Source organism: Streptomyces sp. NPDC101219 (genome assembly GCF_044767675.1).
GTDB lineage: Bacteria > Actinomycetota > Actinomycetes > Streptomycetales > Streptomycetaceae > Streptomyces.
Map to the genome: position 1 here is coordinate 1 of NZ_JBIWOK010000019.1, position 56,409 is coordinate 56,409.

The following is a 56,409-nucleotide window of genomic DNA, read 5'->3' on the forward strand; positions in this document are numbered from 1 at the left end:
CGCGTCGTCGTCATCGACTGCACCGACACCGGCGCGTCACCACCGACCGCCACCGACCCGACCTGGATCCTGCGGCTCCTGCGGCGCTCGGCCAGCTTGATCGGAACGGACGGCATGCCGAGAGAAATCGCAGTCATCTGCTGTGCAACCCCAAGTCGTGGATCAAGGTCCGGCTCCCGGTGAGCAGCGGGCTCCGGGTCCCGAGATTACGGTACGGGCCCGCGGCCGGGCACATCCCGCCGGTAAACCCGTCCAAAGGACGACGGCCCGGAACCGAGCGGTTCCGGGCCGTCGTGAAGGGAACGTGCGGCCGGGCGGCGCTAGGAGATGCGGACCGGGTTGACGACGTCGGCGACGAGGACGAGCAGTGTGAAGCAGACGAAGATCCCGGCCACCACGTAGGCCACCGGCATCAGTTTCGCCACGTCGAACGGTCCCGGGTCGGGGCGGCGCAGCACCCGGGCCAGGTTGCGGCGCAGCGACTCCCACAGCGCGCCCGCGATGTGTCCGCCGTCGAGCGGCAGCAGCGGGAGCATGTTGAACAGGAACAGGGAGAGGTTGAAGCCGCCGAGCAGCATCACGAACATGGCCATCTGCTGGGAGGCGGGAATCTCCAGGGTGGCGATCTCGCCGCCGACCCGGGCCGCGCCGACGACGCCCATCGGGGAGTCGGGTTCGCGCGGGCCGTCGCCGAAGGCGGCGTTCCACAGGGCGGGCACCTTCGACGGCAGGGCGGCAAGGGAGTCGACGGCGTCGCCGACCCGGTCGGTCATCCAGACCACGGAGTCACCGAAGTCCTGTTTCACGACGCCGGTGGCCGCGCTGAAGCCGAGGAAGCCCGCCTTGACGTACTCGCCCTCGACGTAGGTGCCGTTGCCGTCCTTCTTGGCGACCAGGTTGGTGGCGATCTTCGCCTCGAGGGTGACCTCCTCGCCCTTGCGGTCGACGACGATCGGCACCTCCTTGCCGGCGCTGTCCCGGATGAGGTCGGAGAGGGTGGCCCAGTCCTCGGTGCGCACGCCGTCGAACGCGACGATGCGGTCGCCCGCCTTCATGCCGGCCGCCTCGGCCGGGGACTCGGGGTCGGCCGGGGCGCACTTGTCGCGGTTCTCGCTCTGGGAGATGACGCACGGCGAGACCGAGCTGACGGTGGTGGTCTGCTGCTGGATCCCGAAACCCATGAGGACGGTCAGGAACAGCGCCACGGCGAGGATCAGGTTCATGAAGGGGCCGGCGAACATGACGACGACCCGTTTCCACGGCCTGCGCGTGTAGAACAGGCGCTTGTCGTCGCCGGGCTGCAGTTCCTCGAAGGCCGCCGAGCGGGCGTCCTCGATCATGCCGCGCCACGGGGAGGTGGAGCGGGCCTCCAGCCGTCCGTCGGGGCCGGGCGGGAACATGCCGATCATGCGGATGTAGCCGCCGAACGGGATCGCCTTGACGCCGTACTCGGTCTCGCCGCGCTGCCGCGACCACAGGGTCGGGCCGAAGCCGACCATGTACTGCGGCACGCGGATGCCGAACATCTTGGCCGTCGACAGGTGGCCCAGCTCGTGCCAGGCGATGGAGAACAGCAGGCCGACCGCGAAGACGACTATGCCGAGGATGAACATCAGGGTCGTCATGCACGCGCCTCCGCGCTCGCCGTCCGGACTGTCAGTTCCCGCACCCGTGCCCGGGCCCAGGTCTCCGCTTCGAGGACGTCCGACACCGTCAGCGAGGTTCCCGGCCGCGGGGTGCCGTGCTCCTCGACCACCCGCGTGACGGTCTCGATGATGCCGTTGAACGGCAGCGTGCCGGCCCGGAAGGCCTCCACGCACTCCTCGTTGGCGGCATTGAACACCGCCGGGGCGGTGCCCGCGAGCTCGCCCACGTGCCGGGCGAGGTTCACCGAGGGGAACGCCTCGTTGTCCAGGGGGAAGAACTCCCAGGTGGACGCCTTGCTCCAGTCGAAGACCGGGGCCGCGTCGGGGACCCTTTCGGGCCAGCCGAGGCCGATGGCGATGGGGCCCCGCATGTCGGGGGGCGTCGCCTGGGCCAGTGTCGATCCGTCCGTGAACTCAACCATCGAGTGGACATACGACTGCGGGTGCACGACGACCTCAATGCGGTCGAAGGGAATGTCGTACAGCAGGTGCGCCTCGATCACCTCCAGGCCCTTGTTGACGAGGGTCGCGGAGTTGATGGTGATCACCGGGCCCATGGCCCAGGTGGGGTGGGCGAGGGCGTCGTCGACGGTGACGTCGGCCAGCTCGGCGCGGGTCCGGCCGCGGAAGGGGCCGCCGGAGGCGGTGACCACCAGCTTGCGGACGTCGGCGCGGGTGCCGGCGGCGAGCGCCTGGAACAGCGCGGCGTGCTCGGAGTCCACCGGGATGATCTGCCCGGGTTCGGCCAGCGCCTTCACCAGCGGGCCGCCCACGATGAGGGACTCCTTGTTGGCGAGCGCGAGGGTGCGGCCCGCCTCCAGGGCGGCGAGGGTCGGGGCGAGGCCGATGGAGCCGGTGATGCCGTTGAGCACGGTGTGGCAGGGGGAGGCCGCGAGCTGCGTGGCCGCGTCCGGGCCGGCGAGGATCTCGGGCAGCGGCTCCCCCGCTCCGTACCGCGCGGACAGCGCCTCGCGCAGTGCCGGTACGGCGTCCTGGCGGGCGACGGCGACCGTGCGCACCCGCAGCCGGTGGGCCTGCTCGGCGAGGAGGGCGGTCCGGCTGCCCTGGGCGGACAGGCCGGTGACCCGGAAGCGGTCGGGGTTGCGCAGCACGAGGTCGATGGCCTGGGTGCCGATCGACCCGGTGGAGCCGAGGATCGCCACGTCCTTCGGGCCGTCTCCCGTCACGGGGTCGTACACCAGATGAGGATCGGCCAGGGGAGCTGGAGCGTCGGTCATGGGCTCTATTGTGTCGGGTCGCGCAGGCTGCCGGGCCCCGCCCCGGCAGCCTGTCGTCCGTGTCCGTCGTCGTCCGGCCGCCGCGCGGACCGGTGGGTTCGTCAGCGGATCGGCCGGTGCACGTTCTCCTTCGTGCTGGGGCCGGGGGTCGCGTCCGCGATCCAGGGGCCGTCGCCGGAGGGGTCGACGACGCCCTGCTCCAGCCAGGTGTAGGTGCCGGACAGGACGCCCTTGACGACCTTGCGGTCGAGGTCGTCGGTGTTGGTCCACAGCCGGCCGAAGAGTTCCTCGACACGGATGCGGGACTGGCGGCAGAAGGCGTCCGCGAGCTGGTACGCCTCGCGGCCGTGCTCGCCCCGGCGGCGCAGCAGTTCGGCGCGGACGCAGGCGGCGCTCATGGCGAACAGTTCGGCGCCGATGTCGACGATCCGGCCGAGGAAGCCCTGCTTGGTCTCCATCTTCCCCTGCCAGCGGGACATGGCGTAGAAGGTGGAGCGGGCCAGCTTGCGGGAGGTGCGCTCGACGTAGCGCAGGTGCGGCGACAGGTCGATGCCGTGCTTGAAGTCGCCGTACGCGCCGGGGAGCTGTCCTGGTCCGGCGACCAGCCGGGGCAGCCACTTGGCGTAGAAGACGCCCGCGCCCGCGCCCGCCCGGGCCTTGTCGCCGAGGGACTTCTCGGGGTCGATCAGGTCGCCCGCGACGGACAGGTGGGCGTCGACGGCCTCGCGCGCGATCAGCAGGTGCATGATCTCGGTGGAGCCCTCGAAGATCCGGTTGATGCGCAGGTCGCGCAGCATCTGCTCGGCGGGGACGGCCCGTTCGCCGCGCGCCCGGAGGGAGTCGGCGGTCTCGAAGCCGCGTCCGCCGCGGATCTGGACGAGTTCGTCGGCCATCAGGCAGGCCATCTCCGAGCCGTACAGCTTGGCGAGGGCGGCCTCGATGCGGATGTCGTTGCGGTCCTCGTCGGCCATCTGGGAGGACAGGTCGACGACGGCCTCCAGGGCGAAGGTGGTGGCGGCGATGAAGGAGATCTTGGAGCCGACCGCCTCGTGCAGCGCCACCGGCTTGCCCCACTGCTCACGGGCGGCCGACCACTCACGGGCGATCTTCAGGCACCATTTGCCGGCGCCGACGCACATGGCGGGCAGGGACAGCCGGCCGGTGTTGAGGGTGGTGAGGGCGATCTTCAGGCCCTGGCCCTCCGCACCGATCCGGTGGGCGGCGGGCACCCGGACCCGGTGGAAGCGGGTGACGCCGTTCTCCAGACCGCGCAGGCCCATGAAGGCGTTGCGGTTCTCGACGGTGATGCCCTCCGAGCCGGCCTCGACGACGAAGGCGGTGATGCCGCCCCGGTGCCCCTCGGACTTCGGTACGCGCGCCATGACGACGAGGAGGTCGGCGACCACGCCGTTGGTGGTCCACAGCTTCACGCCGTCGAGCACGTACTCGTCGCCGTCGGGTACGGCGGTGGTGGCGAGGCGGGCCGGGTCGGAGCCGACGTCCGGCTCGGTGAGCAGGAACGCCGAGATGTCGGTGCGCGCGCAGCGCGGCAGGAACGTCTCCTGCTGCTCCCGGGTGCCGAAGATCTTCAGCGGCTGCGGGACGCCGATCGACTGGTGGGCGGAGAGCAGCGCGCCGATCGCCGGGCTGGCGGAGCCGACCAGGGCCAGGGCCTTGTTGTAGTACACCTGGGTCAGGCCGAGGCCGCCGTACTTGGTGTCGATCTTCATGCCGAGGGCGCCGAGCTCCTTGAGCCCGGTGATCACCTCGTCGGGGATGCGCGCCTCGCGCTCGATGAGGGCGCCGTCGATCTTCGTCTCGCAGAAGTCGCGCAGTTTGGCGAGGAACTCCTCACCGCGCTGTGCGGCCTCGTCGGCGGGCAGAGGGTGGGGGTGGATCAGGTCGAGCCGGAAGCGGCCGAGGAACAGCTCCTTGGCGAAGCTGGGCTTGCGCCAGTCCTGTTCCCGGGCGGCCTCCGCGACCTGCCGGGCCTCACGTTCGGTGACGGTGGGTCGGGTCGGAACCGGGGATGTCCCGGGTGCTGCGGACATGAGGCTCACCTCGCCGCGAATCGGGTGGAGTGGGTGCGTTACCGACTGGTGCTACCCGATCGTATGTACCCGATTCGTAGCGGCCCCACCACCCTTCGTGCGGCCGTTCGGCCGATACCGGCCCGGTCGGGCGGGCCCGGTCGGGCGGGCCCGGTCCTTGGGGCGACGGAGAAGGGGCCCGGCGCCGGACGGTTCCGGTGCCGGGCCCCTTCGGACGGGACGGCGGGAGGCTCAGAGCGCGAGGCCGGTCAGCACCATCACGCGCTCGTAGGTGTAGTCCTCCATCGCGAACCTGACGCCCTCACGGCCCACGCCGGACTGCTTGGCGCCGCCGTAGGGCATCTGGTCGGCGCGGTAGGACGGCACGTCGCCGATGACCACGCCGCCGACCTCCAGGGCCCGGTGGGCCCGGAAGGCGGCCTGCAGGTCATGGGTGAACACGCCTGCCTGGAGGCCGTACTTGGAGTCGTTGACGGCGTCGAAGGCCGCGGCCTCACCGTCCACCCTCTGCATCGTCAGGACGGGCCCGAAGACCTCCTCGCAGGAGAGCGTCACGTCGGCCGGTACGTCGGTCAGCACGGTCGGCGCGTACGAGGCGCCGTCGCGCTCGCCGCCGGTGCGCAGGGTGGCGCCCGCGGCGACCGCCTCGTCGACCCACGCCTCGACCCGCTTCGCGGCGTCCTCGCTGATCAGCGGGCCGACGTCGGTCTTGTCGTCATTGGGGTCCCCGGTGACCTGGGCCTCGACGGCGGCGACGACGCGGGGCAGCAGCCGGTCGTACACGGACGCGTCGGCGATGACCCGCTGCACGGAGATGCAGGACTGGCCGCCCTGGTAGTTGGAGAAGGTGGCGATGCGGCTCGCGGCCCGGTCGAGGTCCTCGTCGCTCGTGAAGTCGGCGAGGACGACGGCCGCGCCGTTGCCGCCGAGCTCCAGGGTGCAGTGCTTGCGCGGCACCGAGTCCATGATCGCGTAGCCGACCTGCTCCGAGCCGGTGAACGAGATGACCGGCAGCCGCTCGTCCTGCACGAGGGCGGGCATGCGGTCGTTCGGCACCGGCAGGATGCTCCAGGAGCCGGCCGGCAGGTCGGTCTCGGCGAGCAGTTCACCGAGGATCAGGCCGGACAGCGGGGTCGCCGGGGCCGGTTTGAGGACGATCGGCGCACCGGCCGCGATCGCCGGGGCGATCTTGTGGGCGCACAGGTTCAGCGGGAAGTTGAAGGGCGCGATGCCGAGGACGACACCCTTGGGGAAGCGCCGGGTGAAGGCGAGGCGCCCCTGGCCGCCGGCGTCGGTGTCGAGCCGCTGGGCCTCGCCGCCGTTGAAGCGGCGGGCCTCCTCGGCCGCGAAGCGGAACACGGACACGGCCCGGCCGACCTCGCCGCGTGCCCACTTGACCGGCTTGCCGTTCTCGGCGGAGATCAGCAGGGCGATCTCCTCGGTGCGCTCGGCGAGGCGCCGGCTGACGTGGTCCAGGGCGGCGGCGCGGACGTGGGCGGGGGTGGCGGCGAACGCCTCCCGCACGGCGTACGCGGCGGCCACGGCCTCTTCGACCTGGGCGTCGGTGGGCACGCTGACCGTGCCGACGACCCGGCCGTCCCAGGGCGAGGTGACGTCGAAGTCGGCCTCGCCGGTGGCCTGGCGGCCGGCGAGCCAGAAGGCGTGGGTGGAAGTCATGGAGTCCCGGCCCTTCCGCGTTGGTGGGTACATGGATCGGTGAAAACCACGGTAGGGGCGGGCCGGTGGACGGTCGTTTGTCCGAGCCGTAGCAGTCGGGTGAGCGGCCACGCCGCTTTGGCGAACGCACGGCTGTTCGGCGGGGCGGGAGGGAGTGCCGGGACGCGGACGCCCGGGCGCCGGCCGGTGGCCCGCCGGTCGGCCCGTCGGTCGGCCTGTCGGTGGCTTGCCGCTCGGCCCGTCAGTCGGCCTGTCGGTGGCTTGCCGCTCGGCCCGTCAGTCGGCCTGTCGGTGGCTTGCCGCTCGGCCCGTCAGTCGGCCGACGTGGCCTTGAGGGCCAGCCACAGTTCCATGCGGACGTCCGGGTCGTCCAGGGAGCGGCCGAGGATCTCCTCGACGCGGCGCATGCGGTAGCGCAGGGTGTGACGGTGCACGCCCAGGTCGGCCGCGGCGGCGTCCCACTGGCCGTGGCGGGACAGCCAGGCGCGCAGCGAGGCGACGAGGTCGCCGCGTCCGGTCGCGTCGTGCTCGTGCAGGGCCCGCAGCAGTCCGTCGGCGAAGGCCCGGACCGCGTCGTCGGCGAGGAGCGGGAGGACGGACCCGGCGGCCATCTGTTCGTGCTCGACGAGGACCCGGCCGCGCCGCCGGGCCACCGACAGGGCCTGCCCGGCCTGCTTGTAGGCGGCCGACGCGGCGATCGGCCCGGCCGGTGCCGACAGGCCCACGACCAGGTCGCCCTCGTCGGCACCGCCGAGGGGCCGGGCCGCGCCGCCGGTGCGGGCGGACTCGTGGGCGGCGGCGTGGTCGCAGCAGGCGGTCACGGCGGCGCCGCCGTCGGCGGCCAGCACCACCAGCCGGTCCCCCTCGGGTACGACGAGGACCGCCTCGCCGGACCGGGCGGCGGCGGACTCGACGGCCTCGGTGAGGGCCCCGAGGGCGTCGGGGTCCGCCTCGCCGCGGTCGCGGGCGCCGGACGCCGGCCCCGTCTCGGCGACGATGATCCGGAACGGCGCGTCCAGCAGTCCCCCGTACAGGTCGCCGGCCACCGCGCGGGCGTGATCGGGCTGTCCGGCGAGCAGCATGCGCAGGACGGCGGCACCGATGCGCTGTTCGGCCGCCTGCAGGGAGCGGGAGCGTTCCGTGGTCAGGGTGAGCAGGGCGATCGCCGAGTGCAGGGCGTACCGCTCGGCGGTGCCCAGGGCGGCGGCCGTGCCGACGGCGAGGGCGGCGCGGGGGCGCCGGCCGGTGCCCAGGGAGTGCAGTTCGACCCGGTCCTCGTCCTCGGGTCCGGCGACGACCGAGGAGGCGGGCGCGGGACGTTCGCGCAGCCGCTGCACCTCGGCGGTCAGCCGTGCGGCGCGCCGGCCCGCCCATTCGGGTGCCGTGCCGACGACGGTGCCGCTGGCGTCGTAGAGGGCCGCCCACCCGTCGACCTGGGCGGCGAGGGCGGTGAGCAGTCCCTCGGGTCCGTCGCTGAGCGCGTGCCGGGTCAGTTCCCGCTGGGCGGCGAAGCCGGCGGTCACCGCGCGGTACTGGTCGGCGGCGATGGCGGCGGAGACGGCCTTGCTGATCGCGAGGAAGGGGGTGCGGCGCGGCACCTCCAGCAGGGGCAGACCCTCCTCGCGGGCCGCTTCGACGAGCGCGGCGGGGATGTCCTCGTAGTGGACGCCGACGGCGAAGCCCAGCCCGACGACCCCGGCCCCGGCCAGCCGCTTCACATAGCGGCGCATCGCGTCCGGGTTCTCCGCGTCCAGCTTGAGGGCGGTGATCAGCAGCAGCTCCCCGCCCTCCATGTACGGCACCGGGTCGGCGAGCTCGCTGGCGTGGGCCCAGCGGACGGGCACGTCGAGGCGGTCCTCGCCCGCGCGCACGGTCAGCTTCAGCGCGGTGTGGTGCACGAGCGAGGCGAGCGTCAGGGGCATGGGGCCTTGTGCCTTCGGGTCTGCGTCAGTGAGGAGAACGGTGATCTTTTGGCCGCCTTGTATGAACGTCCTGTGGTGATTCTGCCTCACTGTACGGTGACCGGTCGCCCGGACGGGTGACTCACCCCCGCAGATCGACCAGCAGCGGTGGCGCGTGTTCCCCCCGGACGTCGGTCAGGGACAGCACCGCGTGCCCCGGCGGCACCGCGTGGGCCAGCTCGGACGCCGACCACCGTTCCCGCTCGACCTGCCGGACGGTGACCGCCCGCGCGGTCGGCGCCCGGCCGGTGATCGCCCGGCGCAGACCGTGCCAGGCCTTGCCGGCCGCGCTCTCGGCGATGATCTGCCGGTCGGTGACGTCCCGGGCCTCGGTCCACTCCTTGCCCCACACCTCGGCGAAGTCCTGCCCGTCCCACGGGGTCAGTCCGGCCAGCGCCATCCTGCACCCGATGGCCCCGAGCAGCGGGCCGCGCAGCGGCCGGGGCACGTCGTCCAGGGTGCGCAGGGTCAGCACGGCCCCGGCGTTGGCCGAGCGCAGCCGCTGGATGCCGCGCACGGACTCCGGGGTCACCAGCCCGGTGGCGTCGTCCAGCACCAGGCAGGCGAACAGGGAGCGGTCCTCGCGCACCGTCACGCTCGCGGTGAACTGTGCGAGGACGAGCCGGGCCAGCATCCGGGAGGCGTCCGCGTGTCCGCGCTCGGGCAGGTCGATCCGCACCCGCACCGGGTGGTCCAGCGCCTGCAGCGAGAACGGCCGGGACTGCCCCGAGGTGTCGAAGAACCCGGCGAAGGCGGGCCGGTCCAGCAGCGCCACCCGGTCGGCGAGCACCCCGCCCACGTCGCCGGGGTGCGCCATCTGCCGTTCCCGGGCGTCGAGTTCGCGCAGCAACGAGTCCTGCCCAGCCTCCGTCAGGCCCTGGCGCAGCGCGGCCAGCGGCCCGGGAGCGCCGTCGAGCAGCTGCCGCAGCTCGGGGACGGAGGGGAACCGGCCGTGGACGGCGCGGAACGGTCCGAGCAGCTGGGCCAGGACGGTGGTGGAGCGGCGGCTGTCGCTGCCGGGGTGCGGGTCGGCCAGGTCCCCGGCGAGTCCTTCGGCGAGCACGGCGGCGGCCTCGTCGGGGTCGGTGGTGCCGCCGTACAGGTCGAGGTCGTACACCGAGTCCGGGTTGCCGATGCGCACGACGACGTCGTAGGCGTGGGCCGGGCCGAGCCCCGCTCCCGCCGCGCCGACGACCACCACGGCGGCCCGCCCGGCCAGCGCGTGCAGGCACAGCGACTCGGCGACCGGGCGCACCACGGCGCCGGTCTTGCCGGAGCCGGCCGGGCCGACGGCGAGGAGGGACGTGCCGAGCAGGTCGGGGCCGAGGGCGAGGCCGCTGCCGCGGTAGACGTACGGGTTGCGGGCGTCGTCGGCGGTGGTGCCCAGGCGCACCTGCCCGGTGACCAGGTCGTGCCGGGCCTGCCGGGCGGGCAGGTCACGGGCGCCCGAGGGGTGCGGGCAGGCGGCGGCGCCGTGCTTGAGCACGGCACCGGTGAAGGTGGCCAGGTCGTGGCGGCCGGTGCGCACGCCCTGCCAGGCGCGGGTGATCCGGGCGTGGTCGACGTCGCGCATCAGCCCGGCGCGGGCGTCGGCGGCGAGGCGTTCGGCGGCGTCGGCGGCTCCGGCGGCGCGGAGCTGCGGCCACTCGGCCGGGTCCTCCTGCGGCACGGGCACGCTCTGCGGCTGCTCGGGCCTCCGCAGCCGGGCAACCACATAGCGCCGCCAGATCTCGTCCCAGCGCCCCAGACGGGCGACGCCGATCATGATGCCGACCGCGACCGCGGTGTACCAGACGTAGCTGAGCACCACGCGGCTGTACGAGTTCGGCTCCGTCCAGGAGGCCGTCATGGCGTCCAGCGGCAGCACCCACCAGCTGCCCAGGTAGCCGTTCCACAGCAGCGACCAGACCAGCCAGCCGACGAGGAAGGCGATCAGGGCCCCGCTCAGCAGCTGCCGCCCCGGCACCCGCTCCGGCTCCTCCTCGGGCCGCGGCCGGTGCCCGAACCGCCACACCCCCGGCAGGGCCTCCGGCCGGGGCGTGCGCAGCCAGGCCAGGAACGCCGACCCGTCCGGCAGCGGGGGCACCCCCGGCGCGCGGGCGGGCCGCGGGGGCGTTGTGGGCACGTCCGGGGGGCCCGCCGGGCGGGGTACGGGGTTCGCGTGCGTGCCCCGCGCGTCCCGGGTCCCGTCGCTGTCCATCGCCCTGCCCCCTGACCAGCCGCTCCGTCACCGTCAGCGAGCCAATCTAACGCCCCGGCAGGGCGAGTTCACGGCTACGCGGCCGGGTCCGGCCGCTTACGGGGATTCCGCGCCCGCGCGGGAGCCCCCGGCGCGCTATGTCCACCGCGGACAACCCGGCCCCCCGGACAACGCCCACATGGAGCATGCCCAGCCCCCGGTGGCCGCCCTAGCCTGCGAGAAAAGAGGAAAGCGTCCGTCTTCACCCCCAGGAGCCCCGCATGACCGCACTTCCGCAGGAGCGCCGCGTCGTCACAGCCATCCCCGGCCCGAAGTCGCAGGAGCTGCAGGCCCGCCGTACCGCCGCGGTCGCGCAGGGCGTGGGCTCGGTGCTGCCCGTGTTCACCGCGCGGGCGAGCGGCGGGATCATCGAGGACGTCGACGGCAACCGGCTGATCGATTTCGGTTCCGGCATCGCCGTGACCTCCGTCGGCGCCTCCGCCGAGGCCGTCGTCCGCCGCGCCTCGGCCCAGCTCGCCGACTTCACGCACACCTGTTTCATGGTCACTCCGTACGAGGGGTACGTGGCCGTCGCCGAGGCGCTGGCCGAGCTGACCCCGGGTGATCACGCGAAGAAGTCGGCGCTGTTCAACAGCGGCGCCGAGGCCGTGGAGAACGCGGTCAAGATCGCGCGTGCGTACACCAAGCGCCAGGCGGTCGTGGTCTTCGACCACGGCTACCACGGGCGCACCAACCTCACGATGGCGCTGACCGCGAAGAACATGCCGTACAAGCACGGCTTCGGCCCGTTCGCGCCCGAGGTGTACCGGGTGCCGGTGGCGTACGGCTACCGCTGGCCGACGGGTGCGGAGAACGCGGGTCCGGAGGCCGCCGCGCAGGCGATCGACCAGATCTCCAAGCAGGTCGGCGCGGAGAACGTGGCCGCGATCATCATCGAGCCGGTGCTCGGCGAGGGCGGCTTCATCGAGCCGGCCAAGGGCTTCCTGCCGGCGATCAGCAAGTTCGCCACCGACAACGGCATCGTCTTCGTCGCCGACGAGATCCAGTCCGGCTTCTGCCGCACCGGCCAGTGGTTCGCCTGCGAGGACGAGGGCATCGTCCCGGACCTGATCACCACGGCCAAGGGCATCGCCGGCGGCCTCCCGCTCGCCGCCGTCACCGGCCGCGCCGAGATCATGGACGCCGCGCACTCCGGCGGCCTGGGCGGCACCTACGGCGGCAACCCGGTGGCGTGCGCGGGTGCGCTGGGCGCCATCGAGACGATGAAGGAGCTGGACCTCAACGCCAGGGCGAAGGCGATCGAGGGCGTCATGAAGGCCCGCCTGGGCGCCATGGCGGAGAAGTTCGACATCATCGGTGACGTCCGCGGACGCGGCGCGATGATCGCCATCGAGCTGGTCAAGGACCGGGCCACCAAGGAGCCGAACCCGGAGGCGACGGCCGCGCTGGCCAAGGCGTGCCACCAGGAGGGCCTGCTGGTCCTGACCTGTGGCACCTACGGCAACGTGCTGCGTTTCCTGCCCCCGCTGGTGATCGGCGAGGACCTGCTGAACGAGGGCCTGGACATCATCGAGCAGGCGTTCGCCCGGGTCTGAGCCACCCCGGAGAACCCCCCGATCGCCTGCTCGCCGAACACCCGTCGGAGCAGGCCGGCCGCGCGCGACCGCACCGTCGGCCGCGCGCGGCAGAGGGTGTGAAGAAGGTGTGCGGGGTGGATGACAGGGGAGCCGTTCCCCTGTCGCGGGCCCGCCGCCTGCCGTAGGTTCTCACCGGATGAGAGATACACCCGCCCACGGGACACCACGGGCGGCACAGGACGGGGCCTCCCCAGCTTCGACCTGGTCGTGCCCTCGCGCACACAGCCGGAGCCCTGAGCTCCGGGTCTCCTCACGATCGGACGGTCGCCCGCCCCACACCCCCCGGGGCGCGCGGCGTTCCGGTCCGGACGGTCGTCCCGGACTTCCGGGTCGGCGGTTCACCGAAGGGCCGACGCACTCCCCCCCTTGCGCCGGCCCTTCGGTGTTCCTGCCAGGCTGTGCCGCATGCTGCCGCTCGCCCTGCCCCTGCTGCTGTTCGCGCTGATCACCTGGCAGGTCGTCGCCGACGGGCCGCTGGTGGGCGTCGACCAGCGGCTGAGCGGGGCGCTGGTCGTGCCCGACCGGGCCTCCGAGTTGCTCGCCGACCTCGGCAACGTGGAGGTGGCCGTGCCGGTGCTGGCCCTGGCGGCGGCCGTCGCCGTGCGGCACCGGCGCGCGGCCGGGGCGGGCCGGTGGTGGTTGCCGGCCGCCGCGGCGGCCGGTGCGATGGTCCTGGTGCCGGTGCTCGTCGCGCCGCTGAAGGCGTGGACCGACCGCCCCGGCACCCCGGCGGTGCCCCCGGCGGTCGGCTACTACCCGTCCGGGCACACCGCCACCGCCGTCGTGGCGTACGGGGCGGTGGCGGTGCTCCTCCTTCCGCTGCTGCGCCGGGCGGCCGTCCGGCGCGGTCTGGTGCTGCTGTGCGGGGCGCTCATACTGGGCGCCTCCTACGGGCTGGTGCGCCGGGGCTACCACTGGCCGCTGGACGTGGTGGCGTCCTGGTGCCTGGGCGCGGTGCTGCTGCTGGGCCTGTCCCGGCTGCTCAGCCGAAGTAGCCGTCGAACGTCCGCTGGAACTCCCAGCCCCCGAACCGGTCCCAGTTGATCGACCAGGTCATCAGCCCGCGCAGGTCGGGCCAGTTGCCGTGGGTCGCGTAGGAGCCGCACTGGACCTTCCGGGTCAGGCAGTCCAGGGTCCTGGTGACCTCGGCCGGGGACACGTGGCCGTTGCCGGCGTTGACGGTGGCGGGCATGCCTATGGCGACCTGGTCGGCGCGCAGCGGCGGGAAGACGCGGTCCGCGTTCCCGGCGACGGGGAAGCCGGTGAGCAGCATGTCGGTCATGGCGATGTGGAAGTCGGCGCCGCCCATGGAGTGGTACTGGTTGTCCAGGCCCATGATCGGACCGGAGTTGTAGTCCTGGACGTGCAGCAGGGTGAGGTCGTCGCGCAGGGCGTGGATCACCGGCAGGTAGGCCCCGGCCCGCGCGTCCTGCCCGCCCCACGGCCCGGAGCCGTAGAACTGGTACCCGAGCTGGACGAAGAACGTCTCCGGGGCCATGGTCAGCACGAAGTCGTCGCCGTACTTGGCCTTGAGGGTCTTCAGCGCGGAGACGAGGTGGACGATCACCGGGGTCGTCGGGTTCCGGAAGTCGGTGTCACCGGCGTCCAGGGAGAGGGAGTGGCCCTCGAAGTCGATGTCGAGGCCGTCGAGTCCGTACTCGTCGATGATCTTCGAGACGGAGGTGACGAAAGTGTCGCGGGCGGCGGCCGTGGTGAGCCGCACCTGGCCGTTCTGGCCGCCGATGGAGATCAGCACCTTCTTGCCCGCCGCCTGCTTGTCCCGGATCGCGGCCTTGAACTCGGCGTCGCTCTCCACGCCCGGGCACTCCGCCTGCGGGCAGCGCTCGAAGCGGATGTCTCCGGAGGTCACCGACGTGGGCTCGCCGAAGGCGAGGTCGATGACGTCCCAGCTGTCCGGGACATCGGCCAGGCGGGTGTAGCCGGAGCCGTTGGCGAAACTGGCGTGCAGGTAGCCGACCAGGGCGTGCCGCGGGAGGTCGGAGGGGCCGCCGCCGGAGCCGGGATCGGTGGTGGTGGCGGTGACGGTGGCCGAACGGGCGGACTCCCCCGCGTCGTTGAGGGCGGTGACCTGGAAGGCGTAGGCGGTGGCGGGGGTCAGTCCGGTGACGGTGGTGGAGGTGCCGTTCACGGTGCGGATCCGGGTGCCGTCGCGGTAGACGGCGTAGCTCGTGGCTCCGGGGACCGCTGACCAGGTCAGGGCAACGCTGGTGGCGGTGACCGTCCCGGTCTTCAGGCCGGTGGGGGGTGCGGGCGGCTGACCGGTCTCGCCGCCGGGGCCGACGAGGGTCAGGTCGTCGGCGTGGTAGGCGCCGGTGCGGTACCAGCCGTGGGTGTAGAGGGTGACCCGGGTGGTGGCGGGGCCGGTGCGGAAGGTGGTGGTGAGCCGCTGCCAGTCGGAGGCGGACTGGGTCCAGGTGGAGACGTCGGTGGTGCCGGTGCCGCTCGCCCCCAGATACACGTAGGAGCCGCGGACGTGGCCGGTGAGCGTGTAGGTGGAGTCGGGCCGCACGGTGACGGTCTGGGAGCAGCGGGCGTGGTCCGCGCCGGCCGGGGTCGCCCGGAGCGCGGCGCCGCCGCTGCGGACCGGGGAGGTGACGGCCTCTCCGGCGGTGCAGGTCCAGTGGTCGAGGCCGGATTCGAAGCCGCCGTTGCGCACGAGGTCCGCGTCGGCCGCACGGGCGGCCGACGACAGCACGGTCGTGCCGGACGCGGCGAGGGCCGCGACGGTGAGCAGCGCGAGCAGGGGGCGACGGGTGAGGGGTCTGGTGCGGTCCACAAGTGCTTCCGTACATGGGGGAGATGGGGAGGGTGGAGCGCGCCCAACTTGGTCCAGACCAATTCGCTTGTCAACCCCTCACGCGGATCACCCGTCGTCCGCCTCCCGCTCCTCCCCCGCGAGTCCGGCCGCCGCCTCGTGCATCGCCAGTTCCAGCAGGGCCGGGTCGGTGAGCGTGCCGGATCCGTCCGGCGGGATCAGCCAGCGGATCCCGCCGGACGCCGCCCGTTCCGGGTGCGGGACGACGATCCAGGTCCCCGCACCCGCCGTGCGGACCCCGGTGCCCAGCCAGCGCGCGGCGGTGCCCGGCGGCACCAGGAAACCGGTGCGCTCGTCGCCGAAGTCCGCGAGGACCGGGCCGGGTTGGTCCAGCACCCGGGACAGCACGTCCAGGGTCGGCCGGCCGAGCCGGCCCGGCAGGATGAGCACGTCCCAGCCCCGGCCCGCGGGCAGCAGCGCGACCCCCAGCGGATTGCGCTCCCAGTCCCGCAGACAGGACTCGGGATCGGGGGCGACCGACGCCAGCCAGGCGACCGCGGTCCTCACACCAGCCATGAAGAGACCTCCCTCTCACTCGTCGACGCGGGTGCGCGTCACGAGGGAGAGGGACATCCACGGCGGGCATTACGCGGGTCCGGCCGACCCGTTGGGGTGAACCGCGTCACAGCCGGAGGACGCCCGTGTGCCGGGGCGCGGCTCAGCTGTCGAAGCCCAGGCCCACCCGGTCCATCGCGCGCAGCCACAGGTTCCGGCGGCCCTCGGTGGCGTCCGCGCGGGCGAGCGACCACTTGGTGAGCGCGATGCCCGCCCAGGCGAACGGCTCCGGCGGGAAGGGCAGCGGCTTCCTGCGCACCATCTCCAGCTCGGTGCGTTCGGTGCGCTCCCCCGCGAGCAGGTCCAGCATGACCTCGGCGCCGAAGCGGGTGGCGCCGACGCCGAGGCCGGTGTACCCGGCGGCGTAGGCGACCCGGCCCGCGTGGGCGGTGCCGAAGAACGCGGAGAAGCGGGAGCAGGTGTCGATGGCGCCGCCCCAGGCGTGGGTGAAGCGCAGGCCCTCCAGCTGCGGGAAGCAGGTGAAGAAGTGGCCGGCGAGGCGGGCGTAGGTCTCCGGCCGGTCGTCATACTCGGCGCGGACCCGGCCGCCGTAGGGGTACACGGCGTCGTAGCCGCCCCACAGGATCCGGTTGTCGGCGGAGAGGCGGAAGTAGTGGAACTGGTTGGCGCTGTCGCCGAGGCCCTGCCGGTTCTTCCAGCCGACGGACGCCAGTTGGGCGTCGGTGAGGGGTTCGGTCATCAGCGCGTAGTCGTAGACCGGCACGGTGTACGGGCGGACCCGGCGTACCAGGCTGGGGAACACGTTGGTGCCGAGCGCGACCCGGCGGGCGCGCACCCGTCCGTACGGGGTGCGCACGCCCATGCCGGCGCCGGCCTGCCTCAGGTCGAGGGCGGGCGTGTGCTCGTACACGCGGACCCCGAGGTCCAGGCAGGCGCGCTTCAGGCCCCACGCCAGCCTGGCCGGGTGCAGCATCGCCACGCCCCGCCGGTCCCAGAGCCCGGCGTGGAAGGTGGGCGAGTCGACCTGCTCCCGTACCGCGTCGGTGTCCAGGAACTCGATGCCGTCGGCGAGGCCGGCCCGGTCGATCTCCTCGTACCAGGCGCTCAGTTCGCGGGCCTGGTAGGGCGCGGTGGCGACGTCCAGCTCTCCGGTGCGTTCGAAGTCGCAGTCGATGGCGTAGCGGGCGACCGTCTCCTCGATGGCGTCGAGGTTGCGGGCGCCCAGCTCCTCCAGCCGGTGGATCTCGTCCGGCCAGCGGGTCAGGCCGTTGGGCAGGCCGTGGGTGAGGGAGGCGGCGCAGAACCCGCCGTTGCGGCCGGAGGCGGCCCACCCCACCTCGCGGCCCTCCAGCAGCACCACGTCCCGGCCGGGGTCGCGCTCCTTGGCGAGCAGTGCGGTCCACAGCCCGCTGTAGCCGCCGCCGACGACCAGCAGGTCGCAGGTCTCGGCGCCGGTGAGGGCGGGCTCGGGGGCGGGCCGGCCGGGGTCGTCCAGCCAGTAGGCGGCCGGCCGGGCCTCGGAGAGGGACTGCGTCCAACGGCTCATGGCGGCTGGGGCCATGATGTCAACTCCCTACGAGTGGTGCGGTGTTCCTGCTGACGCCGGTGCGGCGGTCACGCCCGTGCCGTTCGCGGCGGTCACGCCATCTCCTACGTGCGGCGGCCACGCCATCTCCCGCTCGGGCCGGTCACGCCTTCTGCCGCTCGGGCCGGTCATGCCTTCTGCCGCTTGCGCCGGTTGCCGACGGCCATCGAGAGAAGCACCAGCAGGACGGCGACGACGAACATGGCCGTCCCGATGACGTTGATCTGCACGGGTGTGCCGCGCTGGGCGGAGCCCCAGACGAACATCGGGAAGGTGACGGTGGAGCCGGCGTTGAAGTTGGTGATGATGAAGTCGTCGAAGGACAGGGCGAAGGCGAGCAGCGCGCCGGCCGCGATGCCGGGGGCGGCGATCGGCAGGGTGATGCGCCAGAACGTCTGGAACGGTCCGGCGTACAGGTCCTGGGCGGCCTGTTCCAGTCTCGGGTCCATCGACATCACCCGCGCCTTGACGGCGACCACGACGAAGCTGAGGCAGAACATGATGTGGGCGATCAGGATCGTCCAGAAGCCCAGCTGGGCCCCCATGTTGAGGAACAGGGTCAGCAGCGAGGCCGCCATGACGACCTCGGGCATCGCCATCGGCAGGAAGATCAGCGAGTTGACCGCGCCCCGGGCCCGGAACCGGTAGCGGACCAGGGCGAAGGCGATCAGCGTGCCGAGCAGGGTCGCTCCGAGGGTCGCCCACAGCGCGATCTGGAGGCTGAGCGACAGCGAGCCGCACATGCCGGAGACCCCGCACGGGTCCCGCCAGGCGTCCGTGGAGAACTCCTGCCACTCGTAGTTGAAGCGTCCCTTGGGGTTGTTGAAGGAGAAGACGGTGACGACGACGTTGGGCAGCAGGAGATACGCGAGGGTGAGCAGTCCCGCGATCACGACGAGATGGCGCTTGAGCCAGGTGACGAAGGCCATTGTTAAACCAGATCCTCCGTGCCGGACCTGCGGATGTAGAAGGTGACCATGAAGAGGATCGCGGCCATCAGGATGAAGGAGAGGGCCGCGGCCGTCGGATAGTCGAGGATCCGCAGGAATTGGGACTGGATGACGTTGCCGACCATGCGGGTCTCGGTCGAGCCGAGGAGGTCCGCGTTGATGTAGTCGCCGGTCGCCGGGATGAAGGTCAGCAGTGTGCCGGAGACCACGCCCGGCATCGACAGCGGGAAGGTGACCTTGCGGAAGGTCGTGGAGGGCTTCGCGTAGAGGTCGTTCGCCGCCTCGTGCAGGCGGGGGTCGATGCGCTCCAGCGAGGTGTACAGCGGCAGGATCATGAACGGCAGGAAGTTGTACGTCAGGCCGCAGACGACCGCCAGCGGGGTGGCGAGCACCCGGTCGCCGGCCGTCCAGCCGAGCCAGGCGGTGACGTCCAGGACGTGCAGCGCGTCCAGGGCGCCGACCACCGGGCCGCCGTCGGCGAGGATCGTCTTCCAGGCGAGGGTGCGGATCAGGAAGCTGGTGAAGAACGGCGCGATCACCAGGATCATGATCAGGTTCCGCCAGCGTCCCGCGCGGAAGGCGATCAGGTACGCCAGCGGGTAACCGAGCAGCAGGCACAGCACGGTGGCGGAGGCCGCGTAGGCGACGGAGCGGACGAACTGCGGCCAGTACTCGGACAGGGCGTCCCAGTAGGTGGCGAAGTGCCAGGTGACCCGGTAGCCCTCCTCCAGGGAGCCGGTCTGGACGGACGTGGACGCCTGGTAGATCAGCGGCAGGGCGAAGAAGACGACCAGCCACAGCAGTCCGGGCAGCAGGAGCAGGTACGGCGTCCAGCGGCCCCGTTTGCGGGGCGGTTTCCGTTCGGGGGCGGGCGCCACCGGTGGCGCCTGGGTGACCGCGGCCATCAGGCGACCTCTTCCTCGACGGTCTCCACCCCGGCGTCGATGTCCTGGGCGGCGTCCAGCCCGAAGGTGTGGGCCGGGTTCCAGTGCAGGACCACCTCGGCGCCGGGCACCAGCCGGGCGTCGCGGTCGATGTTCTGCACGTAGACCTCGAAGTCGGTGCAGACGGGGCTGTCGACGACGAACTGCGTGGAGACGCCGATGAAACTGGAGTCGGCGATCTTGCCGGTGATGCGGTTGCGGCCCTCGGGTATCTCCCCGGCGTCGTCGGCGTGGGTGAGGGAGATCTTCTCCGGGCGCACCCCCACCAGCACCTTCCCGCCGGCCGTGGTGGCCGCGCTGCTGCGGGCCCGGGGCAGGACCAGCTTGCCGCCGCCCGCCTTCAGCACGATGTCGTCACCGCTGCGCGAGTCGACCTCGGCCTCGATGAAGTTGGAGGTGCCGAGGAAGTTGGCGACGAAGGTGGTCCGGGGGTTCTCGTACAGCTCGGTGGGCGCGCCCAGCTGCTCGACCCGGCCGGCGTTCATCACGGCCACCGTGTCGGCCATGGTCATGGCCTCCTCCTGGTCGTGCGTGACGTGCACGAAGGTGATGCCGACCTCGGTCTGGATCCGCTTGAGCTCCAGCTGCATCTGGCGGCGCAGCTTCAGGTCGAGGGCGCCCAGCGGTTCGTCGAGCAGCAGCACCTTGGGGTGGTTGATCAGGGCACGGGCGACCGCGACGCGCTGCTGCTGGCCGCCGGAGAGCTGGTGCGGCTTCTTGCGGGCCTGCTCGCCGAGCTGGACCAGCTCCAGCATCTCCTCGACCTGCTTCTTCACGCTTTTGATGCCGCGCCGGCGCAGGCCGAAGGCGACGTTCTCGAAGATGTCGAGGTGCGGGAAGAGCGCGTAGGACTGGAAGACGGTGTTCACCGGGCGCTTGTACGGCGGGAGCGCCGTGACGTCCTGGTCGCCGAGGTGGACGGTGCCCGCCGAGGGCTCCTCCAGCCCGGCGATCATCCGCAGGGTGGTGGTCTTCCCGCAGCCGGAGGCGCCGAGCAGGGCGAAGAAGGAGCCCTGCGGGACGGTGAGGTCGAGCGGGTGGACGGCGGTGAAGGCGCCGTAGGTCTTGCTGATGCCGGTGAGGCGGACGTCGCCGCCGTGGCCCGTGGTGTCGTGGGTGGTCTTCATCTGGTCACGCCCCCGTCAGCTTCGCGAACTTCTCTTCGAACGCCGTCTCTTCCTCGGAGCTCAGCGAGCGGAAGGCACGGGACTTGGCCTGCATGGCCTTGTCGGGGAGGATCAGCGGGTTGTTCGCCGCGTCCTCGTCCAGCTTGGCGAGCTCGTCCTTCACACCTTCGACCGGGCAGACGAAGTTGATGTAGGCGGCGAGTTCGGCGGCCGGTTTCGGCTCGAAGTAGTAGTCGATGAGCCGTTCGGCGTTGGCCTTGTGACGGGCCTTGTTCGGGATCAGCATGTTGTCGCTGGACGTCAGGTAGCCGCTGTCCGGGATCAGGAACTCGATGTCGGGGTTGTCCGCCCTGAGCTGGACGATGTCCCCGGCCCAGGCCAGACAGGCGGCGATGTCGCCCTTGGTGAGGTCGGCGGTGTAGTCGTTGCCGGTGAAGCGGCGGATCTGGCTCTTGTCCACGGCCTTCTGCAGCCGGGCGATCGCCGCGTCGTAGTCGTCGGCGGTGAACTTCCCCGGGTCCTTCCCCATGTCGAGCAGCGTCATCCCGACGGTGTCGCGCATCTCGGTGAGCAGACCGACCCGGCCCTTCAGCTTCGGGTTGTCCAGCAGGTCGGAGAGCGTCTTCACCTCGATGCCGTCGAGCGCCTTCTTGTTGTAGGCGAGGACGGTGGAGATGCCCTGCCAGGGATAGGAGTAGGCGCGTCCGGGATCCCAGTCGGGGTTGCGGAACTGCGCGGAGAGGTTGGTGAAGGCGTGCGGCAGGTTGGAGGGGTCCAGCTTCTGCACCCAGCCGAGCCGGATCAGGCGGGCGGCCAGCCAGTCGGTGAGCACGATGATGTCGCGCCCGGTGTCCTGGCCCGCGGCCATCTGCGGCTTGATCTTCCCGAAGAACTCGGTGTTGTCGTTGATGTCCTCGGTGTACTTGACCTTGATGCCGGTGCGCCGGGTGAACGCGTCCAGCGTCGGGTGGTTCCGCCCGCTGTCGTCGACGTCCATGTACTCGGTCCAGTTGGAGAAGCTGACGCTCTTCTCCTTCGCGGAGTGGTCCTCCGCCGAGACGCCGCCCTGGGTGTTTCCGGCCGCGGGGATGCCGCAGGCGCTGAGCGCCCCGGCGCCGCCGATCGCCAGCGCGCCGCCGGCGGAGGCGCGCAGCAGGGAACGGCGGGTCAGGGAGGCCCGGCCGTTGCGGAAGCTGCGCCGCATGGCGGCCACCTGGGCCGGGGAAAGGCGGTCGGGCTCGTACTGCTCCATGCGCGTGGTGCCCTTTCGGGAGGTGGCCGCGGGTCGTGCGGCCAGGCTGCTATCGGTCCCCGAAGACGGTGCGGTGCCAGTCCTTGCGGACCACCGCCGTGTTGTCGAACATGACGTGCTTGATCTGGGTGTACTCCTCGAAGGAGTACGCGGACATGTCCTTGCCGAAGCCGGACGCCTTGTAGCCGCCGTGCGGCATCTCGCTGATGATCGGGATGTGGTCGTTGATCCACACGCACCCCGCCTTGATCTCACGCGTGGCCCGTCCCGTCCGGTACACGTCCCGGCTCCAGGCGGAGGCGGCGAGCCCGTAGGGGGTGTCGTTGGCCAGCGCGAGGCCCTCGTCGTCGCTGTCGAACGGCAGGACCACCAGGACCGGGCCGAAGATCTCCGACTGCACGATCTCGCTGTCCTGGGGCGCGTCGGCGACGAGAGTGGGCCGATAGTACGCGCCCTTCTCCAGTTCGCCCAGAGGCGTCTCACCGCCGGTCACCACGCGCGCGTAGGCGCGCGCCCGGTCGACGAATCCGGCCACCCGCTCGCGCTGGGTGTGCGAGATCAGCGGGCCGAGGTCGGTGCCGGGGGCGAACGGGTCGCCGAGCCGCACCGACTCCATCAGCGCGGCCGTCCGTTCGACGAACTCCTCGTAGAGGGGGCGCTGCACGTAGGCGCGGGTGGCGGCGGTGCAGTCCTGGCCGGTGTTGATGAGGGCCCCGGCGACCGCGCCGTTGACGGCGGCGTCGAGGTCGGCGTCGTCGAAGACGACGAAGGGGGCCTTGCCGCCGAGTTCGAGGTGGATGCGCTTGACGGTGGCGGTGGCCAGCTCCGCGACCCGCCTGCCGACGGCGGTGGAGCCGGTGAAGGAGGTCATGGCCACGTCGGGGTGGCTCACCAGGTGCTCCCCGGCCTCCTTGCCGGTGCCGGTGACGATGTTGATCACGCCGTCCGGGAGGCCGGCGTCGGTGGCGGCCTGCGCGAAGAGCAACGAGGTCAGCGGGGTCAGCTCGGCGGGCTTGAGCACGATGGTGTTGCCCGCGGCGATCGCCGGGAGGATCTTCCAGGCGGCCATCTGGAGGGGGTAGTTCCAGGGGGCGATGGAACCGACGACGCCGATGGGTTCGCGGCGGACGTAGGAGGTGTGGTCGCCGGAGTACTCCCCGGCCGACTGGCCCTGGAGGTGGCGGGCGGCGCCGGCGAAGTAGGCGATGTTGTCGATGGTGCCCGGCACGTCGAACTCGCGGCTCAGCTTCAGCGGCTTGCCGCACTGCAGGGACTCGGCACGCGCGAACTCCTCGGCACGGTCGGCGACCACGGCCGCGAAGCGGTGCATCGCGTCGGACCGTTCGCCGGGGGTGGCACCGGCCCAGCCGGGGAACGCCGCGCGCGCGGCGGCGACGGCCGCGTCGACGTCGTCGGTGCCGGCCAGTTCGTACGTCAGGACCTCGGTGCCGGTGGCGGGGTCGACGACCGCGTGCGTGCGGCCGGACGTGCCCCGGGTGAGGCGCCCGGCGATGAACTGCGCGCCGTCCGCGTAGCGGTCCCTGGCCGGAAATCGTTCCGGGATGGCGTGGCCCGGGTTGTGCATGTCGCTCTCCTCCGTGTCCCCGAGAGGGGGCGGCGTGGCTCCAGCTCGATTTGAGTGCCGATCCTGACAGAGCAACCGCACTCCAACAAGTGATTCCGTTGTTGCCTTTTGGTTACGCGACGGAATCTGTCGACCAGGTGTCTAGCGACCGCGGAAAAGGCCGTACGCAGTGTCCGTGGTGACTGCCAGAATCACGTGCACGAAAGCTGACACACGGCCATGGGGGCGGCGATGCACGGGGCGACGGGGACGATCGGCTCCAGACAGGAACTGGTCGAGGTGCTGCGCGGCGGCGCGAGCGTGAAGTACCTGCACTTCTGGGGCCACCGGCCGCTGCCCGACGGCCGGATCGGGGCGAGCTGTCTCAGCCAGTGGTGGCCGTCGCCCTTCACGGTGGACGGCGTGCGGTACGCGACGGCGGAGCACTGGATGATGGCCGGCAAGGCCCGCCTGTTCGGTGACCGGGAGGCGGAGCGGCGGATCCTCGCCGGGGACCATCCGGCGCAGGCGCAGAAGGAGGGCCGCCGGGTGCGGGGGTTCGACGAGGCGGTGTGGGCGCGGGAGCGCTTCGGGATCGTCGTCGAGGGCAATGTGCACAAGTTCGCCTCCGACCCCGGGCTGCGGTCGTTCCTGCTGGGCACGGGCGCGGCAGGAGGCGGCGGGAGAGTGCTGGTCGAGGCGAGTCCGCTGGACCGGATCTGGGGCATCGGGCTGGCCGCGGACGACGAGCGGGCGGGCGATCCGGAGCGCTGGCGGGGTGAGAACCTGCTGGGCTTCGCCCTGATGGCGGCCCGGGACCGGCTGCGCGCGGGCTGACCGGCCGACGTGTCCCGGGGCGGCCCCGGGTGCGCCGGACCGACGGCTCCGGGGCCGGCCCCCACCGGTGACCGGCCGCGGGGAGCGGGCGGCGCCGGTGCGGGCCGGCCCCGGGGGGACCACGGTCGGCGTGCGCGGACCTCAGCCGAGGGCGGGCGCGGTGGCCACCGGGCGCTGGGCGCCGTAGGAGTCGTAGGGGTCGTACTCGTCCTCGTAGGTGGTGTCGCTGTTCACGGCGATCACGATGCTGACGACGATCACGACCACTACGGCGAGCCCGAGGATCAGACCGATGATGCCCGTGATCAGGCCCGTCTGGGCCTGGGAGTGGTTGTCGGCCAGACCCTCCGCGACCCGCTTGCGGCCCTTGATCCCGAAGACGATGGCGAGGATGCCGAGCACCACGGAGACCACGCCGTAGGCGCAGAACATGCAGCAGGCCAGGATGCCGAGCACCATCGCCGCGGTCCCCGCCCCGTTCTGCGGCGGCAGCGGCATGCCGGACCAGCCGTAGCCCTGGGGGTAGCCGGGGTAGCCGTAGCCGGCCGGGCCGCCGTGGCCCATGGGGGCACCGGGCGGCATCGCGGCGCCGGGGCCGGTGGGGGCCACCGGGGGCGGCGGCGGCGGTGCCCCGGGGGCGCCGTAGGGCGGGACCCCGCCGGGGGGCGTGGCTCCGGGCGGGGTCGGGCCGGCGGCGGGCATGGAGACGACGGTGGGCTGGTCGTGCACGGACGGCGGCTGCGTCCCGGCGGGTCCGCCCGCGGCGGGCGGCGTCCCCGGTATGTGCTGTCCCGGTGCCGCGCCCTTGTCGAGCGAGGTCCTGTGCTCCGGCGGAGCCCAGGGGTCGTTGCCGCCCGCCGTACTCCCGCCGGGCTGTGTCGCGTCCGTCATTCTGGGTTGTCCCCCCTGGTCGATCGTCCGGCCATGCTACGGCGCCGCCCGCCGGGGGCCGCCCGGGGGCCACCGGCGACCGGCTGCCACCGCCTACGATGACCGGGAGTCACCGATCAGCCGATCACCCGCACCCCGCCGCCCGTCGCGGACCGGGACGCCGTCCCCCGGGGAGGACCCCTTGACCGAGCACCTCGTCGAGCCGCGCGTGCCACGCGATCTGAAGGCCTTCATCGCGGGACTGCCCAAGGCGGAACTGCACGTGCACCACGTCGGCTCCGCCTCCCCGCGGATCGTCTCGGAACTGGCCGCCCGGCACCCGGACTCCAAGGTCCCCACCGACCCCCAGGCCCTGGCCGAGTACTTCACCTTCACCGACTTCGCCCACTTCATCGACGTGTACCTGTCGGTCGTGGACCTGGTCCGCACCCCCGAGGACGTGCGCCTGCTGACCTACGAAGTGGGCCGCGAGCTGGCCCGGCAGCAGGTGCGGTACGCCGAGCTGACCATCACCCCGTTCTCGTCCACCCGGCGCGGGATCGACGAGCGGGGCTTCATGGACGCCATCGAGGACGCCCGCAAGGCGGCCGAGGGCGACTTCGGGACCGTGCTGCGCTGGTGCTTCGACATTCCCGGCGAGGCGGGTCTGGAGGCGGCCGAGGAGACCACCCGGCTCGCCACCGACGACCGGCTGCGCCCGGAGGGCCTGGTGTCCTTCGGTCTCGGCGGCCCGGAGATCGGCGTGCCCCGCCCGCAGTTCAAGCCCTACTTCGACCGCGCCCGCGCCGCCGGTCTGCGCTCGGTGCCGCACGCCGGCGAGACCACCGGCCCCCAGACGGTGTGGGACGCCCTCAACGACCTGGGTGCCGAGCGCATCGGGCACGGCACCAGCGCCGCCCAGGACCCGGAGCTGCTGCGCCACCTGGCCGAGCGGCGCATCGCGCTGGAGGTCTGCCCCACCTCCAACATCGCCACCCGCGCGGTGACCGACCTCGACGAGCACCCGCTGAAGGACTTCACCCGGGCCGGCGTCCTGGTCACCGTCAACTCCGACGACCCGCCCATGTTCGGCACCGACCTCAACAACGAGTACGCGGTCGCCGCGCGCCTGCTCGGCCTCGACGAGGAGGGCGTGGCCGAACTGGCGAAGAACGCGGTCGAGGCGTCCTTCCTCGATCAGGCGGGCAAGGCGGCGCTGACGGCCGAGATCGACCGCTACACCACGTCGTGGCTCGCCCGTTGACCGCGTCCGGGGAGCGGCCCCTGCCGCACGTGACCGCCGTCGCCCACCGCGGCGACCCGTACCGCGTCCGTGAGAACACCCTCGCGTCCCTGCGGTCGGCGCTCGGGCGGGGTGCGGACGCGGTCGAGATCGACGTGCGCCTCACCCGCGACGGCGTGCCGGTGCTGCTGCACGACGCCACCCTGAAGCGGCTGTGGCGGCACGAACGCCCGCTGGCGGCCCTGTCCCGGGACGAGGTGCGCGGGCTGACCGGCGACGGCGTGCCGACGCTGGCGGACGCGCTGGCGGCGACCGGGGAAAGCCGCGTCATGATCGACCTGCCGGGCTCACCGGACCTGCGGTCCGTGCGCCGCGTCGTCGACGTCGTCCACGCCTGCGAGGCGCGGGAACGCGTGTACTACTGCGCGGGCGCGGCCACCGTGCTGACCGTGCGGGCCGCGGACCCGGACGCCGAGATCGCGCTCACCCGCACCACCGCGGCACCGCCCCGCCCGGCGCTCCTGGAAGCGATCCGGCCGCGCTGGCTGAACTACCGCTTCGGCCTGATCGACCGGGCCCTGGCCGACCGCGTCCACGCCGACGGCCACCTGCTCTCCGCCTGGACGCCGGACACCGGCCGCGCCATGCGCCGCCTGATCGCCCTCGGCGTCGACTCCATCACCACCAACCGCGTCGACGTCCTGTGCGCCCTGCGGAACGCGCGTTCCCCGCGCCCGTAGGGACGCGGGGAACGAGACGGCCGGGCCGGTAGCACGGCACGGAGCCGCCGCGCACTCACCGCACCGGGGCCGGGCGGGCCGGCCCGCGGCGGGTGTCGTGCGCAGCGCGCCGGGTCACGCGTCCAGCGACGTCATCACGTGCTTGACCCGCGTGTAGTCGTCGAAGCCGTACGCCGAGAGGTCCTTGCCGTAGCCGGACTTCTTGAAGCCGCCGTGCGGCATCTCCGCGACCAGCGGGATGTGGGTGTTGATCCACACGCAGCCGAAGTCCAGCTTCCTGGACATGCGCATCGCGCGGGAGTGGTCCTTGGTCCACACCGAGGAGGCCAGCGCGTACTCGACGCCGTTGGCGTACTCGACGGCCTGGTCCTCGTCGGTGAAGCGCTGGACGGTGATGACCGGGCCGAAGACCTCCTTCTGGATGATCTCGTCGTCCTGCTTCAGGCCGGAGACGACGGTCGGCGCGTAGAAGTAGCCCTGCTCGCCGACCCGCTTGCCGCCCGCCTCCACCCGCGCGTGGGCGGGCAGCCGCTCGATGAAGCCCTCGACCTGCTTGAGCTGGTTGGGGTTGTTCAGCGGGCCGTACAGGACGTCCTCGTCGTCGGGCATGCCGGTCTTGATGTCGGCGGCGGCCTTGGCGAGCGCGGACACGAACTCGTCGTGGATGGACTCGTGGACGAGGACGCGGGTGGCGGCCGTGCAGTCCTGGCCGGCGTTGAAGAAGCCGGCGGTCGAGATGTCCTCGACGGCCTTGGGGATGTCGGTGTCCTCGAAGACCACGACCGGGGCCTTGCCGCCGAGCTCCAGGTGGACCCGCTTGAGGTCCTTGGAGGCGGACTCGGCCACCGACATGCCCGCGCGCACCGAGCCGGTGATGGAGGCCATCGCCGGGGTCGGGTGCTCGACCATCAGGCGGCCGGTGTCACGGTCGCCGCAGACGACGTTGAAGACGCCCTTGGGCAGCACCGAGCCGAGGATCTCGGCGAGCAGCACCGTGGAGGCGGGGGTGGTGTCCGAGGGCTTCAGGACGACCGTGTTGCCCGCGGCGATCGCCGGGGCGAACTTCCACACGGCCATCATCATCGGGTAGTTCCAGGGCGCGACCTGCGCGCAGACGCCGACCGGCTCGCGGCGCACGAAGGAGGTCAGCCCCTCCATGTACTCGCCGGCGCCCTTGCCCTCCAGCATCCGGGCCGCACCCGCGAAGAAGCGGATCTGGTCGACCATCGGCGGGATCTCCTCGGTGCGGGTCAGCCCGGTGGGCTTGCCCGTGTTCTCCACCTCGGCCGCGATGAGTTCCTCGGCCCGCTCCTCGAAGGCGTCCGCGATCTTCAGCAGGGCCTTCTGCCGCTCGGCCGGGGTGGTGTCCCGCCAGCCGGGGAACGCTTCGGCGGCGGCGGCCATCGCGGCGTCCACGTCCGCCTGACCGGACAGCGGAGCGGTCGCGTAGGCCTCGCCCGTCGCGGGGTTGACCACCTCGGTGGTCCGTCCGTCGGCGGCGTCCCGGAACTCACCGCCGATGTAGTTGCGCAGACGACGCAGCTCGGTGCTCACTGCAAGCCCTCCTGGTGCTCCTGGTTGATGTCCGAGGTGTCCAGCCGTGAGGTGTCCAACCTCTGAGACACCCACCCTAGTCCGGACTCTGACGTTTTCAACACCCCTGGCCACCCCGCATCTGCGAAATCCGCACGATAGGGGGTCAGTGACAACGAATTTCATTGATCGAGCCTTGCGAAACTGTCGAGACGTCGTGCACAGTGACCTCGTGGCCAGTCGAAGCGCAGAACCGAGGGACTCCAGGGAGTCCAAGAACGGCGGCGGCCCGCAGCTCGACGCCGTCTCCCTCGCCATCATCGAGCAGCTCCAGCAGGACGGCCGCCGGCCGTACGCCGCCATCGGCAAGGCCGTGGGCCTGTCGGAGGCGGCGGTCCGCCAGCGGGTGCAGAAGCTGCTCGACCAGGGCGTGATGCAGATCGTCGCCGTCACGGACCCGCTCACCGTGGGCTTCCGCCGCCAGGCGATGGTCGGTGTCAACGTCGAGGGCGACGTGGACGCCGCCGCCGACGCGCTGGCCGCGATGTCCGAGTGCGAGTACGTGGTGATGACCGCGGGCTCGTTCGACCTCATGGTCGAGATCGTCTGCGAGGACGACGACCACCTCCTGGAGGTCATCAACAAACGCATCCGGGCCGTGCCCGGCGTGCGCTCCACCGAGAGCTTCGTCTATCTCAAGCTCAAGAAGCAGACCTACATGTGGGGAACCCGATAATCGTGAGCACCGACAGCCCCAAGGAACTCAGCAAGTCCGCGTACGACCACCTGTGGATGCACTTCACCCGCATGTCCTCGTACGAGAACGCGCCGGTCCCCACCATCGTCCGCGGTGAGGGCACCCACATCTACGACGACAAGGGCAAGCGGTACCTCGACGGTCTCGCCGGCCTGTTCGTCGTCCAGGCCGGACACGGCCGCACCGAGCTCGCCGAGACCGCCCTGAAGCAGGCACAGGAACTGGCCTTCTTCCCGATCTGGTCCTACGCCCACCCCAAGGCCGTGGAACTCGCGGAGCGGCTCGCCCACGAGGCGCCGGGCGACCTGAACAAGGTCTTCTTCACCACCGGCGGCGGCGAGGCGGTGGAGACCGCCTGGAAGCTGGCCAAGCAGTACTTCAAGCTCACCGGCAAGCCGACCAAGTACAAGGTCATCTCGCGCGCGGTGGCCTACCACGGCACCCCGCAGGGCGCGCTGTCCATCACCGGGCTGCCCGCCCTGAAGGCCCCGTTCGAACCGCTGGTGCCGGGCGCGCACAAGGTGCCCAACACCAACCTCTACCGCGCCCCGCTGCACGGCGACGACCCCGAGGCGTTCGGCCGCTGGGCCGCCGACCAGATCGAGCAGCAGATCCTCTTCGAGGGCCCGGACACCGTCGCCGCGGTCTTCCTGGAGCCGGTCCAGAACGCGGGCGGCTGCTTCCCGCCCCCGCCCGGATACTTCCAGCGGGTCCGCGAGATCTGCGACCAGTACGACGTGCTGCTCGTGTCCGACGAGGTCATCTGCGCCTTCGGCCGCCTCGGCACCACCTTCGGCTGCGACAAGTTCGGCTACGTCCCGGACATGATCACCTGCGCCAAGGGCATGACCTCGGGCTACTCCCCGATCGGCGCCTGCATCATCTCCGACCGGCTGGCCGAGCCCTTCTACTCCGGCGACAACACCTTCCTGCACGGCTACACCTTCGGCGGCCACCCCGTCTCCGCGGCGGTCGGCCTGGCCAACCTCGACCTGTTCGAGCGCGAGGGCCTCAACCAGCACGTGCTGGACCAGGAGGGCGCCTTCCGCGCCACCCTGGAGAAGCTGCTCGACCTGCCGATCGTCGGCGACGTCCGCGGCAGCGGCTTCTTCTACGGCATCGAACTCGTCAAGGACAAGAACACCAAGGAGTCCTTCGACGCCGAGGAGACCGAGCGCGTCCTGTACGGCTTCCTCTCCAAGAAGCTGTTCGAGAACGGCCTGTACTGCCGCGCCGACGACCGCGGCGACCCCGTCGTCCAGCTCGCCCCGCCGCTGATCTCGAACCAGGAGACGTTCGACGAGATCGAGCAGATCCTGCGCGCGACGCTCACCGAGGCGTGGACGAAGCTGTAGGCCGCCCGAAGCCGTAGGCCGTCCGAGGTTACGATCTTCCCTTTGGATGATCAACACCGGCCCCGGAGACCCCCGTTCGAGTGAGAAACGGTGGCCCGGGGCCGCGTGCTGTCCGGCCTCCCGGTGTCGCCTGCCTAGCGTGCCAGTGACCGATCGGCCCCGCGTTTCGTTCCCCCGCACGGGGGATTTCCCGAACCGCGCACGGCATTTCCGATCCGAACCGAGGTGTACGCCATGGTGGCCCCACCGGACAACGACGTGCTCTGGGCACGAGCCCTGCACTTCCGCCACAACGACGGCTCGCCCGGGCTGAGCGGGGTCTCGCTCGGCGTCCGGGAGGGCGAAATCCTCGCCGTCGGCGGCCCGCGCGGGAGCGGCAAGACGACCCTGCTGCGCTGCCTGTCCGGCCTGGTCCCCGTGCACAGCGGCGAGGTCTGGTTCAACAGCGGGCCCGTGCACACGCTCGGCCCGGTGGCCCGGGAGAGGCTGCGCCGGGACCGCTTCGGCTGGATCGACCCCTCCCCCGTGCTCGTCCCCGAGCTGAACGTGTGGGAGAACGCCGCCCTGCCGCTGATGCTGCGCGGCGTCGGCCGGCGCCGCGCCAAGACCGCCGCCCAGGAGTGGCTGGAGCGACTGGACGTCGGGGACAAGTCCCGCCGGCACCCCGCGGAACTCGTGCACGCCGAGCGGCAGCGGGTCTGCATCGCCCGCGCCCTCGCCCCGGCCCCCACCGTGCTGTTCGCCGACGAGCCGACCGCCCCGCTGCACCGCGCCGACCGCCGGCACGTGCTGCGCACCCTGACCACGGCCGCCCGCTCGCACGGCATCACCGTGGTCATGGCGACGTCCGACCCGGACACCGCGGCCCTCGCCGACCGCACGGTGTCCCTGCTCGACGGACGGTGCGTGCGCACCGTGCACCTGCCGCCGGTCTCCGGCACCACCGAGGCGGAAGGCCGGGCCGCGTGCTCGCTCTCCGTCTGACCCGCGGCGCCCGCCCCGCCGTCCATCTGCGGCGTCTCCTGGTCACCACGGCCTCGGCGGGCACCGGCTTCCTGCTGCTGTGCGCGCTCGGCCACGCCCTGGGCGGCACGGCCGACCCGCCCGCCTCCGCGCTGCGCCTGGCCTGGTGCGCGGCCCCGCTGGCGGCCACGGTGTACCTCGCGATCGCGGTGGCCCGGACCGACCCGGCCACCCGGCCCCGGCCCGGCCTCTCGGCGGCGGGCCTCGGCCCGGCCCGGCTGATGCTGGTGTCGGCTGCCACCACCGCCCTGGCCTGCACCCTCGGTTCGATGGTGGCGCTGCTGGTCTTCCTGCACCTGCGCGGCGACCTCACCGGCCTGCCCTTCGGCGGTGGCACCGACTTCCTCGCCGCCGGGCAGCCCCTGCCGGTGCCGGCCACCGTCACCCTGCTGGCGCTGGTGCCGCTGGCCGCGGCGGCCTCGGTCGCGACCGCCCTGCGCCCGCGCGAGGCACGGCCCCCGGCGACGCGCCCGGGAGCGCGCGGCTTCGGACGGTTCGGGGCGTACGGGCGCACGGCGGACAAGGAGACCTTCGGGGCGTACGCCCGCTTCGGCAAGCACCTCGCGTCCGGCGGCCGCACCCGGCGTCCGTCCGGCGCCGGACAGACCGGCGGCGGCACCGCCACGGCGACGGTCGCCTCGGCCGGGGCGGCAGTCGGTACGGCCGGGGCGGCAGTCGGTACGGCCGGGGCGGCGGTCGGTACGCCCGAGGCGGCGGTCGGTACGCCCGAGGCGTCCGGCGCCGACGGGGACGCCGGGGCGGCCCCCACCGCCGTCGCGCCGGTCGCCCCGCTCGCCGCGCCGTCCGGGCTCCCCTGGGGCATCGCGGTGCTCGCCATGGGACTGGCCGTGGAGGCCCTGACCAGTCCGTCGGGCAGCGGCGGCACCCCCGGCGACCGGCCCGGCGCGCTCGTCGGCCTGGCCCTCGCCGCGATCGGCCTCGCCCTGGCCGGCCCCGGCCTCACCCACCTGTGCGGGCGGCTGCTCCAGATCGTGCGGCCCGGCGCCCTGCGCCTGCTGGCCGGACGGGCACTGATGGCGGAGGCCACCCGTATCGGCCGCCCGCTGGGCGTGGTCTCGGCGGTCACGGCGGCCACGTACGCCATGGCGGCGCTGCGCTACCCGGAGGCCGGGGCGATCGGCCCCCTCACCGTGCTCGGGGCGTCCCTGGTCACCGGCTGCACCGTGGCGACCCTGCTGACGGCGGCCGTCGAGGCCCGGCAGGACCGCGCCGACACCACGGCGGCCCTGCTGCTGCTCGGGGCGCCCGCGACGACCCTGCGGCAGGCCGCCGCCCTGCGGGCCGGGGCGCTGCTGGCCCTGTTCGGGCCACTGACCGTGATCGTCGCGCAGGTCTCCGCGCTGCCGCTGACGCGCTGAGCGCAGCCGGCCCGGCCGTCCGGGCCGGGGCCGGGGCTGGGGCTGGGGCTGAGGGATCTCTCGGGGAAGAAACCCCGGGCAGCGATGAGTTCCGCCCGGTCTTCCGGTCTACCCCACCGAACGCGACACACCCGATGGGAGAGACCCCGCCATGTACCAGCAGATGATCTTCGTGAACCTGGCCGTGAACGACCTCGACGCCTCGAAGAAGTTCTACACGGAGCTGGGCTACGCCCTCAACGACCAGTTCAGCGACGAGAACACGGCCTCCGTCGTGATCAGCGACACCATCGTCGCGATGCTGCACACCAAGCCGCGCTACGCGGAGTTCACCAAGAAGGAGATCGCCGACGCGACCCGCACCAGCGAGGTGCTGCTGGCGCTGAGCGCCGAGAGCCGCGAGAAGGTGGACGAGCTGGTGGACCGGGCCGTCGCCGCGGGCGGGTCGGTGACCGGGGAGACCCAGGACCAGGGCTTCATGTACGGCCGTGCCTTCGACGACCTCGACGGCCACACCTGGGAGGTCGTGTGGATGGACCCGGCCGCGGTGGAGGGCTGAACCAGCCGCGCCCCCGGCCGCGTTGGGGAGCGGGGCGCTCCCGCTCCCGGCCCCCCGACGGCCCCCGCGCACAGCGCCCCCAGGCCCGCACGAAGCGCGGGTCCGGGGGCGCTGAAACGTGTCTGCGGCTGCTCAAACGTGCCGGTGGTTAACGAGACGGTAAAACCAAGTCCTGGTGATGGCATATGCGTTGACACGCTTATGCGGTGCTTATAGACCTGGGAGCCTCAAGGGAGTGCTGAGGTTTCGTCAACACTCCCTCCACCCCCCGCATTTGCGCACCTTCTGCAAAGGGCAAACGTGACAGTTTCGTCCATATCCCGCCGTACCGCCGCACGCACCGTCCGGACCCTCGGTGTCGTCTCCGCCGCAGCCGCGCTCACGCTCGGCCTCGCGGGCAGCGCGGCAGCATGCAACATCAACGAGTTCTCGGCCGAGGCCAAGTGCGTCGGTGACAAGGGTGTCATCACCGTCACCGACGTCGACCCGGCCGGCGTCCCCGCCACGGTCACCGTCTACCTCGAGAACAACGGCGCCGACGAGAAGAAGGTCGGCGAACAGGTGGTCAGGGGCTCCCGTGAGGGCGTCACCATCACCTTCGAGGAGGACTGGAAGCCGAACGCCGAGTACCGCATCCACGTCAAGGCCCTCCCGTACGTGGACGAGGACATCAAGCCGAACCTCACCACCCCGGCCACGGCCTGCAAGAAGCAGGAGGACACCACGCCTCCGAAGCCCGAGCCGACGCCGTCGGACTCCGCCTCGACCCCGTCCGAGGAGACCGGCACGCCGACGCCGTCGCCGAGCGAGAGCACGCCGCCCGCGGACACCGGGAGCAACGCCCCGTCGCCCGCGACCGGTGACTCCCACCTCGCCGAGACCGGCGCCAACTCCAGCACCGGCCTCATCGCCGGCATCGCCGCCGCCCTGGTCGTGGTCGGCGGAGGCGCCATCTTCCTCGGTATGAGGCGCCGCGGGGCGAGCAACAGCGACAGCTGAGCCCTGCGCACCACGTGGTGCCGTCCGGTGGCCCGTCCCCCAGGGGGCGGGCCACCGCCGCGTCCGGGCCCCGTCCGGGGACGCGTCGGGCGTCAGCCCAGGACCACGACCTCGGCCGCGTCGAACTCCACCCCGACCTCCGCACCGGTCTCCGGGGCCGAGCGCAGCGGGCACGCGGCCTCCAGCACGGGCGCGTTCTCCGGCTGGAGACGCACGGCGACATGGGTGCCCCGGAAGGTGCGGGCGGCGACCCGGCACCGCAGTCCCGCGTCGGCCGGGACCAGCCGGACCCCGGCGGGCCGGACGAGCAGCGTCCGGGTGCCCCGCGGAGCGTCCTCCGGGACCGGCACCTTGCCCCACGGGGTCAGTGCCACCCCGGAGTCGACCGTCGCCTCCGTCACGTTCTCGAAGCCCAGGAAGCGCGCCACGAACGCGTCCGCGGGCCGCTGCCACACCTGAAGGGGCGTGCCCGACTGGGCGATCCGCCCGTCCCGCATCACCACGACCCGGTCCGCCAGCGCGAACGCCTCACCCTGGTCGTGGGTCACGGCGAGCACCGTGGTGCCCAACCGGCGGAACAGCTCCCGCAGTTCGACGACCAGCCGCTCACGCAGCGACCGGTCGAGCTGGCCCAGCGGCTCGTCCAGCATCAGCAGCCGGGGGCGCGGCGCCAGGGCGCGCGCGAGCGCGACCCGCTGCTGCTCACCGCCGGACAGTTCGGCCACCGCCCGCCGTGCCGCGCCGGGCAGGCCGACCAGGTCCAGCAACTCCCGTACGCGCTCCTGCTGTTCCGGGCGCGGGGTGCCGTGCATCCGCAGGCCGAAGGCCACGTTGCCGCCCACGTCCCGCTGCGGGAAGAGCTGGTGGTCCTGGAACATCAGGCCGACCCCGCGCCGGTGCGCCGGTACGCCCGCCTGGTCGCGGCCGCTCAGCCGGACCCGGCCCGCGTCCAGCGGCTGCAGCCCGGCCACCGCCCGCAGCAGCGTGGACTTGCCGCTGCCGCTGGGGCCGAGCACGCACACGATCTCGTGCTCGGCGACCTCCAGGCCGACCGCGTCCAGCACCGTCCGGCCACCGAAGCGGACGGTCGCCCCGTCAAGGCTCAGCAGCATCTAGAACTCCCCGCTCCGGTCGGTCCGCAGTCGCTCCAGCAGAAGCAGCGCCACCGCGCACACGATCATCAGAATCGTCGACAGGGCCATCGCCTGACCGTAGTTCAGCTCCCCGGGCCGCCCCAGCAGCCGCGCCACCGCCACCGGCAGGGTGGGGTTGTCCGGCCGCGCGATGAACACCGTGGCACCGAACTCCCCCAGCGACACCGCGAACGCGAACCCGGCCGCGATCAGCAGGGCCCGCCGCACCATCGGCAGGTCCACCTCCCGCCAGGCCCGCCACGGAGACGCCCCCAGCACGGCCGCCGCCTCCCGCAGCCGGCCGTCCACGGCACGCAGCACCGGCAGCATGGTCCGCACCACGAAGGGGACGCCGACCAGTGCCTGCGCGAGCGGGACCAGGATCCACGACGCCCTGAGGTCCAGCGGCGGCTCGTCGAGCGCGATGAGGAAGCCGAAGCCGACCGTCACCGCGGACACCCCGAGCGGCAGCATCAGCAGCGCGTCGAAGCCGCGCACCAGCCGGCCCGCGTCCCGCCGGGTCAGCGCCGCGGCGGCGAGGCCCCCGATCACCACCGCGATGACGGTGGCGGCGAGGGCGTACCGCAGCGAGTTGCCCACCGCCTCGATGGGCGCGACCAGGAACACTCCCCCGTCGTCGCGGGTCAGCGCCCGGTAGTAGCCGAGTCCGGCGGCGCCCAGGGACCGTTCGACGAGCACGCCCAGCGGCAGCAGGAGGAGCACGGCCACCGTGGCGACGACCGAGGCGAGCAGCGCCCACTGTCCCGCGCCCCGCGGCCGTCGCGCCGTCACGGCGGCGTCCACCAGGCGCAGCGCGGCCTCCCGCCGCCGCACGGTCCAGGCGTGCAGGGCGAGGATCGCGCCGACGGCGGCGAACTGGATCATCGTCAGGACGGCGGCCGTGGACAGGTCGAAGATCTCGGAGGTCTGCCGGTAGATCTCCACTTCGAGGGTGGAGAAGGTGGGCCCGCCGAGGATCTGGACCACACCGAAGGAGGTGAAGGTGAACAGGAAGACCATCAGCGCGGCGGCGGACACGGCGGGCGCCAGCGCGGGCAGGGTGATGGTCCGCCAGGCGGCGAACCGGGAGGCGCCGAGCATCCGCGCGGCCTCCTCCTGCCGCGGGTCGAGCTGCGACCACAGGCCGCCGACGGTGCGTACGACCACGGCGTAGTTGAAGAAGACGTGCGCGAGCAGGATCGCCCACACCGTGGTGTCCAGCCGCACGCCCCACAGGTCGTCCAGCAGCCCGCCGCGCCCGACGACCGCCATGAAGGCGGTCCCGACGACGACCGTCGGCAGCACGAAGGGGACGGTGACGACGGCCCGCAGCAGCTGTCTGCCGGGGAAGTCGAAGCGGGCGATGACGTAGGCGCCGGGCAGCGCGATCAGCAGGGTGAGACCGGTGGAGGCCAGGGCCTGCCAGGTGGTGAACCACAGCACCTGCCGGACGTCCGGCTGCGCCAGCACCTCGCCGATGCGCCCGAACTGCCAGACCCCGTCCACCTTCATGCCGCGCGCGACGATCGCGGCGACGGGGTAGGCGAAGAACACGGCGAAGAACACGACGGGCACGGCCATCAGGCCGAGCCGCGCCGCGTTCCCGCGCCGCTTCGCCGCGGCTCGCGTCACTTCAGTACGAGCGAGGTCCACGACTTGACCCACTGGTCACGGTTCTCGGCGATCTTCGCCGGGTCCAGGGTCTGCGGGTTCTTCGCCCGCGGCCCGTACTGCGCGAACTCCTCCGGCAGCTCGGCGTCCTCGCGCACCGGATGGACGAACATGTTGAGCGGCATGTCGTCCTGGAACTCCTTGCTGACGAGGAAGTCGAGCAGCGCCTTCCCGCCCTCGGGGTTCGCGGCGTTGCTCAGCAGCCCCGCGTACTCGACCTGCCGGAAGCAGGTGCCCTCGGCCACGCCGGTGGGGGCGGTGTCCGGCTTGGGGTCCGCGTAGATGACCTCGGCGGGCGGCGAGGAGGCGTAGGAGACCACCAGCGGCCGGTCGGCCTTGGCCTCCTTGCCGCCTGCGGAGCCCGAGAACTCCTCGTTGTAGGCCTGCTCCCAGCCGTCGACCACCTTGACGCCGTTGGCCTTCAGCTTCTTCCAGTACCCCTCCCACCCGTCGTCGCCGTACTTCGCGGCGGTGCCGAGCAGGAAGCCGAGGCCGGGCGAGGAGGTGGAGGCGTTCTCCACGACGAGGAGGTCCTTGTACTCCGGTTCGACCAGGTCGTCGAGGGTCTCGGGCGGGGTGACGCCCTTCTTCTCGAACCAGGCCTTGTCGTAGTTGACGCAGACGTCGCCGGTGTCGACCGGCGTGACGCGGTGCTTGCCCTCGTCGACCCGGAACTCCGGCAGGACCAGATCGTGGTCCTTGACCTTGTACGACTGGAACAGCCCGTTGTCGAGGGCCCGGGAGAGCAGGGTGTTGTCGACGCCGAAGAAGACGTCGCCCTGCGGGTTGTCCTTGGTCAGGATGGCCTTGTTCACGGCGGACCCGGCGTCGCCGTCCTTGAGGACCCTGACCTTGTAGCCGGACTCCTTCTCGAAGGCGGCGATCACGTCCTTGGACGCGGCCCACGAGTTGTGGCTGACGAGGGTCACGGTCTTCGAGCCGCCGGACCCGGACGCCCCGCCGTCGCCGCCGCCGTCGGACGAGCAGGCGGACAGCGTGACCAGTCCCAGCCCGACGGCCAGGACGGTGGCCCGCTGCGTGACCTTCTTGGTGATGCTCACTGAATTCCTCCTGGAGGCGACCAGGAAGAGACGCGGCCCTGCCCGGGACCGGTGGGGGTCCCGGGCAGGGCGCAACAGCTCGAGTGGTGACCGATCTCCCTACCCAGAATGACCTGGGCGAGGTTCGGAGGGTCTGCGGCCGGTGCCGCACTCTCAGCGCTGTGGCGCTCCCCTGTCGGAATATGAAGATGTGACTGACATGACCGGATGATGCCCGGCCACGACGATCCAGCGGTTGTCGTGCGGTTGTTCCGCTGTCTCCTGTGGGCCAGGCTACCTCTCGCTCGCGGCGAGCTGACCGCAGGCCCCGTCGATCTCCTGTCCACGGGTGTCCCGGATGGTCACCGGCACACCGTGCGCGGCGATGGCCTCGACGAACGCCTTCTCGTCCTCCGGCCGCGAGGCGGTCCACTTCGACCCCGGTGTCGGGTTCAGCGGGATCAGGTTGACGTGCACAGGACGCCCCTTGAGCATCCGCCCGAGCCGGTCACCCCGCCACGCCTGGTCGTTGATGTCCCTGATCAGCGCGTACTCGATCGACAGCCGCCGCCCCGACCGGGCCGCGTACTCGAACCCGGCGTCGAGCACCTCGCGCACCTTCCACCGTGTGTTGACGGGGACCAGGGTGTCGCGCAGCTCGTCGTCGGGGGCGTGCAGGGAGATCGCCAGCCGGCACTTGAAGCCCTCGTCGGAGAACCGGTGGATGGCCGGGACCAGCCCCACGGTCGACACGGTGATCCCACGCTGCGACAGCCCGAGCCCGTCGGGCTCCGGGTCGGTCAGCCGCCGGATCGCCCCCACCACCCGGTTGTAGTTCGCCAGCGGCTCGCCCATGCCCATGAACACGATGTTCGACAGCCGCGCCGGGCCTCCGGGGACCTCCCCGTCCCGCAGCGCCCGCATGCCGTCCACGATCTGGTGCACGATCTCCGCCGTGGACAGGTTCCGGTCCAGTCCGGCCTGCCCCGTCGCACAGAACGGGCAGTTCATCCCGCAGCCCGCCTGCGAACTGATGCACATGGTCACCCGGTCCGGGTACCGCATCAGCACCGACTCGACGAGCGTGCCGTCGAACAGCTTCCACAGCGTCTTGCGGGTGGTCCCCTGGTCGGTCGACAGATGCCGCACCACGGTCATCAGCTCCGGCAGCAGCACCTCCTGCAACCGCCCCCGGGACCCGGCCGGGATGTCCGTCCACTGCTCCGGGTCGTGCGCGTACCGCGCGAAGTAGTGCTGCGACAGCTGCTTCGCCCGAAACGGCTTCTCACCGGCCGCGACGACCGCCTCCTTGCGCTCGGCGGGCGTGAGATCGGCAAGGTGCCGCGGCGGCTTCTTGGCTCCGCGCGGCGCTGTGAAGGTGAGTTCTCCGGGCTTAGGCATGGCTGTACCAGTGTCGCAGATCAACTTGGGTGGGCTGCGGGTGCCGGCTGCCACGGCGGGGAGGGGGCACGAGTGCTCCGACCGGCCTGACGCTGCGGGTACACACATCTCGGACGCCCTGGCACGACCCCGTGGAGATCATGCGTCGCCTGTGACCGCCGAGCCCCGGAGTCGTACCGGTGCGCTCGGGTGCACCTCGCGCTCGATGCGCGGCATGATCTCGGGCAGATAGATCTTCTGAATGGCCTCGCCCGCATCATGGGCTTCCCAGTGGGCCCGAGACGCCCAGCGCTCGACCAGGACGAACCGTGCGGGATCCTCGTGCGACTGGTACGCCTCCCAGCTGACGCAGCCGTCCTCGGCGAGGCACAGCGGGCGCATCCGAGCCAGGGCATCGGCGACGGGAGCGATGTCCTCGACCTTGGGAACGTGCACGATGACGATGAGGTCGAACATCACCACTCCTTGATCCACACCAACGGTGAGCGGACAGGCTACAGCCCGCCCGGACGGGGGAGCATGCCGCGGCGGTCGTGCAGCGGTGCCGTGCGGCTGCACCCGTGGTCACTCCGAGTGCTGCGCCTGGGAAGGCCACTGGCCGTCGGCGAACTGCGGGCCCCAGTAGTAGGGGTTGACCTCCGCGAGGGAGCGGGCCTCCCACCGGGTCGGGTCGTCCTGCCGCGGGACGGCGACCTCGACGGAGGGTCCCCAGAGCGCGAGGCGTTCCTGACAGATGCCGCAGGGCGGCAGGATCAGGACTCTGGCGCGCTCCATGTCACGGCAGACGCAGACGGAGGCCGTGACCGTCCGGTTCTGGGTGTAGGCCTGGATGAAGGCGCCGGTCTCCTGGCAGAGCGCGACCGAGCCGTGCATGTTGTCGAGCCCGACGCTGGTCAGGATGCCGCCGTCGGCGAGCCGCACGGCGGCCGCACCGCCGGGTTCCTCCGAGGGCCAGCGGCGGTTCATGAGATCCACGGCCGCGTCGACGAGCGTCTGATCGAGTGTCATGCGCCGGAGTCTGCCACGGGCGCTGTGGGCGGCACGTTCGATCGCGTTGGTTGGTCCCCACCGCTCCGGGCGGTGGGCGAAAGGCGTGCGACACAGGGTGCTGGGACACGGACGGCTGGGCGACGTGCAGGGACTCCGCCGCCGCCGTCACCGAACCCGCTTCGGCCACGGCCAGGGCGTATTCGAACCGCCGGAGACTCACTGCCTCACGTCCTCTCCCCCACCGGACGGGCCCGGTCGGTGATCGCGGCAACGCGCCTCCGGTCCCGCCGTATTCCGCCGCACCGCAGGAGCCGGAGGGGGAGAGACGACGCGGCCCCCGCCCCGGAGTGACGGGGGCGGGGGCCGTGACGCGCAGGCGGGCGGTCAGGACGAGCCGACGAAGATCACCAGCAGCAGCCAGACCACCGGGGCGGTCGGGAGCAGGGAGTCCAACCGGTCCATGATGCCGCCGTGGCCCGGGAGCAGGGTGCCCATGTCCTTGATGCCGAGGTCGCGCTTGATCATGGACTCGCCCAGGTCGCCGAGCGTGGCGCTGACCGCGACCGCGAGGCCGAGGAGCAGGCCCTGCCACCAGGAGCCGTCGTCGATCAGGAACTGCATGCACAGCGCGCCCGCCACCATCGCGAAGCCGATGGCGCCCAGCAGGCCCTCGCGGGTCTTGCCGGGGCTGATGCGGGGGGCCAGCTTGTGCGTGCCGAAGCGCCAGCCGACGGCGTAGGCACCGGTGTCGCTGACGACCGTGAGCACCAGGAACGTCAGGACCCGCCGGGATCCGTCGTCCGCCGTCAGCATCATCGCCACGAAGGTCGCCAGGAACGGCACGTAGAAGGCGGTGAACACGCCGGCCGTGACGTCCTTGAGGTAGCCCTCGGGGCGTTCGGTCATGCGCCAGACCAGCACGGCGAGCGCGGTGAGCGCCATGGCGGCCCAGGCGCCCTCGGCGCCCCGCGCGTACCCGGCGACGACCATCGCCGCGCCGCCGATCGCGAGCGGCACGAAGGGCGCGCGGATGTCCTTGCGCTCCTGGAGCCGCTTGGTCAGTTCCCACACGCCGACCACGACCGCGACGGCGACCACGCCGACGAAGACGGCCTTGACGATGAACAGGGACGCGACGATCACCGCGCCGAGCCCGACACCCACCCCTATGGCGGCGCCCAGGTCACGGCCCGCGCTCTTCTTCTGCGGGGCCGGCGCAGGCTGCGGGGCGTCGGGCATGGGCTCCGGATTCTGCGGCACCTCCCCTGGGTGGGGTCGTGCCTGCGGCGTCTCGTCTCGGAACAAGGGGCCGCTCAGCCGAGCGGCCCCCTGGTCCACGTCCTGGTCTCCGCCGGGTTCGGGCACGTCGGGCACGATGGGCATGGGGCGAGTCTGCTGCGCGTTGTGCGCATCGTACGCGGGACCCGCCGGGGCGGCTCCCTGGACGGGCCCCTGGTCGGAGGGCCCCCAGTACCCGGCCTGCGGCGACGCCCTCCAGGAAGAGTCGTTCATCAGACTTCGAGCAGTTCCGCTTCCTTGTGCTTGAGGAGCTCGTCCACCTGGGCCACGTACTTCGCGGTGGTGTCGTCGAGCTCCTTCTCGGCACGCCGGCCCTCGTCCTCGCCGACCTCGCCGTCCTTGATCATCTTGTCGATGGCGTCCTTGGCCTTGCGGCGCACGGCGCGGATGGACACCTTGGCGTCCTCGCCCTTGGCCTTGGCGACCTTGATGAACTCGCGGCGGCGCTCCTCGGTGAGCTCCGGGAAGACCACCCTGATGATGTTGCCGTCGTTGCTCGGGTTGACGCCCAGGTCGGAGTCGCGGATCGCCTGCTCGATGTTGCGCAGTGCGGTCTTGTCGAACGGCGTGACCACGGCCATGCGCGGCTCGGGCACGGAGAACGAGGCCAGCTGGTTGATCGGCGTCAGCGCGCCGTAGTAGTCGGCCACGATCTTGTTGAACATCGCCGGGTGCGCACGGCCGGTGCGGATCGCGGCGAAGTCCTCCTTGGCGACCACGACGGCCTTCTCCATCTTCTCCTCGGCCTCGAGGAGGGTCTCTTCGATCACCACTTGCTCCTGCGTGTCTTGAGTAGGCCCGGCTGCGGTTGCCTGTCGGGCGGCGGCCGGCTGCGTCGCGTCTTCTTTCTGCACGGTTCCCGACCGGCGGGCCATTGTCCACCCCCGGTCGGGGTGATCAGCCGTGGCTGACCGGGTCGCCCACCAGCGTGCCGATCTTCTCACCCTTGACGGCGCGGGCGATGTTGCCCTCCGCCAGGAGTTCGAAGACGACGATCGGGAGCTTGTTGTCCCGGCACAGCGTGACGGCCGTGGCGTCGGCGACCTTCAGGTCGCGCGTGATGACCTCGCCGTAGCCGAGGTGATCGAACTTCACCGCGTCGGGGTTGGTCTTGGGGTCGGAGTCGTAGACCCCGTCCACGCCGTTCTTGCCCATGAGCAGCGCCTCGGCGTCGATCTCCAGGGCCCGCTGGGCGGCGGTGGTGTCGGTGGAGAAGTACGGCATGCCCATACCGGCGCCGAAGATGACGACGCGGCCCTTCTCCAGGTGGCGCACGGCGCGCAGCGGGATGTACGGCTCGGCGACCTGCCCCATGGTGATGGCGGTCTGCACCCGGCAGTCGACGCCCTCCTTCTCCAGGAAGTCCTGGAGGGCGAGGCAGTTCATCACGGTGCCGAGCATGCCCATGTAGTCGGAGCGGGCCCGGTCCATGCCGCGCAGCTGGAGTTCGGCTCCGCGGAAGAAGTTGCCGCCACCGATGACGATCGCGATCTGCGCGCCGTCGCGGACGACGGCCGCGATCTCCCGCGCGATGGCGTGCACCACGTCGGGGTCCACGCCCAGGCCGCCGCCCCCGGAGAACGCCTCTCCGGACAGCTTCAGCAGAAACCGGCCGTGCACTTTGCCGTCGTCGCTCTTCTCAGCCTTGGTGGTCATCGGGGATCCCGCCTCTTTCGTTGCACATACGAAGAAGGCCATTGCCGGTGGGGCGTGGTTCGCATCCCATGCGGCAATGGCCTCCTCGTCAGATCTGCTGTCGTCCGGCACGCGCGCGTGCGTGACGGCGTGACCGTACGACTGCTGCCGACCCTATCGGGGTCGTGCGCCCGTCGCGGTACGGACTCAGATGCCGACCTTGATGCGCGTGAAGCGCTTCAGGGTGACACCGGCCTCGTCCAGGACCTTCTGGACGGACTTCTTGTTGTCGAGCGCGTAGGGCTGGCCGAGCAGCGTGGCGTCCTTGAAGAAGCCGTTGAGGCGACCCTCGACGATCTTCGGCAGGGCGGCCTCGGGCTTGCCCTCGGCGCGGGTGGTCTCCTCGGCGACGCGGCGCTCGGACTCGACGACGTCGGCCGGCACGTCCTCCTTGGAGAGGTACTTCGGCGCGAAGGCGGCGATGTGCTGGGCGACGCCCTTGGCGACCTCGGCGTTCGGCTTGTCGAGCTCGACGAGGACACCGATCTGCGGGGGCAGGTCGGGCATCGTGCGGTGCATGTACGCGGTGACGTAACCGTCGGAGAACTGCGCGAAGCGGTCCAGGACGATCTTCTCGCCGAGGTTGGCGTTGGCCTCGTCGACGTACGCCTGGACGGTCTTGCCGGCCTCGATCTCGGAGGCGAGCAGGGCCTCGAGGTCGGCCGGGGAGGTCTTGGCGACGTGCTCGGCGATGGCGGTGGCCACGCCCTGGAACTTCTCGCCCTTGGCGACGAAGTCCGTCTCGCACTTCAGCTCGACGAGGACGCCGGAGGAGTTGTCGTCGGCGATGATCGAGACCACGGCGCCGTTCTCGGCGGAGCGGCCCTCGCGCTTGGCGACGCCCTTCTGGCCCTTGATCCGGAGCGCCTCGACAGCCTTGTCGACGTCGCCGTCGGCCTCGTCCAGGGCCTTCTTGCAGTCCATCATGCCGGCGCCGGTGAGCTCCCGGAGCTTCTTGACGTCGGCGGCGGTGTAGTTCGCCATGAGTCTGTGAGTCTTTCTCGAAGTCTGGAGGTTCGGAGATCCGCGGGCCGGGAGACCCACAGCGAGCTGTGGGCCCCCGTGGCGCCGCCGACCTACGGGTGAACGGCGGGAGCGGATGTCATGCCACCGCTCCCGCCGTCATCACCACGGACGGGGCGGTCAGGCCTGCTCGGCCTCGGCGGCCGGAGCCTCGGCGGCCGGAGCCTCGGCGGCCGGGGCCTCGGCGGGCTTCTCGGCCTCGGCGGCGGGGGCCTCGGCCGGCTTCTCGGCCTCGGTGGCGGCCGGGGCGGCGGCCTCCGCCTTCTTCTCGCCCTCGAGCAGGTCGCGCTCCCACTCGGCCAGCGGCTCGCCGGCGGCCTTCTCGCCCTTGCCCTCGGTGGCGACACCGGAGCGGGCGATGAGGCCCTCGGCCACGGCGTCGGCGATCACGCGGGTGAGCAGGGTGACGGAGCGGATCGCGTCGTCGTTGCCCGGGATCTTGTAGTCGACCTCGTCGGGGTCGCAGTTGGTGTCGAGGATGGCGACGACCGGGATGTTGAGCTTCCGGGCCTCGCCGACCGCGATGTGCTCCTTCTTGGTGTCCACGATCCAGACGGCGCTGGGCACCTTCTGCATCTCGCGGATACCACCGAGGGTCTTCTCCAGCTTGGCCTTCTCGCGGGAGAGGACCAGCAGCTCCTTCTTGGTGAGGCCGGAGGCGGCCACGTCCTCGAAGTCGATCTGCTCAAGCTCCTTCAGGCGCTGCAGGCGCTTGTAGACGGTCGAGAAGTTGGTGAGCATGCCGCCCAGCCAGCGCTGGTTGACGTAGGGCATACCGACGCGGGTGGCCTGCTCGGCGATGGCCTCCTGCGCCTGCTTCTTCGTGCCGACGAACATGACCGTGCCGCCGTGGGCCACGGTCTCCTTGACGAACTCGTAGGCGCGGTCGATGTACGACAGCGACTGGAGCAGGTCGATGATGTAGATGCCGTTGCGCTCGGTGAAGATGAAGCGCTTCATCTTCGGGTTCCAACGGCGGGTCTGGTGACCGAAGTGGACGCCGCTCTCCAGCAGCTCCCGCATCGTGACGACGGCCATGGCCGTATCTCCTTGCTTTTCTCGGTTGTGCCGCGGGTGCCGGACGGCTCCCGCTCCTGACGCCCACGACGCGCCGTGCCACGAAGGACCGAGGGGCGCTGACACCGGGGGACGGCCGTGACCGGTCCCGATGTCGGGGCGTGCGAAGTCGACCCGGTGGCCGGGTCGCCATAGAAGTGTACGGGACCCGCGGGGTGCCGGGTGACGCCCTTGTCCACAACCGGTCGACCGTCCACAGGCCGGAGCCGTGATCACGGATCCGCGGGACGCTGCGGGCATGCGAACGACGACAGATGCCGGGGCCCGGATCCCCGGGTGGCCACGGGTGTGCGCGCGGCTCGCGCTGCTCCTGCTGCTGACCGCGATGCTGCTGCTGGCACCGTCCCCCGCCCGCCTGCTGGCGGCGGGTTCGGCGGCCCCGGCCCCGCGCGGGGAGACGAGCGTCGAGCCAGGCGGGGGCGGGGCGGCGCAATCCGCCGGGGACGGGACGGCGCGATCCGCCGGGGAGGAGGGGGCGGAGTCCGCCGGGGACGGGAGGGCGAGGTCCGCCGGGGAGGAGAGGGCGGATTCCGCCGGGGACGGGACGGCGCGATCCGGCCGAGACGGGACGACGGCGGGATCGGGAAGATCGGGAAGAGACGAGACGGCGGGACCGGGCGAGGGCTCGGCCGTGGAACCGCCTGCGGCACCGGCGGCGGAACCGGCCGGTGTTCCGGCGGTGGGGCGGAACTGGCCGGTCGGGGGCCGGCCGCGGGTGCTGCGTGGCTGGGAACCGCCGGCGACCGTGTACGGGCGGGGGCACCGGGGCGTGGACCTGGCGGCCGCTCCCGGTGCCCCGGTGCGGGCGGTCGCGGCGGGCCGGGTCTCCTTCGCGGGCCGGGTGGCCGGAAAGGGGGTGGTGTCCGTGGAACTGCCGGGCACCGGGGAGCCGCCGCTGCGCACGACCTACGAGCCGGTCCTGGCCTCGGTGGCCAAGGGCGATTCCGTCGCCGCGGGCGCGGTCGTCGGCACGGTGGAGCCGGCCGGTTCCCACTGCACGGCCCCCTGCCTGCACTGGGGCCTGCTGCGCGGGGACACCTACCTGGACCCGCTCGCCCTGCTCCCACCCTGGCTGCTGCACCGCGGCCCGTCGAGACTCCTGCCGGTGCTGGGGGTTCCGTTGCCGGAGTGAGAGGGCCCCGGGGCAGAGGCCGCCGGAGCGGGTGAGCGCCGGCGTGGAAGGGCTGCGGTGGCCGGGGCGTCCTCCCCGGCGGGAGCGGGCGCACCGTCCGGGGGATCGGGCGGATCAGGTGTGGACGCCCCGCAGGGCCATGGAGACCGCCGCCTCCGTGATCGTCGCCGGGTCCTCCGCGGCACCCAGTTCGATACGGCGGACCGCCGCGTCGACGACGCCCTGGAGCAGCATCGCGGCCAGCCGGGGCTGGCTGTGGCCCAGCCCCTCCAGCGCCTCCACGATCATGGCGATCAGGCCGCCGTGCGCCGCGCGGATCTTCTCCCGGGCGCCCGCGTCCAGCTCGCTGGCGGAGATGGCCACCACGGCCCGGTGCCGCCGGTCGCCCACCAGTTCCAGCTGCTTGCGTACGTACGCCTCGACCTTGGCGTCGGTCCCCTCGGCCGCCGCCATCGCCGCCTCGACCTCGGCCGCCCAGACCGGGAAGTCGACCTCGCACAGCTCCTCGACCACGGCCGCCCGCGACCGGAAGTACTCGTACACGGAGGAGCGCGCGAGGCCCGTGCGCTCGGCGAGTGCGGGGAAGGTCAGCGCCTCCGTACCGCCTTCGGACAGCAGGGAGCGGGCCGCGTCCAGCAGGGCGGCTCGCTGCATCGACCGGTGCTCGGCCACGGAGGCCGCTCGAATCCTTGGCACGCCGTCCACTGTACGGATGCACCGTCCGGGACGGGAGTCGTCCGGCCGCAACCGCAGGTCGGGCGCCCGGGAGCGGCCGCGGTCCGGTGAGCGGGGCCGTCCCCGGAGCGGGCGGGACCGGACCGGCGGCGCAGTCGTGTTCAGCGGGCGAATCCGGCCAGTTTCGCCCGCAACTGGAGCACCGATTTGGTGTGGATCTGGCTCACCCTGCTCTCCGTCACGCCGAGGACGTTGCCGATCTCGGCCAGGGTGAGGCCCTCGTAGTAGTACAGCGTGACGACGGTCTTCTCCCGGTCGGGCAGGGTGTTGATCGCCCGCGCCAGGAACCGCCGCAGCTCCCGGTCCTCGGCCACCTCCACCGGGTTGTCGGCGGAGGTGTCCTCCAGGGTGTCCATGAGGCTGAGCCGGTCACCGCCCTCGCCCCCGACGTGCAGCAGTTCCTCCAGGGCGACGACGTTGGCGAGCGACAACTGGCTGAAAACCGCGTGCAGGTCGTCCACCCCGATGCCCATCTCGCGGGCGACCTCGCTCTCCGAGGGGGTGCGCCGCAGCTGTGCCTCCAGCGTGGCGTAGGCCCGCTCCACGTTGCGCGCCTTCTGCCGTACCGAGCGCGGGATCCAGTCCAGCGCGCGCAGTTCGTCGATCATCGCGCCCCGGATGCGGGTGATCGCGTACGTCTCGAACTTGATCTCCCGCTCGACGTCGAACTTCTCGATCGCGTCGATCAGGCCGAACACGCCGGAGGAGACGAAGTCCGCCTGGTCCACGTTGGACGGGAGCCCCACGCCGACCCGGCCCGCGACGTACTTCACCAGCGGCGAGTAGTGCAGGATCAGCTGCTCCCGGAGCCGCTCGTCCCCCGTCTGCTTGTACGACCGCCACAGCTCGTCGAGCGTCGAGGGAGCGGGCGGCCGCACGTTGCCATGGTCGCGGGCGGCTGGGGGGATGGCCGCCCGGTCTGACCCGGAGGTGTGCTGGGGCATTCGTCGCCTTGTGCCGTTCTGCCGTGGGGTGGTGCTGCCTGGTGTCGGGGTGCCGGCGTGCGGGCCGGGGCACCTGTCCGTTGGGGGCCCTCGTGAGCGTAGCGTGACTGAGGCGTCGCGTTCAGCGAAGAGGGGCGGGCGGACCGGGTGCGGAGGGGTTCCGCGCGCCGCCTCCCCGCTCCCCCCTCGTCGCTCTCAGTGATCACCCGGGTGCCCCAACTAGCGTATTTTCCAAGGGATGTCGGCGTTCCCCCGGACGGCCGAACACGCTCGGTCAGGGTCCGTGGCGATCACCGCTCGGCCGGGATCACCGCCTGGCGTGTCAACTTCCAGCCGTCGTCGTGTCGTTCGACGTATCCAAGTGCTCGCAGTTCGTACAGCCTCGCGACGGCGTCGTCCGGGGTGGTCTGCGCGCCGCGGGCGATCTCCTCGGGGCCGGCCGACCCGCGGCCCGGCAGCGCGGCGAGGACGCGGCGGGCGGCCGGTTCCAGCAGGTCCCGGGGCAGGACCGGTCCCCGGCGGACCGGTGCGAGCTCCCCCATGGCGCCGACCAGTTCCACGACCTCCGCCGCGTCGGTGACGAGCACGGCACCCTGCCGCAGCAGTTCGTGCACCCCGGCGGAGAGGCCGCTGGTGGCGGGCCCCGGTACCCCCATCGTGTGACGTCCCAGGCGCTGGGCCGCCCTCGCCGTCACGAGGGACCCGCTGCGGTGGGCGGCCTCGACGACCACGGTGCCCCGGGTGAGTGCGGCGATCACCCGGTTGCGGAGGACGAACCTGCTCTGCGTGGGGTGTTCCCCGGGGGGCAACTCGCCGACGACGAGCCCCTGTTCGGCGATCCGGCCGATCAGCTGGGTGTGCCCGCGCGGGTAGGGGCGGTCGACCCCGCAGGCCAGGACGGCGATGGTGGCGCCACCGGAGGCGAGCGCGCCGCGGTGGGCGGCGCCGTCCACACCGTAGGCCCCGCCGGAGACCACGATCCAGCCGCTCTCGGCGAGCCCGGCGGCCAGCGTGGCGGCCATGTGGGCCCCGTACTCGGTGCAGGCCCGGGCGCCGACGACCGCCACCGAGCGCAGCGCCCACATCCGCAGGCCGGCCGGGCCGCGCACCCACAGGCCGAGGGGCCGGGCGTCCCCCAGGTCGTCGAGCTGTCGGGGCCACTCGGCGGACCCCGGGCACACGAACCGCACCCCGGCGTCCCGGGCGACCGCGAGGTCCCGGTGCGGACGGGCGCGCTCGGCCCGCGCGAGCAGCCCGGCCCACCGTCTGCCGCTCACGCCGGGCAGGGGCGGGCCGCCCGACCGCAGCCGTCGCGCCACGGCGGGCGCCCCGCGTTCCCGCACCCACTGCCCGCCGGTCTCGTCCCCGGGCTCGAACACCCGGGTGAGGAGGACCCGGGCAAGGAGGTCCTCCTCGGATCCCGCGCCGTCCGGCCCGGTGCGGCGGGCGCCGGCCTCGTCGGGTTCCGCGCCGTCCGGCCCGGTGCGGCGGGCGCCCGCCGCACCGGACGGATCCGGGCCGCCGTGGTGTCCGTCGCCGGGGCGGCGCCCGGCCGCACTGAGCCCTGCCCGGCCGGCGTCGGGGCCCTCCCTCTCCCCCGCCCCGGCGCTCACGCCGGGGCTCCGAGCGCCATGGGGACGCCCCGGGGAACGCCCGTGCGCAGTTGCAGCGCGAGGGCGACGTCCGTGGCGTCGGGGCGGTCATGGCCGACGAGGTCGGCCACGGTCCAGGCGACCCGCAGCACGCGGTCGATGCCGCGGGCGGTGAGCACGCCCCGTTCCAGGCTCCGCTCGGCGTCGTCCATGGCGCCGGGGGCGGCTCGCCAGCGGGTGCGCAGTTCCCGTCCCGGGATGTCGCTGTTGGTCTGCCACGGGGTCCCCGCGAAGCGTGCCGCGGCGCGTTCCCGGGCGGAGCGCACCCGGGCGGCGACCGTGGCGGTGGACTCGCCCCGCGCGCCGGAGGCGGTGAGCTCGGCGCGGGTGACGCGGTCGGTCACCACGCGCAGGTCGACCCGGTCCAGCAGCGGCCCGGACAGCCGTGCCTGGTAGCGGCGGATCGCGGAGGGCGGGCAGTCGCAGGAGCCGTCGGTCAGCGAGAAGCGCCCGCAGGGGCAGGGGTTGGCGGCCAGCACCATCAGGAACCGCGCCGGGAAGCGCACCACGCCCGAGCTGCGGGCGATCACGACGTGCCCCGACTCCAGCGGCTGGCGCAGGGCGTCCAGGGCGTGGCTGCTGAACTCCGGGGTCTCGTCGAGGAAGAGGATTCCTCTGTGGGAGAGCGAGACCGCCCCGGGCCGGGCGATGCCCGGACCGCCGCCGACGAGTGCCTGGAGCGTGGCCGAGTGGTGCGGGGCGCAGTAGGGGGCCGTGTCGATCAGGGGTTTGTCCGCAGGGAGCAGGCCGGCCACCGAGTGCACCGCGGTGACCTCCAGCGACTCCTGCCGGTCCAGCGGGGGCAGCAGGCTCGGCAGGCGCTCCGCCAGCATCGTCTTCCCCGCGCCCGGGGGTCCCTCCAGGAACAGGTGGTGGCCGCCCGCCGCGGCCACCTCGACGGCGGTCCGGGCGGACAGCTGGCCGACGACGTCGGTCAGGTCGTGGCCCCGGTCCCACGCGGCCGCGCCCGCGCCGGGCAGGCCGGTGGCCGCGCCGGTGCCGGGGACGCGCAGGCCCGCCAGCAGCGGGTCGGGCCGTGCGGGGTCCGGGGGTTCCTCCTCGGGCACCGGTTCGTCGGCCAGCACCGCGATCAGCTGGCGCAGGCTGCGGATGCCGAGCACGGACACGCCCGGCACCAGCGACGCCTCGGCGGCGGCACACTCCGGTACGACGACCTGCTCGTATCCGGCGTCGGCCGCGGCCAGCACGGCGGGGAGGGTGCCGCGGACCGGCCGGACCCGGCCGTCCAGGCCCAGCTCACCGATCATGACGATGTCGGCCAGCACCCGTGGGTCGAGCCGTTCGGCGGCGCCGAGCACCGCGCTCGCGACGGCGAGGTCGAAGCCGCTGCCGGCCTTGGGCACGGAGGCGGGGCTGAGGCCCACGGTGAGCTTCTTCTGGGGCCACTCGGCGCCGGAGTTCACGACGGCCGCGCGGACCCGGTCCCGGCTCTCCGTCAGGCTCTTGTCGGGCAGCCCCACCAGGGTGAACGCCGCCACGCCCGGTTCGAGGTCGGCCTGGACCTCCACCACGACGCCCTCGACGCCGACCAGGGCGACCGCGCAGGTACGGGCGAAGCCCATGTCAGGCCACCCCCCGCACGTGCTCGACGCGGGGCGCTCCGCGGGCGGGCAGCACCACGCCCACCAGGTCGATGCGGACGCCGCCGGGCGGTGCTCCGTCGTGGTCGCGCAGCCAGCGTTCGGCCAGTTCCCGCAGGCGGTCGGCCTTGGCTGCCGTGACCGCCTCCATCGGGTGCTGGAAGGCGCCGGCCCGGCGGGTCTTCACCTCGCAGACCACCAGGACGTCCCCGTCCCGGGCCACGATGTCGATCTCGCCGGTCCGGCCGCAGCGCCAGTTGCGCTCCAGGACCGTCATCCCGGCCTCGGCCAGCCGTCGCGCGGCCAGCGCCTCGCCGTACCGGCCCAGCGCGCTGCGTGCCCCCTGTGCGCTGCCGGGAGGTCGTGCGGGGACCACCGGTCGTGCTCCCCGTCGTGCGGGTCCTGCGGGTCCTGCGGGTCCTGCGGGTCGTGCGGGTCGTGCGTTCGTCGTCATGTCGGCACCGCCTTTCGGTGCCCACGTTCACGCAGCCCGCCCCACGAAGTGGATCTTGGTGGACGACCCGCCGGTTGTGGAAAACTCCGTCACCCGCTCGGGAGCTCCAGATCGCTCTTGTTGAGCTCCTCGATGTTCACGTCCTTGAACGTCAGGACGCGGACCTGCTTGACGAACCGGGCGGGCCGGTACATGTCCCAGACCCAGGCGTCCGCCATGGACACCTCGAAGAACACCTCTCCCTGGACCGAGTGCACCTGCATCTCGTAGTCGTTGGTCAGGTAGAAGCGGCGCTCCGTCTCGATCACGTATTTGAACAGACCGACGACATCGCGGTACTCCCGGTAGAGCTTCAGCTCCATCTCGGTCTCGTACTTCTCGAGGTCCTCGGCGCTCATGGCATGTTCCCCTTCAGCGTGCGATCCCCCCATTGTGCGCCAGTCACGGAGCCCTCAGACGATTTCGGTGTCCAGGGTCTCGGGTCCGGCCGGGGGACCTTCGTCGAGCAGCCTGCGCAGCAGCTCGGCGAGTCTGGTCGGATACACCGTCTCATGCGCCCGTGCCAGTTCCGGGCACGTCCACCAACGCGCACCGGCGACACTGCGCCGCTCCAGCTCGGTCAGTGCCGTCGCGGCGCCGACCGTCTGCTCGGTCCGCGCCAGGAAGTACCACTCGTCCTGGTCCCAGCGGCGGCCGGCGAAGGGGAAGGAGCACCGCCGCCGCCAGAGCACGGGGCCGAGTTCCACGTCGGTGATGCCGGTCTCCTCGGCGAGTTCCCGCAGGGCGGCCTCCTCGCGGGTCTCCGTGCCCTCCACGCCACCGCCGGGCGTGAACCACCAGTCGTCACAGGGGTCGTCCGGCTCGTGGCCGTGCAGCAGCAGGATGCGGTCCTGCGGGTCGAGCAGGACCACGCGGGCGACGCGGCGCAGTCCGGCCTCCTGGGGCTCCCCGGCCGCCGGAGCGGTCTCAGCGGCCACCGGACGCCCCCGCTCCCGGCCGGTCCGCCGACCCGGCGGGCGTCGCCGCCCGGGCCCGCGACGCGGCGGCCCGCTGGGCGAGCGGGCCGTATGCGGCACCGGCGAGCACCAGCACCGCGCCGCCGGCGATCATCGCCACCACGGCCGGCAGCGGGCCGGGCGAGGACAGGGTGCCGAGCTCGCGGAAGCCGGTGGGGGCCGGCAGCATGCCGTCCATCGGCCACACCACGGCGTCGACCCGGGCCTGGACCGCGCTGCGCGCGACGGTGCCGTTGGCGGCGTCGGTGAGGTGGGCGGTGGAGTCCACCGAGCCGGACCGCTCGTCACCGAGCAGGAACAGCCGCCCCTCGGGCACGGTCACCGCGGGGAAGGTGCTGAGCTCGGCCACCGCGTCCCGCGGCAGGTACGGTTCGTCGATCTCCTTGCCGTTGACCTTCAGCCTGCCGTTGTCGCAGCAGGAGACGGTGTCCCCGCCGACGGCGACGACCCGCTTGATGATCGGCACGTCGGCCCAGTTCTCGTCGCGGAAGACGACGACGTCGCCGCGGCGCACGTCCGCGTCGTCGACCCGCTGCGCCAGCACGCGGTCGCCGGCACCGATGGTCGGGGCCATGGAGGTGGTGGGCACGGTGTAGGGGCGGTAGACGATCGCTCCCCAGACGAAGCCGCCGAGGAACAGCACCATCCCCAGGGCCACGGCCAGCCCCGACAGGCGCCGCCCGGTCCTGCCGGCCGCCGCGGGGCCCCGGTCGCTGCCGTTGCCGCCCGGGGCGTGGTGCGTCGTGCTCCGTCCACTCATGGGCGGCACCCTACCCGGCGGTACCGGACCGGGTCAGCCCCTCCTCAGCGGCCCTGGGCGCCGGCCTCGCGGCGACGGCGCCACAGCACCAGCGGCACCGCGCCGACGAGCGCCAGGCCCTGGGGAGCGACCGCCAGGGCGGCGTCCGCCGCGGATCCGGCCGCGTTCAGTCCTGGCTGGTCGTAGGTGGCCGGGACCGGGAGGTTGTCCCAGCGGTTGACCGGCCAGGCGATGACGACGGCCCGGCCCACGACCTCCTTCACGGGGACCATGCCGTCGTTCTTGTCGGCCCGGTTGTACCGCGAGTCGCGGGAGTTCTGCCGGTGGTCGCCCATGACCCAGATGTGGCCCTCGGGCACCTTCACCTTGAACTGGCCGCCCTGGTCGTCCTGGCTGCACGGGGTGTTGCCGGGGTACACGTACGGCTCGTTGAGCGCCTTGCCGTTGACCTTCAGCGGGCCGGTGCCCTTGCACTCGACCGTGTCGCCGCCGACGCCGACGACCCGCTTGATCAGGTCCTTCTCCTCGGCGGACGGCATCAGGCCGATCCAGCTGAGCATCTGCTGCAGCGCGTTGGGCTGCGGCGTGGGCTCACCCGCCAGCCAGTTGTCGGGGTCGTGGAAGACGACCACCTCGCCACGCTCGGGCTCGGAACCGAACCAGGGGGTGAGCTTGTCGACCAGAACCCGGTCACCCTGCTGGAGGGTGTTCTGCATCGAGTCGGACGGGATCGAGAACGCCTGTACCAGGAACGTCTTGATCAGCAGCGCCAGGACCAGCGCGATACCGATCAGGATCGGCAGTTCCTTCCAGAAGGAACGCGGCTTCTTCGCCTGGGGCGCGCCGCCGTCCCCGCCTCCTCGTGCCGTGGGGGGCAGGTCCCCGGGACCGTCTCCGCCGCCCGCCGGGGAGTGATTCCCGGAGGTCACGGAGTCGCCCGCCGCCGGGTAGGCCGCTCCCACAGGGCGTCCGCGGTGCTCCTCGCCCTCGTGCCCGGACCGTGCGCCAACCGCCGCATCCCCCACGCCAACTCCTTACTCTCTGCCGCCGCCGGCCCCGGTGCCGGAGCAGGCCCACCACTCCCATAACGAGCGGGAGTTCCGCAGGGATCGGGAGTTGCATCATCGCGTTCGGATCGTCGGGGGCAACCCTATGCGACGGCGGGGGGCCTGCCGTCGACCCGGGCGCCGAATCCGACACGGATGCGTAGGTTTTCGGCTCCTCCAGTGTGCTCCAGTGCCCGAGCGGCCAGGCGATGACCATGGCCCGCCCGACGACCTCGTCCTCGGAGACGGTGCCGCCGTAGTCGGTGTCCTGGTGCGAACGGGAGTCGGCGGAGTTGGAGCGGTGGTCCCCCATCACCCACAGCCGCCCCTCGGGGACGGTGATGTCGAAGGGGATCGTCGACGGGCGGTTACCGGGGTACAGGTAGTCGTTCTCCTCCAGGGGGACGCCGTTGACGCTGACCCGGCCCTGGCGGTCGCAGCACTGGACCCGGTCGCCGCCGACCCCGACGACCCGCTTGATGAGGTCCTTGTCGTTCTCGGACGGCAGCAGTCCGATGAAGGTGAGCCCTTCCTTGATCTGCTTGATGCCGACCGGGTCGTCCTTCTTGGGCACGGTCTGCTCGTCCTGGAGCCAGCCGCCGGGGTCCTTGAACACCACGACGTCCCCCCGCTGCGGCTCGGAACCGAACCAGGGGGTGAGCTTGTCGACCAGGACCCGGTCGCCGATGCGGATCGTCTGCTCCATGGAGCCGGACGGGATGACGAACGCCTGGACCAGGAACGTCTTGAGGACCAGCGCTATCAGGACGGCGACGCCGATCAGCAGCGGGATCTCCTTGACCGCGCTGCGGCGGCGGCGCCGCTTGACCTTGCGCTGGAGCCGGCGCCGCTCGGCCCGGGTGCGCCCGTCGCTCCTGGCGGTGCGGCGGAAGCCGGTGGGCAGCAGGTTCTCCGCGGCACTGGCCGGTACGCCGCGGGGTTTGCCGCGGTTACCCATGGGCGCCTCCCCCGGTGTGCGCCGGGTCCGCCGCCGGGGCGGGGACGCGCGCGTACGCGTCGGGGCGGTGCAGCCGCCCCGCTCTGCCGAACGGCCAGGCGATGCCGTCGGCCCGGCCGATCAGGTCACCGGCGGGGATCATGCCGCCGCCGGGCGAGCCGAGGCGGTCGCGCGAGTCGCTGGAGGCGCTGCGGTGGTCGCCGAGGACGAACAGGCGGCCCTCGGGCACCACGACGTCGAAGGGCACCGTGGACGCGTCGTCACCGGGGAACAGGAAACCCGACTCGTCGACCGACCGGCCGT

The 56,409-nt window shown here is 72.4% G+C and carries 49 protein-coding genes, 3 pseudogenes and 1 riboswitch (1 of these 53 only partly in view); of the genes and pseudogenes, 12 read left to right on the forward strand and 40 right to left on the reverse strand.

The genetic code is table 11. From position 1 onward, the window contains the following. From ACIRPP_RS28550 to ACIRPP_RS28580, 7 genes and pseudogenes are all read right to left on the reverse strand, one after another. Positions 1–137 (reverse strand): annotated as a pseudogene (locus ACIRPP_RS28550) (4-hydroxy-3-methylbut-2-en-1-yl diphosphate synthase); the annotation flags it as partial. A gap of 183 nt (positions 138–320) precedes the next feature. After that, positions 321–1,613 (reverse strand): M50 family metallopeptidase, encoded by a 1,293-nt coding sequence (locus tag ACIRPP_RS28555; protein WP_403648816.1) that lies wholly within the window; start codon positions 1,611–1,613, stop codon positions 321–323. A gap of 8 nt (positions 1,614–1,621) precedes the next feature. Next, complete coding sequence (dxr, locus tag ACIRPP_RS28560) at positions 1,622–2,884, reverse strand: 1-deoxy-D-xylulose-5-phosphate reductoisomerase (RefSeq protein WP_403648595.1); 1,263 nt, start codon at positions 2,882–2,884, stop codon at positions 1,622–1,624. Between the two features lie 101 nt (positions 2,885–2,985). Beyond that, entirely contained in the window at positions 2,986–4,935 is a 1,950-nt protein-coding gene (locus tag ACIRPP_RS28565; RefSeq protein ID WP_403648598.1) for an acyl-CoA dehydrogenase family protein, read from the reverse strand. Between the two features lie 231 nt (positions 4,936–5,166). Continuing rightward, positions 5,167–6,612 (reverse strand): aldehyde dehydrogenase family protein, encoded by a 1,446-nt coding sequence (locus tag ACIRPP_RS28570; protein WP_403648601.1) that lies wholly within the window; start codon positions 6,610–6,612, stop codon positions 5,167–5,169. Between the two features lie 311 nt (positions 6,613–6,923). Continuing rightward, complete coding sequence (locus tag ACIRPP_RS28575; RefSeq protein WP_403648603.1) at positions 6,924–8,534, reverse strand: PucR family transcriptional regulator; 1,611 nt, start codon at positions 8,532–8,534, stop codon at positions 6,924–6,926. Positions 8,535–8,655: 121 nt separating this feature from the next. Beyond that, a complete protein-coding gene (locus ACIRPP_RS28580; protein ID WP_403648606.1) occupies positions 8,656–10,773 on the reverse strand; it encodes an ATP-binding protein in 2,118 nt (705 codons plus the stop codon). A gap of 260 nt (positions 10,774–11,033) precedes the next feature. On the opposite strand from ACIRPP_RS28580, the gene gabT reads away from it, so the two are divergent. Both gabT and ACIRPP_RS28590 read left to right on the forward strand, forming a co-directional pair. After that, a complete protein-coding gene (gabT, locus tag ACIRPP_RS28585) occupies positions 11,034–12,368 on the forward strand; it encodes a 4-aminobutyrate--2-oxoglutarate transaminase (protein WP_403648609.1) in 1,335 nt (444 codons plus the stop codon). Between the two features lie 447 nt (positions 12,369–12,815). Next, positions 12,816–13,454 (forward strand): phosphatase PAP2 family protein, encoded by a 639-nt coding sequence (locus ACIRPP_RS28590; RefSeq protein WP_403648612.1) that lies wholly within the window; start codon positions 12,816–12,818, stop codon positions 13,452–13,454. On the opposite strand, the gene ACIRPP_RS28595 is transcribed toward ACIRPP_RS28590, so the two are convergent. From ACIRPP_RS28595 to ACIRPP_RS28630, 8 genes are all read right to left on the reverse strand, one after another. Continuing rightward, entirely contained in the window at positions 13,393–15,207 is a 1,815-nt protein-coding gene (locus ACIRPP_RS28595; protein WP_403648615.1) for a chitinase, read from the reverse strand. The two genes, ACIRPP_RS28590 and ACIRPP_RS28595, sit on opposite strands and share 62 nt — an antisense overlap. A gap of 87 nt (positions 15,208–15,294) precedes the next feature. Beyond that, positions 15,295–15,762 (reverse strand): hypothetical protein, encoded by a 468-nt coding sequence (locus ACIRPP_RS28600; protein WP_403648618.1) that lies wholly within the window; start codon positions 15,760–15,762, stop codon positions 15,295–15,297. 142 nt (positions 15,763–15,904) lie between these two features. Then, entirely contained in the window at positions 15,905–17,323 is a 1,419-nt protein-coding gene (locus tag ACIRPP_RS28605; RefSeq protein WP_403648621.1) for an NAD(P)/FAD-dependent oxidoreductase, read from the reverse strand. Between the two features lie 152 nt (positions 17,324–17,475). Then, on the reverse strand, positions 17,476–18,276 hold the full coding sequence (locus ACIRPP_RS28610) for an ABC transporter permease (protein WP_164333999.1): 801 nt from the start codon (positions 18,274–18,276) through the stop codon (positions 17,476–17,478). Between the two features lie 2 nt (positions 18,277–18,278). Further along, positions 18,279–19,202 (reverse strand): ABC transporter permease, encoded by a 924-nt coding sequence (locus ACIRPP_RS28615; protein WP_403648624.1) that lies wholly within the window; start codon positions 19,200–19,202, stop codon positions 18,279–18,281. After that, positions 19,202–20,368 carry an ABC transporter ATP-binding protein gene (locus ACIRPP_RS28620; RefSeq protein WP_403648627.1) on the reverse strand — a complete coding sequence of 389 codons (1,167 nt, stop codon included), beginning with the start codon at positions 20,366–20,368 and terminating at the stop codon, positions 19,202–19,204. Before ACIRPP_RS28620 ends, ACIRPP_RS28615 begins: the two co-directional genes overlap by 1 nt. A 4-nt stretch (positions 20,369–20,372) precedes the next feature. Beyond that, entirely contained in the window at positions 20,373–21,620 is a 1,248-nt protein-coding gene (locus ACIRPP_RS28625) for a spermidine/putrescine ABC transporter substrate-binding protein (protein WP_403648629.1), read from the reverse strand. Positions 21,621–21,669: 49 nt separating this feature from the next. Further along, the gene (locus ACIRPP_RS28630; protein WP_403648632.1) at positions 21,670–23,205 is read right to left on the reverse strand and encodes a gamma-aminobutyraldehyde dehydrogenase; all 1,536 of its coding nucleotides are present in this window, start codon (positions 23,203–23,205) and stop codon (positions 21,670–21,672) included. Positions 23,206–23,436: 231 nt separating this feature from the next. Here ACIRPP_RS28630 and ACIRPP_RS28635 point away from each other — a divergent pair, with 231 nt between their 5' ends. Continuing rightward, positions 23,437–24,021, forward strand: a complete 585-nt coding sequence (locus ACIRPP_RS28635; RefSeq protein ID WP_403648635.1) for an NADAR family protein — start codon at positions 23,437–23,439, stop codon at positions 24,019–24,021. Between the two features lie 141 nt (positions 24,022–24,162). Here ACIRPP_RS28635 and ACIRPP_RS28640 read toward each other — a convergent pair whose 3' ends face one another. Continuing rightward, entirely contained in the window at positions 24,163–24,912 is a 750-nt protein-coding gene (locus ACIRPP_RS28640) for a DUF4190 domain-containing protein (protein ID WP_403648638.1), read from the reverse strand. 181 nt (positions 24,913–25,093) lie between these two features. Here ACIRPP_RS28640 and ACIRPP_RS28645 point away from each other — a divergent pair, with 181 nt between their 5' ends. Continuing rightward, a complete protein-coding gene (locus ACIRPP_RS28645; protein WP_403648641.1) occupies positions 25,094–26,155 on the forward strand; it encodes an adenosine deaminase in 1,062 nt (353 codons plus the stop codon). 20 nt (positions 26,156–26,175) lie between these two features. Beyond that, positions 26,176–26,874 (forward strand): glycerophosphodiester phosphodiesterase, encoded by a 699-nt coding sequence (locus ACIRPP_RS28650; protein WP_403648819.1) that lies wholly within the window; start codon positions 26,176–26,178, stop codon positions 26,872–26,874. A gap of 114 nt (positions 26,875–26,988) precedes the next feature. Here the strand turns inward: ACIRPP_RS28650 and ACIRPP_RS28655 are convergent, their stop codons facing one another. Next, entirely contained in the window at positions 26,989–28,428 is a 1,440-nt protein-coding gene (locus ACIRPP_RS28655; RefSeq protein ID WP_403648644.1) for a gamma-aminobutyraldehyde dehydrogenase, read from the reverse strand. A 196-nt stretch (positions 28,429–28,624) separates the two neighbouring features. On the opposite strand from ACIRPP_RS28655, the gene ACIRPP_RS28660 reads away from it, so the two are divergent. The 6 genes from ACIRPP_RS28660 to ACIRPP_RS28685 all read left to right on the forward strand — a co-directional run bounded on the left by ACIRPP_RS28660 (position 28,625) and on the right by ACIRPP_RS28685 (position 34,479). Beyond that, complete coding sequence (locus ACIRPP_RS28660; RefSeq protein WP_403648647.1) at positions 28,625–29,143, forward strand: Lrp/AsnC family transcriptional regulator; 519 nt, start codon at positions 28,625–28,627, stop codon at positions 29,141–29,143. Positions 29,144–29,145: 2 nt separating this feature from the next. Next, positions 29,146–30,519 (forward strand): aspartate aminotransferase family protein, encoded by a 1,374-nt coding sequence (locus ACIRPP_RS28665; RefSeq protein ID WP_192232472.1) that lies wholly within the window; start codon positions 29,146–29,148, stop codon positions 30,517–30,519. A gap of 234 nt (positions 30,520–30,753) precedes the next feature. Next, complete coding sequence (locus ACIRPP_RS28670) at positions 30,754–31,503, forward strand: ABC transporter ATP-binding protein (RefSeq protein ID WP_403648650.1); 750 nt, start codon at positions 30,754–30,756, stop codon at positions 31,501–31,503. Next, positions 31,485–32,921, forward strand: a complete 1,437-nt coding sequence (locus ACIRPP_RS28675; protein ID WP_403648653.1) for a hypothetical protein — start codon at positions 31,485–31,487, stop codon at positions 32,919–32,921. The genes ACIRPP_RS28670 and ACIRPP_RS28675 overlap by 19 nt, the downstream gene beginning before the upstream one ends. A 151-nt stretch (positions 32,922–33,072) precedes the next feature. After that, the gene (locus ACIRPP_RS28680; protein WP_164338520.1) at positions 33,073–33,480 is read left to right on the forward strand and encodes a VOC family protein; all 408 of its coding nucleotides are present in this window, start codon (positions 33,073–33,075) and stop codon (positions 33,478–33,480) included. Positions 33,481–33,780: 300 nt separating this feature from the next. After that, on the forward strand, positions 33,781–34,479 hold the full coding sequence (locus tag ACIRPP_RS28685) for an LAETG motif-containing sortase-dependent surface protein (RefSeq protein WP_403648656.1): 699 nt from the start codon (positions 33,781–33,783) through the stop codon (positions 34,477–34,479). A gap of 92 nt (positions 34,480–34,571) precedes the next feature. On the opposite strand, the gene ACIRPP_RS28690 is transcribed toward ACIRPP_RS28685, so the two are convergent. From ACIRPP_RS28690 to rpsB, 12 genes and pseudogenes are all read right to left on the reverse strand, one after another. Continuing rightward, positions 34,572–35,591 carry an ABC transporter ATP-binding protein gene (locus tag ACIRPP_RS28690; RefSeq protein ID WP_403648659.1) on the reverse strand — a complete coding sequence of 340 codons (1,020 nt, stop codon included), beginning with the start codon at positions 35,589–35,591 and terminating at the stop codon, positions 34,572–34,574. Continuing rightward, entirely contained in the window at positions 35,592–37,193 is a 1,602-nt protein-coding gene (locus ACIRPP_RS28695; protein WP_403648822.1) for an ABC transporter permease, read from the reverse strand. It lies immediately after the preceding gene. A gap of 47 nt (positions 37,194–37,240) precedes the next feature. Beyond that, positions 37,241–38,344, reverse strand: a complete 1,104-nt coding sequence (locus ACIRPP_RS28700; RefSeq protein WP_403648662.1) for a thiamine ABC transporter substrate binding subunit — start codon at positions 38,342–38,344, stop codon at positions 37,241–37,243. Between the two features lie 78 nt (positions 38,345–38,422). After that, a riboswitch (TPP riboswitch) is annotated at positions 38,423–38,528 on the reverse strand. An 89-nt stretch (positions 38,529–38,617) separates the two neighbouring features. Next, complete coding sequence (rlmN, locus tag ACIRPP_RS28705) at positions 38,618–39,724, reverse strand: 23S rRNA (adenine(2503)-C(2))-methyltransferase RlmN (protein WP_403648665.1); 1,107 nt, start codon at positions 39,722–39,724, stop codon at positions 38,618–38,620. A gap of 138 nt (positions 39,725–39,862) precedes the next feature. Further along, positions 39,863–40,180 carry a putative quinol monooxygenase gene (locus ACIRPP_RS28710; RefSeq protein ID WP_403648668.1) on the reverse strand — a complete coding sequence of 106 codons (318 nt, stop codon included), beginning with the start codon at positions 40,178–40,180 and terminating at the stop codon, positions 39,863–39,865. A 108-nt stretch (positions 40,181–40,288) separates the two neighbouring features. Beyond that, the gene (locus ACIRPP_RS28715) at positions 40,289–40,732 is read right to left on the reverse strand and encodes a cytidine deaminase (protein WP_403648671.1); all 444 of its coding nucleotides are present in this window, start codon (positions 40,730–40,732) and stop codon (positions 40,289–40,291) included. Between the two features lie 109 nt (positions 40,733–40,841). After that, positions 40,842–40,934, reverse strand: a pseudogene (locus ACIRPP_RS28720) (LysR family transcriptional regulator); the annotation flags it as partial. A 164-nt stretch (positions 40,935–41,098) separates the two neighbouring features. Next, positions 41,099–42,226 (reverse strand): phosphatidate cytidylyltransferase, encoded by a 1,128-nt coding sequence (locus tag ACIRPP_RS28725; protein WP_403648673.1) that lies wholly within the window; start codon positions 42,224–42,226, stop codon positions 41,099–41,101. Beyond that, positions 42,226–42,783, reverse strand: a complete 558-nt coding sequence (frr, locus tag ACIRPP_RS28730) for a ribosome recycling factor (protein WP_164337185.1) — start codon at positions 42,781–42,783, stop codon at positions 42,226–42,228. The genes ACIRPP_RS28725 and frr overlap by 1 nt, the downstream gene beginning before the upstream one ends. Before the next feature lie 127 nt (positions 42,784–42,910). Then, positions 42,911–43,669, reverse strand: a complete 759-nt coding sequence (gene pyrH / locus ACIRPP_RS28735; protein WP_403648676.1) for a UMP kinase — start codon at positions 43,667–43,669, stop codon at positions 42,911–42,913. 186 nt (positions 43,670–43,855) lie between these two features. Then, a complete protein-coding gene (tsf, locus tag ACIRPP_RS28740; RefSeq protein WP_403648680.1) occupies positions 43,856–44,692 on the reverse strand; it encodes a translation elongation factor Ts in 837 nt (278 codons plus the stop codon). A gap of 159 nt (positions 44,693–44,851) precedes the next feature. Then, entirely contained in the window at positions 44,852–45,769 is a 918-nt protein-coding gene (gene rpsB / locus ACIRPP_RS28745; RefSeq protein WP_403648683.1) for a 30S ribosomal protein S2, read from the reverse strand. A 670-nt stretch (positions 45,770–46,439) separates the two neighbouring features. On the opposite strand from rpsB, the gene ACIRPP_RS28750 reads away from it, so the two are divergent. Next, entirely contained in the window at positions 46,440–46,940 is a 501-nt protein-coding gene (locus ACIRPP_RS28750) for a murein hydrolase activator EnvC family protein (RefSeq protein WP_403648685.1), read from the forward strand. Positions 46,941–47,054: 114 nt separating this feature from the next. Here ACIRPP_RS28750 and ACIRPP_RS28755 read toward each other — a convergent pair whose 3' ends face one another. The 11 genes and pseudogenes from ACIRPP_RS28755 to lepB (ACIRPP_RS28805) all read right to left on the reverse strand — a co-directional run. Next, a complete protein-coding gene (locus ACIRPP_RS28755) occupies positions 47,055–47,612 on the reverse strand; it encodes a TetR/AcrR family transcriptional regulator (RefSeq protein WP_164337192.1) in 558 nt (185 codons plus the stop codon). A 164-nt stretch (positions 47,613–47,776) separates the two neighbouring features. Beyond that, positions 47,777–48,619: an RNA polymerase sigma factor WhiG gene (gene whiG / locus ACIRPP_RS28760; protein ID WP_164444340.1), complete on the reverse strand. Its 843-nt coding sequence runs from the start codon at positions 48,617–48,619 to the stop codon at positions 47,777–47,779. A gap of 290 nt (positions 48,620–48,909) precedes the next feature. Beyond that, on the reverse strand, positions 48,910–49,998 hold the full coding sequence (gene dprA, locus ACIRPP_RS28765) for a DNA-processing protein DprA (protein WP_403648826.1): 1,089 nt from the start codon (positions 49,996–49,998) through the stop codon (positions 48,910–48,912). A gap of 230 nt (positions 49,999–50,228) precedes the next feature. Continuing rightward, a complete protein-coding gene (locus ACIRPP_RS28770) occupies positions 50,229–51,854 on the reverse strand; it encodes a YifB family Mg chelatase-like AAA ATPase (protein WP_403648688.1) in 1,626 nt (541 codons plus the stop codon). A 1-nt stretch (position 51,855) separates the two neighbouring features. After that, positions 51,856–52,248: a YraN family protein gene (locus ACIRPP_RS28775; protein ID WP_403648690.1), complete on the reverse strand. Its 393-nt coding sequence runs from the start codon at positions 52,246–52,248 to the stop codon at positions 51,856–51,858. Between the two features lie 167 nt (positions 52,249–52,415). Then, positions 52,416–52,724, reverse strand: coding sequence for a DUF2469 domain-containing protein (locus ACIRPP_RS28780; RefSeq protein WP_003993268.1), 309 nt, complete (start codon positions 52,722–52,724; stop codon positions 52,416–52,418). Positions 52,725–52,778: 54 nt separating this feature from the next. Then, positions 52,779–53,303, reverse strand: a complete 525-nt coding sequence (locus ACIRPP_RS28785; protein WP_403648693.1) for an NUDIX hydrolase — start codon at positions 53,301–53,303, stop codon at positions 52,779–52,781. Then, the gene (lepB, locus tag ACIRPP_RS28790; protein ID WP_403648695.1) at positions 53,293–54,102 is read right to left on the reverse strand and encodes a signal peptidase I; all 810 of its coding nucleotides are present in this window, start codon (positions 54,100–54,102) and stop codon (positions 53,293–53,295) included. Before lepB (ACIRPP_RS28790) ends, ACIRPP_RS28785 begins: the two co-directional genes overlap by 11 nt. Before the next feature lie 44 nt (positions 54,103–54,146). After that, positions 54,147–55,127, reverse strand: a complete 981-nt coding sequence (gene lepB, locus ACIRPP_RS28795; RefSeq protein ID WP_403648698.1) for a signal peptidase I — start codon at positions 55,125–55,127, stop codon at positions 54,147–54,149. After that, a pseudogene (lepB, locus tag ACIRPP_RS28800) lies at positions 55,018–56,106 on the reverse strand (signal peptidase I); the annotation flags it as partial. The gene lepB (ACIRPP_RS28795) and the pseudogene lepB (ACIRPP_RS28800), both read right to left, overlap by 110 nt. Then, positions 56,099–56,409: the end of a signal peptidase I gene (gene lepB / locus ACIRPP_RS28805; protein ID WP_403648700.1), read on the reverse strand. 427 nt of this gene lie beyond the right edge of the window; the window shows 311 of its 738 coding nt (coding positions 428–738); the start codon falls outside the window, past its right edge — the gene reads right to left on this strand; the stop codon is at positions 56,099–56,101. The gene lepB (ACIRPP_RS28805) and the pseudogene lepB (ACIRPP_RS28800), both read right to left, overlap by 8 nt.

What these genes read in the sequence shown, in the direction of transcription:
- ACIRPP_RS28590 (WP_403648612.1), top strand. Translation starts at nt 12,816, where the DNA reads ATGCTGCCGCTCGCCCTGCCCCTGCTGCTGTTCGCGCTGATCACCTGG.
- ACIRPP_RS28575 (WP_403648603.1), bottom strand. Translation starts at nt 8,534, where the DNA reads ATGCCCCTGACGCTCGCCTCGCTCGTGCACCACACCGCGCTGAAGCTG.
- ACIRPP_RS28580 (WP_403648606.1), bottom strand. Translation starts at nt 10,773, where the DNA reads ATGGACAGCGACGGGACCCGGGACGCGCGGGGCACGCACGCGAACCCC.
- ACIRPP_RS28710 (WP_403648668.1), bottom strand. Translation starts at nt 40,180, where the DNA reads ATGTTCGACCTCATCGTCATCGTGCACGTTCCCAAGGTCGAGGACATC.
- rlmN (WP_403648665.1), bottom strand. Translation starts at nt 39,724, where the DNA reads ATGCCTAAGCCCGGAGAACTCACCTTCACAGCGCCGCGCGGAGCCAAG.
- ACIRPP_RS28625 (WP_403648629.1), bottom strand. Translation starts at nt 21,620, where the DNA reads ATGGAGCAGTACGAGCCCGACCGCCTTTCCCCGGCCCAGGTGGCCGCC.
- rpsB (WP_403648683.1), bottom strand. Translation starts at nt 45,769, where the DNA reads ATGGCCGTCGTCACGATGCGGGAGCTGCTGGAGAGCGGCGTCCACTTC.
- ACIRPP_RS28605 (WP_403648621.1), bottom strand. Translation starts at nt 17,323, where the DNA reads ATGGCCCCAGCCGCCATGAGCCGTTGGACGCAGTCCCTCTCCGAGGCC.
- pyrH (WP_403648676.1), bottom strand. Translation starts at nt 43,669, where the DNA reads ATGACCACCAAGGCTGAGAAGAGCGACGACGGCAAAGTGCACGGCCGG.
- ACIRPP_RS28770 (WP_403648688.1), bottom strand. Translation starts at nt 51,854, where the DNA reads ATGGGCTTCGCCCGTACCTGCGCGGTCGCCCTGGTCGGCGTCGAGGGC.
- tsf (WP_403648680.1), bottom strand. Translation starts at nt 44,692, where the DNA reads ATGGCGAACTACACCGCCGCCGACGTCAAGAAGCTCCGGGAGCTCACC.
- ACIRPP_RS28565 (WP_403648598.1), bottom strand. Translation starts at nt 4,935, where the DNA reads ATGTCCGCAGCACCCGGGACATCCCCGGTTCCGACCCGACCCACCGTC.
- ACIRPP_RS28600 (WP_403648618.1), bottom strand. Translation starts at nt 15,762, where the DNA reads ATGGCTGGTGTGAGGACCGCGGTCGCCTGGCTGGCGTCGGTCGCCCCC.
- ACIRPP_RS28670 (WP_403648650.1), top strand. Translation starts at nt 30,754, where the DNA reads ATGGTGGCCCCACCGGACAACGACGTGCTCTGGGCACGAGCCCTGCAC.
- lepB (WP_403648695.1), bottom strand. Translation starts at nt 54,102, where the DNA reads ATGAGTGGACGGAGCACGACGCACCACGCCCCGGGCGGCAACGGCAGC.
- ACIRPP_RS28630 (WP_403648632.1), bottom strand. Translation starts at nt 23,205, where the DNA reads ATGCACAACCCGGGCCACGCCATCCCGGAACGATTTCCGGCCAGGGAC.
- ACIRPP_RS28615 (WP_403648624.1), bottom strand. Translation starts at nt 19,202, where the DNA reads ATGGCCGCGGTCACCCAGGCGCCACCGGTGGCGCCCGCCCCCGAACGG.
- ACIRPP_RS28570 (WP_403648601.1), bottom strand. Translation starts at nt 6,612, where the DNA reads ATGACTTCCACCCACGCCTTCTGGCTCGCCGGCCGCCAGGCCACCGGC.
- ACIRPP_RS28780 (WP_003993268.1), bottom strand. Translation starts at nt 52,724, where the DNA reads ATGAGCGCCGAGGACCTCGAGAAGTACGAGACCGAGATGGAGCTGAAG.
- ACIRPP_RS28610 (WP_164333999.1), bottom strand. Translation starts at nt 18,276, where the DNA reads ATGGCCTTCGTCACCTGGCTCAAGCGCCATCTCGTCGTGATCGCGGGA.
- ACIRPP_RS28690 (WP_403648659.1), bottom strand. Translation starts at nt 35,591, where the DNA reads ATGCTGCTGAGCCTTGACGGGGCGACCGTCCGCTTCGGTGGCCGGACG.
- ACIRPP_RS28680 (WP_164338520.1), top strand. Translation starts at nt 33,073, where the DNA reads ATGTACCAGCAGATGATCTTCGTGAACCTGGCCGTGAACGACCTCGAC.
- dxr (WP_403648595.1), bottom strand. Translation starts at nt 2,884, where the DNA reads ATGACCGACGCTCCAGCTCCCCTGGCCGATCCTCATCTGGTGTACGAC.
- ACIRPP_RS28620 (WP_403648627.1), bottom strand. Translation starts at nt 20,368, where the DNA reads ATGAAGACCACCCACGACACCACGGGCCACGGCGGCGACGTCCGCCTC.
- gabT (WP_403648609.1), top strand. Translation starts at nt 11,034, where the DNA reads ATGACCGCACTTCCGCAGGAGCGCCGCGTCGTCACAGCCATCCCCGGC.
- whiG (WP_164444340.1), bottom strand. Translation starts at nt 48,619, where the DNA reads ATGCCCCAGCACACCTCCGGGTCAGACCGGGCGGCCATCCCCCCAGCC.
- ACIRPP_RS28635 (WP_403648635.1), top strand. Translation starts at nt 23,437, where the DNA reads ATGCACGGGGCGACGGGGACGATCGGCTCCAGACAGGAACTGGTCGAG.
- ACIRPP_RS28555 (WP_403648816.1), bottom strand. Translation starts at nt 1,613, where the DNA reads ATGTTCATCCTCGGCATAGTCGTCTTCGCGGTCGGCCTGCTGTTCTCC.
- ACIRPP_RS28725 (WP_403648673.1), bottom strand. Translation starts at nt 42,226, where the DNA reads ATGAACGACTCTTCCTGGAGGGCGTCGCCGCAGGCCGGGTACTGGGGG.
- ACIRPP_RS28715 (WP_403648671.1), bottom strand. Translation starts at nt 40,732, where the DNA reads ATGACACTCGATCAGACGCTCGTCGACGCGGCCGTGGATCTCATGAAC.
- ACIRPP_RS28695 (WP_403648822.1), bottom strand. Translation starts at nt 37,193, where the DNA reads ATGGCCGTGCCCGTCGTGTTCTTCGCCGTGTTCTTCGCCTACCCCGTC.
- ACIRPP_RS28640 (WP_403648638.1), bottom strand. Translation starts at nt 24,912, where the DNA reads ATGACGGACGCGACACAGCCCGGCGGGAGTACGGCGGGCGGCAACGAC.